Origin of the sequence: Pseudoalteromonas sp. bablab_jr011 (assembly GCF_016464045.1) — a bacterium.
In the GTDB taxonomy this organism is placed as follows: domain Bacteria; phylum Pseudomonadota; class Gammaproteobacteria; order Enterobacterales; family Alteromonadaceae; genus Pseudoalteromonas; species Pseudoalteromonas lipolytica.
Genome location: NZ_JACDWU010000192.1, coordinates 1 through 57,671 on the forward strand (window position 1 = coordinate 1; position 57,671 = coordinate 57,671).

Below are 57,671 nucleotides of genomic sequence, written 5' to 3' on the forward strand. Positions count from 1 at the left end.
GTCAGTACCTTTGCTTTTCAGCAAGCTTGTGACGCATCATTACTGTGATATGAGATACATGATAATAAAATAAAGGCATCAATTTTGATGTTTATACATTAGCTCGTCTTGACTTCAAGGGAGCGTCCATATATGTCATTTCATTAAAGCGTAAGTAGCTTTGATGAACGATATTAAATAACGACTCTACATTATCGACGGCTAATACATTCGCTTTTGGATGTGCATACGGATGAGCACCCGCAATTGCTAAGTAAGCTGCATTGGTTCGGCTGAACAACTCGCTGGCAACAGCCAATGTATTACTTTCAAATAAAGGGCGGGGAACACTGAGAGTGATAGACTCATGTTCACTTAACTTAAAGATATATAAGCCCTGACCTTGCTGATACGCTTGGTTTTTGTCCTGAGGGCTCAATAGTAAATAGCGGCCGCTCATTGTCTGGACGTGTTGTAATTGGTAGTTAAGTAACTCAGCAGTGCCATTAATTTGTTTTAACTGATTTAGGTTATTCTCATTGAGAGGATTATTTCCTATCTGTGCAATTAATTTATACAGTGGTTTGAGTATTTCGAACTCCCAAAGGGCCACCTGGTTTTTAGACAGCAGTTGATATTTAAAACTGCCTTTTTCACTGATATGCACAGAAAAATCATCAATGATTTGGTTAATGTCTCGTTCTAATTTATTAAACTGAAGTGTGCTGTAGCGTTTATTATCGCGATAAGCATTGGCTAATATACTCGCGTAGTTGTCGCTATCTAAAAACACCTCAAGCAAGGAGCCCGAAAATTGTGAGGTGGGTAGACTATTTACTGTTGCGCTACCAAAGAACGTTTCTTCAGACCCCATAAATTGGTGAATTTCTCGTTGGCTTATTGATGCAGGAAGTTGATTATAAATCCAATATTGGCTCTGTGATTTTGCTGGAGAATCAGTTAAAGAGACTTTAGTAAAGTGGTTAGACTCACGTACCTGCAATACTTCATCAGCGTTAAGTGCTGTAATAAATGCTTGATAGAAAGGACTTTGTTGATTCTCTTGTGCTAACGTTTGTTGTGGTGTCTTTGCGGTACCATAAACCAGCGCTTTGCTTTTGAGGTGCTGAAATATAAGCCCTGCTGAATCACTTGCTAAACTTTCGGTGATAGGAAATGGTACGGTGATCAATAAAGGCGCTGATTGCGGATTTTTATTTAATACGAAAAGACCGCGCTGCTGATCTTCAAACGTGTCTATTATATAAATATAGTCTTCATCACTTTCAAGTCTGAATCCTATCGGGTTAAACAGCGCGTTAAGACTGGCTATCGATTGATTATCTTTAATCGCCTGATTAACTTGGTAAACCCCATATTTAAAATCAGTGACAGCTTGATTTGCTTTATAGCTACTCACGGTGACTTTGTTTGACTGTGCGGTATATAAATAACTTTTGTAACGGCTGATTTGCTGGTCAAGGGTGAATACGTGGTGACTTTGAATGTCTGAAGTCTCAGTGTGTTTTGACAGCATTGACGGAACAAGCATCACAATAAAACCAACCAAAATGGCAAATGCCCCCCCAACGACTGAAGTTTGAAACGTTGCCCTGATCACCAGCCCTAATGCGTTTTTTTGGTAAATTTTGAGTGCAAGTAAGGTGGCAAGCATATAACCAAATGCAAACGTATCGGTGACCTTTATAGCGGGGAAATACCACACCACAATGTAGTTGAGAATAAGTTTATACACGAAGCCAATAGTGAAGAAGAATAGCAGTAATCGAGCGCCTTCAATATTGGCGTGCTTAAGGCGAGTAAAGTGAATTAACGAGCCGCCTAACACTAAAATGACCGCTGTTTCAGCGAAAGAGGTCAACAGTTTACTGGGTTGAGTTAACTGAAGTGCTAATAAGGCGGGTAGCATTATTCCGTTAAATTCCCAGCCGTATTTTATGTTTGCTCTTGAGGCAATAAAGGCCGTGATCACTAAAATAATATAGGCCTTGGGAGCGGCAATAATGGATGCCGCAACGGCTTCGTACATAATACCTAAATTAGCAATACTGAAATTAGTAAACGGCATCAGTACGAAGCGAACGAGCACAAAGGTGATCACAAGTTGAATAAAGGTGACTTTTAGACCGTATTTGAAGCCGCCATTCCACATTACATTCGCTGTTAAAGCAATAATCACAAGACCCAAAGAGTACAGTTGTGACGCGTAGTCTAGGGTAATATCCCACTGACTTAATTGATTGGCAACGGGAGGCCACACTAACGTGTCCATACAAACACGTACTAAAATACTCAGCAATATAATGGCAAAAAACCGGTCACGACCAAACATCTCGCCATAACCACATTTTTCCATTATGTAATGGGCGCTAAATCGCATTAAGCCATAAACAACGATTGCTTCAATAATGATAACGACGGCAGATGTGGGACTGATGATGAGCAAAGGCACGATATAACCTGGCACCACAAGCCCCGTTAATGGGAAACCAAAACGTAAGTTCAATAGACAAACAACGGCCGTACCCACCCACACGGTGGTAATAACTGACTGTCCAAGGCCACTGCCTGCAGGAAAGAGAGCTAAGACAAAGTCCATTATTGCTCACTCAGGGTTTCATCAAAACCGTCGTCGAGTTGTGGCTCATTCTCAAAGGTATCGAGAAATTCAAATAAAATACCCGATACTTGAAATGGTTCACCCGAAGCGGTTTGCGATCCATCGGTATGAATCGCTTTTATATTTAAAACATAATGTTGATTATTAAGGACTGCCGGTAAATGAATATCCGCCTTATTTAATGTGACATAGCGCAATTTACCTTTGGCTACTTCGCTATCAAGGGCGCAGCTATGACATAACAAATCTAAGGCTGTCATTTCAAAAATGGTAAGCTGATGTTGTTTAGCAAAGTGTTCTAACGCTGCATTTGTTTGTACGACTTGACCGAACAGGTTAAAGAGAACTGTTGCGCAGCGTGTATGATTAAACACCAACTCTAAGGTTGTTAACTTTTGCTCCATGTCATTGAGCGAACGTTTAACTTGCTGATCGATTGGTTCATGCAGTCTGAACGAGACAAGTCTATTGAGTAAGTTCTGATTCTTCGCCTGAGTTGTTTTATAGATATGATAATGAAAGAGCAGTTCAGCGACTTGTGCTGCAAATTTGTTCACATTTTTCTCAAAGGCGTGTCGATCAAAAGTCTCATTTGGAATAACCGATAAAGCCCAAAAACCCCGAACATCACCCGCGTATACGAGGGGGACCATAAACTCTATTTCGGTGTTGAGCACATTTTTAAAAAAAGGTCGGCTAATCTTTACAATACCCAGTGCTTTTAATGCGTCACTGTACGGGGAACGTTTGTAGTCACGGCGCATTTCTTGGATATTGTCGAGTTCGCAATTGATCGCTCTTATTTCAACAATGCGATGATCATCTTCTTTTCTCGCCAAAAAAATTGATTTTTCGAGATCTAATTGCTGGCTTATTAGTTGAATTATTGGATCCCATGGAGAGGCTTGCTCAATAAAGGTTTGCGGAAAAAAACGGCCCATCATTTTCTGTTGGATATTATTTACAACCCCCGTTAGCGCTTTATCTTCAGATAGTTTTCGTACAATCAAAGCCGAAAAAAGGGTCGAAAAGATAACAATAATGTATTGGCCAACAGGGATATAAACAGCAGTAAACACGATACCAAGGTAACTGACCACGACCCAGAAAAGGCAACTTGCCAAGGCAATGACAAATGAGTAAATAACAGCCAGTTTTTGAAAGCTAAACAGCAGGCTAATTACCAGAGCAAGTTCAATGAGGGCGCTATAACTAGGTTTAAGCTCTATCACCGAGGTTGTTTTTTCGATACTGTCTGCGGCATAGGCCATAAGCAGGAGAGGATCGTTCAATCCCGTTAACTTAGGAGCATGAATATTTACATTAAACGCAGAACTTGTTTGGCCAACAATAATGACTTTATTCTTTAATTGTTCACTCATAACATCAGAGCTTAAAACCCGCTCAGCACTGAATTTAGGGAGAGCACTGACCGCTAATTTAAAATCAATTAGCCGAGGTTGCTGACCTTCATAGCCAAAAACAGTTTGCCAGATGCTATTACACAGAGACTCTTTATCATTGGCTGGGATTCGCATGTGGTAACTTGACCACATTTCAACACGTGGTACACAGTATTCGCTTTGCGTTATAGGATAATAAACACGGTTGGTAATTGAAGGTGTTATATTTTGGTTTGATAAAACGATAACGGCCTTGGGGTTATATTCAGTTATTTTTTCAATAAGTTCTGAATGGTTTTTAGCCAAGTTCTTACTTGTTATAAGTACGATATTGGTGTGCTGTGTTTCACCAAACGATGCTAACTTTTGATAGAAATAAGCATTGCTAGCTTGAAAAAGATTCAAAACATTATTTATCACCACTAAAGCAAACAAGCCAAGCGTAAGCCAAAAAATATGGTGATTCTTTAATAACAATAATCGTTGAGCGACAGCCACGCTTCTTCCTTAATCAAGTGAAGTAAAAGTGAGTGTTAAGCTTGCTGTATCATTTACAGAGACTTTTAAAAAGTCATATCCGTGCATTTTATCTGTGTTCCACTGACTGTTTTGCAGTGCAACACTTTTTTGCCATGAAATCATCGCAATATCATCAAAGCGAGTCATGGCCTCTCCCTTATTAGGAGCATAGTGCCTAAATTGTAGTTTTACACCCCGAGGTGGTTGTTTTTTTTGATCTAATGTAAATTCATCAGATGGTAATGTGAAATCGTGACTAAAGGATTGCCATGCTCTGTCACCACCTTCACTAATTAAGACCTGATGTTGTGAAAAAGCCAGATCATCTACCTCTGTGGTATAGGTGAGTAAGCTTTCTAGCTTGCCGCCGTTTTCAGATTGAATGTAGCCAAATAAAGAAAACTGCTTGCTAAGCATTGGTTGAAAATTTTCATCAGTTAGTTTCATCACACTCATTGTGTGTCTGAAGGGAATGATTGAGGGGGTATTATCAAACTCATCGCGTGTTGAGCATAAAGCTTGAATGCCATTGTGCGGGTTTTCAGTGCACGGTAAAACGCTATTACTGCTATGATCCCAGCGGCTAATTTCAAATGCATCGCTGTCGTTATCCCAATCTTCAAAGTCCCCAAAAATCATTAAATCTCGCCCAAAAGTAAGCTCATTTAAAGTGCCATTGGTGACTTCTATTGCCGATAGATAGGCGGCAGAAGAGGGAGCATACTCACGTAAATCAAGGATAGGAGTCTGTGAATTTACTTCAACGCTGACCTTGTGATTGCGTTTGGTTGCGTGTGCTTTTTTAAAGTACACCTCAGCATAATTATCGCGGGGGATAAGCGTAATATTATCGTCTGAAAATTCGGCTAGGCGCCTTAATAAATAGTGACTTAAAAAGCCCGTTGTAAAACGTGGTTTGTAATCTTCAATAAAAATAGGGTAGGCAAATGCACGCTGAACGGTTTGAGTTTGTTAGTCTAGTTCGACCATCACCGTTACCCCTAATAATGTATCGAGGCGAGCTTGATCAAACACGAGGTTACCTAACCCTAAAATGGCAGGCACATTATTATATACTGCAAAACCTTGTGCTACATGAGGATGGTGTGCAATGAGTAAGTCGGTATTTTGCGTTGATAAATCAACTAAGTGACTTGAAATAAAGCGCGAAGGAGAATAAGTGTATTCCTCACCACCATGTATTTGCGCAATAACAAAATTACTTGGGTGTATTTTTTCAAGCGTTTCTTGCACGTACTCTGCATTTGTTAAATCTGCGGCACCGCCTTTCATTGCATCGGTGACGTAAGTAAGTTCGTGTTCTTTTCCGGTAACTGTTGTAGCGGCAAAGAGTACTAAGTTGAATGTGTCGAGCTGAGCTGTAATAGGGCTGAATGCAGCAAATTCATCAAGACCTGCACCACTAAACAGCAGCCCTGTGTTTGATATTTCAAGTAGTGTGTCTTCTAAACCTGTTTGTAAATAATCGTAGATATGATTATTACCAAGTCCCACGTAATCAATCCCAATTTCTGTTAAGCCTTGTAACGAATCAGGTAACGAAAAAAAGCTAAATTCTTTGGTCGGATGAACGACAGCAGGGTTACTGGTAATCGGTGACTCTAAATTGACTGAAGCAAAATCTGCGTATTTAAACAGGGAAGCAATATCTTTAGTAATTGCGATGCTATCAGCTGCGGCTGTCGCTGGACGAATGAGTGCGTCACTCACATTGGGGATTGTGGTGCCCATTGTTGCGAGACTCGGGTCTAAGTAACGACGTCCAAACATTGAATCACCCCCAAATACCAGGCTTTTACTCGTTGCAGGTTTGGCATGGAGTTTGATTTGTGTGGTTGTCGAGTTTGGGTGATTTACAAGAATACCTACTTTGGTAAAGTAACTATTCTGTTGAATTGTAATGGCATGATTACCGTAACTCAGCTTATCAATAAATACCTGACCATTATTGTCAGTCGTATATTGTTGCTCTGCAATAGTCAGCGGAATGTTACTTAAGGGAGTTAAGTCGTCATTAACGACAGTCAGCGAAACACTAGCATGGCCTGTTAAAAGTGATTCACGTGCGTCGATCACATCTTGCTTTTGTTGTTGAGGTTTATCCTCATTTGGATCTTTTACTTTGCATGCCACTAAACCAAGACAAACAAATAAAAGCAAAAAATTCACGACTACTTTAAACAAATGATCCTCGTTTTTACTTTATTTACATTTCTTTAGGGCAATATTTACTGCGGACGCATTCTATCGACGTTAACAGATTGGAACAACCAAACATTGACTCTGAAAATTCAGATATTGTCCTCATAAATGCAACATGCCATCTACTTTTACACCCAAAATTGTAATTTTAGTGCTTTGTTTGTGCACCGAGTGTTAAGTGTAGTTTAAATTTAATACTTCGCAGATTTTTACTTTTAATTTTATACAACTAGCGCTGTGAAGAAAGGAATAAAAAGACAATAAAAAAGGCCTTTGCGGCCTTTTTGTGCGTATGGGCTTTCACAAAATGAAAGTTAGAATTTGTATTTAACACCTAGCATAGTAACAACTGGATCGATTTCTACCGTTGATGTGAGTGCTTTTGCGCCATCTGCATACACGGTTGCATCAGTATCGATATCGATTAATGCGACCATACCGTGTAGACCCCAGTTTTCATTCATCATGTAGTTGAAACCAGCTTGTGCTGCAAAACCAAATGAATCATCTAATTTTACTTCTACATCGTTTGTACCCAGCGTTGCTTTTAACGCTGCTGAAGCCTGCTCATCAAAGAACGTTGTATAGTTGATACCGACACCCACAAATGGACGGAATTTGTAAGTTGAATCTAAAAAGTGATATTGCGCGATCAACGACGGTGGTAATTGTTTAATGTCAGCAATCTTGTTGCCTGCTAAGCCACCCGTGCCTTGAACATCATGACTAAATGGGGTTGCTGCAACTAACTCAAGTACCCAATTATCATTAAATGCGTAATCGATAGTGATACCCACTTGTGTATTGTCATCACCACGTAAACCTAAAGTAGGTGCTTCGTTGATTTTTGAACTGTCGTTATCAGGGTTAACATTAATCGCACCGACGTTGACGCTTAAGTTAGCGTTTGCAACAGGAGAGAGTGCTAATAATGAAGTCAGTAATGCAATGCTTAATTTAGTTTTCATGCTGTTCTCCACGAACTACTTGTCTTGTTTAGTTGAGGCTATTATTACCGAGTCGACACAGCTAAAACCTGTTCTAGATCAAAGTTTCAAAAATGTTTGAACGAAGTGAAGCTTTTTTTTGATTTAGATTAAGTTTTTAACCAAGAACAGAAAAAAAGTAATTGACTCTTATCGGTTTTTTGAACCTCTAGAGTCGCTCTTTTTTATTGTTTATTTGTATTTAGTACATCTTAATTATTACTAAAAAAGGGCCTGCAACTGTGCCCTTCCTTGGCAGAGAGGGGCATTATTCATCATGGTTTTCGCAACAGTAACGTGCTGTGCAAAGCAGGCTTATTAATGAATGCAAATGACGATAATGCATGGCGAACAGTCATTACTTTCACTTTCACATTGCGGTAATAAAAGCGCGCTGTAATACCCTTACTTATCTCAGTGGCTAGGGTTATTATGAACTGCGTACTAAATTCACACGTTGAGCAACATTTATCTGCCTATGATGAGGTGGTTGATGTTTTACAAACCTTAATTCGATTTAAATCTGTCACACCCGCACAAGCAGGAGCGATTGATTGGTTAGCAAAAAAATTAACCACGGTTGGTTTTGAGTGTGATGTGTTTAGCGATAATCAAGTAACGAATCTAATCGCTAAAGTCTCATTTGGTGATGGACCCGTAGTGGCTTTCTCAGGGCATATTGATGTTGTTCCTGCTGCACAGGGTGATTGGAAAGTTGATGCGTTTTCGGGTGACATTGTTGATGGCGCTGTGTATGGACGCGGCGCCGCAGATATGAAAGGCGGTGTAGCTGCCATGTTATGTGCAACACAGGCGCTGCTGCAACAACGCAAAAACGTGCGAGGAACCTTTTATTGGTTGATCACCTCAGATGAAGAAGGCGAAGCCGAGTATGGTTCTCTTTTAATTGCACAGAAACTGGCTCAACAAGGCGTCATACTAGATGGGTGTCTCGTGGGTGAGCCAACCAGTCATTTGCATGTTGGTGATACGATTAAAAATGGTCGCCGCGGAGCGCTCTCTGCACGTTTATTTATAAAAGGGAAAGCGGGGCATGTTGCTTATCCTGAGAACACCGTGAATGCGGCACATATTAGCGCAGAGGTCGTAAAGCGACTCATCGCCATTAACTGGTTTAAAGATGAACCAAGCTCAGAAACGACATTACAAGTAACCGGTATTAATATTGCCAATGTGGTCGATAATCTTGTGCCTGCACAGTGTGAATTAACGTTTAATGTACGTTACAGCCATGGCTATAAAAGTACCGATATAAAAAATGAAATTCAGGCTGCCTTAGCTGATCTTTCGCAGCACCTACAGGTGCAGTGGGAGCGCCCATGTGAGTCTTATTACACCCCCCATAAATCAGGCGGCTGTTTGCTCAAACAGGTTGAGCAGGCGATACATCAAGTAACTGGCACATTTCCAGTCTTAAGCACTCACGGTGGTACATCAGATGGCCGTTTTTTTGCGAGTGAGCATACGCAAGTAATTGAATGTGGTGTGCGAAACCACACTATTCATCAGGTGAATGAACATGTTCCTGTGGCCGACTTACTACTCATTGAAAAAATTTACAGCGAGCTGTTGGTTAATATCTTTAGCAATGTTAACACCTAAAAAGCATAGATAATCGGCCGATTGGCCGATATCCACTGTGTGTTTTAGCGAGACTCGCCCAAATAGCGTTTAGCTTTACTGGCCTTTACTTTATTAAGATCAACCAGTACAAGACCATCGATACAATTATTAAACTCAGGATCGATACTAAAGCTGAGAAATTGTACGCCGCCGGGTTCGCATAATTCGGTATATTGTTTAAACAAAGTGGGGACTTGAGCGCCAATATTAGCCAGAATATGCTTCAGCTCTACAAAATCCTCTTTAATATCATTCCCTGAAAATAACTGAGTACATTGTTCACGCTGTTGTTCAGTATGACGAAATTCATTGTTGGGTATCGCTAATGTTCGCTGCGCACCGTAATAATGCTGATAGTAATGAACGAGTAAAGATTTTGCTTGTTCGGGTAAGGCATTTGATACACTAACAGCACCAAATAAATAGCGATATTGCGGGTACCTATTTACAAATGCGCCAATACCAAACCATAAGTAATCGAGGCTTTTTCTGCCCCAATATTTGGGCTGTACAAAACTGCGACCCAGCTCAATACCTTGTGCGAAATATGGCGCCATTTCGTCGCTGTAACTAAATAAGCTATCGGTATACAGTCCCTTTTGGCCATGTTTTTCTATAATATCTTTTGCACACGCAAGACGATATGCACCAACTAGTTCCAGTTGTTTTGCATCCCACAGTACGAGGTGCTGATAATCCATATCGTATTTATCAATATCACGTCGCTTACCACTGCCTTCACCGACAGCACGAAAGGCTATTTCGCGTAAACGACCGAGTTCACGAAAAATCGGAGAGCTACCGCTATATTGATAAAGATAAATTTTCATTCCGTCTGATGTTTCACCGAGCAGTTCGCACTGTTCAATGGCTTTCTTTAAATCCTTAGTGGCCTCTGGGCTTGCGATTGGCGTTTGTGTTTTTAAAGGTAATGGCTTTTTAGTGATCAGGCGATAAAGCTGCTTTCTGATTAATTGCGCAATTTCTTTATCTTTTAAATTCTCAATTAAATATGACTCAGGCGGTATTGATGCACCAATTTCAAACTCTAACGATTTTTGTCGTTGTTTAAACATTTCTTTGACCAATAACAAGCTTGCTAATGGTTTGTAGATCATCGAAGTGCCATAAAATAGTGGGCTGTTTTTGGCTTTAATATAAATTGGCAAGATCGGCGCGTTGGCTTTTTTTGCCATGCGTAAAAAGCCGCTGTTCCACTTACAATCTTTGATACCTGTAGGGCTTAGTCGTGACACTTCACCAGCCGGAAATATTAATAATGCGCCTTCTGATTTTAAATGCTGTTGAATATTGGCCAGCTCTTTCTTTTTACTTGTCCCCGATAAGTTGTCGACGGGTAATAACAATGAGTGCATTGGCGTGATTGACATCAGCATGCGGTTAGCAACGACTTTAAGGTCGGGTCTAATGCTGGATAGCACTTTGATTAATGCTAATGCATCGAGCGAGCCAATTGGATGGTTCGCAACAATAACAACATGACCCTCACTGGGGATGTGTTCCATTTGTTTTGGTTTGTAACGTGTATCAAAGTCAAGTTCATCGAGTACTTGCTCAACAAACTCGAGCCCCTGTAAGTGAGGGTAGGCATCGCCAAAGGCAACAAACTCTTGTTCATGTAATAAATAGCCTAGCCCCTTTTTTACCAACCCTTTTACTTTTGGTGAATTTTCTAACTGTGGTAAATTTGCTTCTATTACTTTATCAACACTGATCATACACACCTCAATCTTAAACGCATCTAGCGATATAAGTAGGGTAAAAGCTCGCTGTGACAGTTAAGTTGCAGTTGTGTGACTTTTTAAAGAGCGCTAACGATAAGCGGAGAACAAAATGATTTTACTTGTGGCAATCACTGGCCGAGATTGCAGTCAATTAATTGAACGATTACGTACTTTATTACCCGAAGTGGAAGTACAGTTGTGGTCAGAATGTACAGATTATAGCGCCGTTGAATTTGTATTGGCGTGGAATGCGCCTGCAGACTTATGGGCTAAACTCCCTAATTTAAAAGCTGTGTCGTCGTTTGGTGCAGGCGTAGACAGCATTGACTTAACGGCGATTGCCCCCTCTGTTCCTGTGGTACGTATTGTCGACGAGACCCTTGCCAGCGATATGGCTGAATATGTGTTGACCCATGTATTAGCGCAAAAATTAAGATTGAAAGAATATTTTTTAAAACAATCACAAGGAGCATGGAAACCCAAACGAGCCTATGCACATCAGCATGTGGGTATTTTAGGCTATGGTGAGCTTGGAAAGGCATGTGCCAAACGTTTGGTGGCGAATGGTTTTACGGTAAGTGCATGGTCAAATAGCGAAAAACAAGAACAACAGGTTACTTGTTACCATACAGAAAATGGCTTGAATACAATGCTAAAACAGGTTGACTACTTGGTGTGTTTGTTGCCTCTTAATCAACATACTACAGGCATTATTGATGCTGCATTATTAAGTAAGCTGCAAAATCATGCGGTGCTCATTAATGTTGCCCGTGGTAAGCATGTTGTTGACGCCGATTTGCTGGCGGCTTTAGATAACAATTCCTTACGTGGCGCAACGCTTGATGTGTTCGCTGAAGAGCCTTTACCTGAAGGGCACCCATTTTGGTCTCATGATAAAATTACACTCACTCCTCATTGTGCTGCTTTATCGGATATAAACACGGTAACTGAACAAATTGCAGGTAATGTAAAAAGGTTGCTAAATGGGGAAAAGCTAGTAAATCTGGTTGATAGAACAAAAGGTTATTGACATCTAATAAATTATTTTATTAAACAGCTTGTTAACATCTGTAACTTTGCTATGCTGTTGGTGGACAATAAACCAACAATAATAATAAGAGGTGTTATGAAATCTAATCAAGGTGGGGCAAAACTTAGCTTAGTGGTGGTGTCTGTAATCGTATTAGGTATATCTGCATGGTTTAATCAAGCCAATGCTGCAGGTGTTGACGTACCAGAAATTGTACAAAGTCAATCATAACGTTTTAAGAGGTGCTTCGCAAAGTGAGCGTTGCACCTGATTACATCTAAATTATGTTATTAACTTCTCTTAGAATGGCGCTCTCTATTCTCGTGCTTTTTCTCATCTGACTTTTTGATCATTACATAGGTAGCACCGTTGCCACCATGCTGCTTAAGTGCGCTGTGAAACGCAAGTACAGCGGGTATTTCTTGTAGCCACTTATTGGTGTAGCTTTTTAAGATACCCGGTTTTGATTTATTTTTAATACCAATTCCATGGCGAATTAACACCACGCGAATATTGCGCAGGTGACAATCATTAATAAAATTGAATAAGGTGCTACGGGCATGTTGGAGTGCCTGCCCATGCAAATCTAGGGTTGCATCAAGCTGATATTTCGCTAAGCGAAGATTTTTATAAACTTGGGCTTGAACGCCATCTTTCTTGAACGCTAAAACTGCGTGTGGATCAAGTAATTCAACGAACTCACTGCGAAGGTAGTTTTCATCGATTGCGAGATCAGACTCAGCGGCTTTACGTTTTTCTTGTTGTGACAGAGAAGGGCCTTGCTTGGTGGTATCGAGTTTTACAGTATCGTGCTTGAGAGGCTTTACATCTTCCATAGAAGAGAGAAATAAGTCGAAGTCGTTTAATGACATAAGGCACCTCTAAAATATCTTTATACGGAATATATGGTATCTCAGTTCAGTCATATTGTAAGTAAAAAAAAGCCCAAACATAGCGATGTTTGGGCGTAAAGGATGATAGAAGCGTTAAAGTGCTCTATCAAATAATCTTGGGAGAAGATTAACCTTGATTAATATTCAATTGGCCAAAAGTGTAGACCTTGAATAAATAAAATGTGTTGATCAACACTAAGCTCATATTTGAGATCACACTTGATGACATCAGATCTAAACTAAACGATAAAAATAATAAACTACACGCGCTAATAGCAGCAAAACGCAATAAGGTTAACTGATTAATAAAAAAAGCACCTAATCCTAGTGCAAGTAACGTAAAGTTTAAAAGCCAATCTAGCTCGTTTAGCATGGTCGTATCTAATAGTGTCTGTGTTGAAAAAGGAGCGCCATTATGGTGATCTTTTACACAGCTTTCAACCAAGTAATTTTTTATTTTCAGATTAGATTTTTTAATCCATTATTAGCTTTTTCATTGCCGCAAAAAAACCGCTTTGCTCTGTTACACGGTATTTTTGGCAACTCGCAGGGTCGCGTTTATCTTGGCATAAGTAAATCACATTACGGCTAAGGTCTGCGCGGGGTATAAGGGTTGAGTCAAAGAGGTTTGCTCCGTAGCCAAAAACACCTGGCCAATACACGCTTTGAGATACCATCCCCAGTTTTTCATAGGTAATGAGAACGGGCTTGGGCGTAATTAGCATAATTAATACAACAGTGGCAATTGCATACCAACGGTTTGCACTTTTTTTAACCGGTTCGGAGGCGCCTGCCTGCTGCACCGTTTGGGGGGAGACACGTTGCGGGTTTGCAGGTCGTCGTTTTGTTGTCGATGTTGGTTTTTTTCGTGCTGGTGTTTTACCTAACAGCGATTGTTTTTTTATTTTATTAGACATAAAGCTTATCTGGCCTTTTATACATAGCTCTCTATAATGAGATTATAACGAAGTTTTTGATATAATAGTCAAATTCAGATCATATAACACTGATTGTCTTATTGCGTCACAGAGTTACATTCAATTAGTGTGAACCTTTATTGCTTAAGAGGAATAGTATGGATACGCAGCTTTCAATTCTTATCGTTGACGATGTGGGAACAGTTCGTAGTTTTTTAAATCAAACGCTCATGCACTTGGGGATTGATGACGTGCGTGAGGCTTCAACGGCTGCGCAATGTTTAAGTGAATGTAAAGAGAAAGAGTTTAATATCATTTTTTTAGATATTGAATTGCCAGATGGCGATGGTAAAGAAATTATTTCTCATATTAACGACATTTCACCAGAGGCGAATGTGGTGATGGTGTCAGCCCATTCAACAGTTGAAAATGTGAAAGATGCAATTGATAAAGGCGCTAAAGGGTTTGTTGTTAAGCCGTTTACACCGAAGAAAATTGCGGCAATGTTGAAAAAGTTCTACCCAGAGCTGGAAATTGTGTAACGTCAAATTTCAGGTAAAAAAAAACCGGCAAAAGCCGGTTTTTTTATATCTTTCAAAAACAAATTATAGCGCTTTGATTTTAGCTGCTAAACGGCTCTTATGACGAGCTGCTTTGTTTTTGTGGATTAGACCTTTAGTTGCGTAACGGTCTAGGATAGGTGTTGCAACAGCAAATGCTGCTTGTGCAGCTTCTTTGTCGCCCGCTTCAATTGCAGCAACTACTTTTTTGAAGTAAGTGCGCATCATTGAACGACGGCTTGCGTTATGTTGACGATTTTTTTCGCTCGTGATAGCGCGTTTTTTTGCAGACTTGATGTTAGCCAAGGTTTGCTCCTAACAATCTTAAAATAAGCTTAATTTAAAGGCCGTGGAATATGCCTGTTTTTATCATGAATGTCAATGAATTTTTGACAGCTCAAGAAAAACTGCTCCTTATAACGAACATCAATTTGCCGCTTTAGCAGTTAATATCGCCATTGTAACAAAGCGTCGTGTCCGAGCCTAGTGCTTTAGAGATATTTTAGGCATAATCGCCCATCTTAAAGGTTTTTTGATAATAGGTTTAAGGTGGCAAAAGGATTATTTCGTTCCGGGATGATTGTCAGTGCGATGACGATGATTTCGCGTATTTTAGGGTTAGTTCGCGATGCGGTTGTTGCTAACTTGCTGGGTGCAAGTGCGGCAGCTGATGTGTTTTTATTTGCTAATAGAATCCCTAACTTTTTACGACGTCTATTTGCCGAAGGCGCATTTGCACAGGCATTTGTGCCCGTATTGTCTGAAATAAAAGAGCAGCAAGGTGACGACAAGGTTAGACTCTTTGTCGCGCAGGCTGCGGGCACTTTGGGCACAATTTTGCTGATCGTCACTTTATTTGGTGTGATTGCCTCGCCAGTGATTGCTGCTTTATTTGGTACTGGCTGGTTTATTGATTGGTGGCAAGGGGGAGAGGATGCCGCTAAGTTCGAATTAGCGAGTGCGTTATTAAAGCTCACGTTTCCGTACTTGTTTTTTGTGAGTCTTGTTGCTCTTAGTGGCGCAGTAATGAATGTGTATAACCGCTTTGCCGTGGCCGCATTTACCCCTGTATTATTGAATATTTCAATTATTGCCTGTGCTATTTTTCTGCATGATAAATTTGCAGTAGGTGCTTATGCATTAGCAATAGGGGTGTTCATTGGTGGCTTGGTGCAACTGATTTTTCAGCTGCCATTTTTGTATCGAGCGGGCATGTTGAGCCGACCTAAATGGGGGTGGCAAGACGAAAATGTCGTGAAAGTACGAAAGTTGATGTTACCGGCCTTGTTTGGTGTATCGATTAGTCAAATTAATTTATTGCTCGATACCATGATTGCCTCAATGCTTATGACAGGCTCCATTGCCTGGCTTTACTATTCAGACAGATTGATAGAGTTCCCCCTTGGGTTATTCGGTATTGGTATTGCAACAGTGATTTTACCGGCACTGTCTAAATTACATAGTACGAAAAGCACACTTGATTTTCAGCATACGCTTGATTGGGGAGTGCGATTTGTTATTTTCTTAGGTTTACCAGCCATGTTTGGTTTAATGGTGATAAGCCCGTTGATCATCACGGTGCTTTTTGACCATGGTGCGTTTCAAGACGGTGAAATTGATCACGTTCAAGCGGTTAGTTATGGCGTGATGGCGTACTCGGTAGGATTAGTCAGTTTTATGTTAATCAAGGTGTTAGCGCCTGGTTTTTACTCGCGACAAGACACTAAAACCCCCGTGAAAATAGGCATAAAAACCTTGGTTCTAAACATGGTATTTAACATCATGTTAGCGCCTTTTATTGGTTATTTAGGGTTAGCTTTAGCAACGTCTATGTCGGCCAGCTGTAACGCGTTTTTACTTTATCGGCAGTTACGCAAAGAAGGGGTTTATCAGTTTTCTTCAATGAGCGTCGGTTTTACATTTAAGTGTTTGTTTTCGAGTATTTTGATGGCGACTGCGGTATGGTATGCAGGTCAGCACTTTGCATGGCGAAGCTGGCACTTTAGTGAACAAGTTATGTTGTTGGCAGGGCTGCTTGTGTTGGCTGTATTGGTATACTTTGTTGTGCTCTTTATTTTAGGAATACGACTAAATACGATAAAAAGTGTTGCAACTACTGAATCCAACTAAAAAAAAGATTATAATCGGCGCTTCAAGCCCGATGAACATGTTTTGGGCGTGCTGACAAAGGCAAATAGGTGGCATGGAGTTAATTAGAGGTATTCATAATATTCGCGCACAACACTATGGTTGCGTGTTAACGATTGGGAACTTTGATGGTGTGCATTTAGGCCATGCTGAAGTGATTAAAGGCTTGCTACTTGATGCGCAAAAACATCAGTTACCCAGCACTGTTATGTTATTTGAGCCTCAGCCACAAGAGTTTTTTGCTAAAGATAACGCACCCGCTCGATTGACACGTTTGCGTGATAAGCTTCGATTGTTAGCAGAGCTGGGTGTTGAACGCGTAATTTGTATTAGTTTTAATCAGCAGTTTGCTAACATGGAAGCAGAGCAGTTTGTTAACGAAGTCTTGGTTGATAAGCTCGGCGTGAAAGCGCTCACTGTCGGTGATGATTTTTGTTTTGGAAAACGTCGCAGTGGTGACTTTGCGTTGCTAAAAAATATGGGTGCAGCGCTGAATATAGATGTTAAAAGTACGGCCAGCTTTCGTCGTCTTAATGACAGAGTAAGTAGCACACTAATCCGCCATGCGCTAGCAGCAGGGCAATTAGAAGAGGCTAAAACGATGCTGGGTCATGGGTATGCGATTTCTGGACGTGTTATTCACGGTTGGGCAAAAGGCCGTGAGCTTGGTTTTAGAACGGCAAATATTGCCTTGAAACGTCAAGTATGCCCAGTAAATGGCGTATTTGCGGTGAAAGCGACCGTTGGCAATGAACAGCTGTTTGGGGTTGCAAATATTGGCAACAAACCCACATTTAACGGGACACGCGCATTATTAGAAGTTCACCTTTTTAACTTTGCGCAGGACATTTACGGACAATTTATGCATGTGGAGCTTGTAAAAAAGCTTCGCGATGAGAAAAAATTCGAGACATTAACACAACTGACGGCGCAGATTGCAGATGATGTAACCGCCGCTAAGCAGTGTTTTGGTTTAAATTAGGTAGCCGATACGGAAAGTAGGATTAATGAGCGACTACAAACATACTTTGAATTTACCGGAAACAGCGTTTCCAATGCGCGGCAATTTGGCACAACGTGAACCAACTATGCTTAAAACATGGTATGAAGACGATCTATATGGTCAAATTCGCAGCGCTAAAAAAGGTAAAAAAACCTTCATTTTGCATGACGGCCCTCCGTATGCAAACGGTGACATCCATTTAGGCCACTCTGTAAACAAAATTCTTAAAGACATTATTGTTAAGTCAAAAACCTTGTCTGACTTTGATGCGCCTTATGTGCCTGGTTGGGACTGCCATGGTCTACCTATTGAATTAATGGTTGAAAAGAAAGTTGGCAAGCCTGGCGTTAAAGTGTCAGCGGCTGAGTTTCGTGAAAAATGTCGCGAATATGCTAAAAAGCAAGTTGAAGGTCAAAAAACAGACTTTAAACGCTTAGGGGTATTTGGTGATTGGGACAAGCCTTACCTGACCATGAACTTTGACTTTGAAGCGAATGCAATCCGTGTATTAGGCCGTATTATTAAAAATGGTCATTTACATAAAGGTGCTAAACCGGTTCATTGGTGTACAGATTGTGGTTCAGCGCTTGCTGAAGCAGAAGTTGAATACCAAGACAAACAATCACCTGCTATCGACGTACGCTTTGAGTTTGCAGATCAAGATGCCGTTATTAACGCATTTGAACTTGCCGATGGTCATCAAGGTACAGGCGCTGTAAGCACTGTTATCTGGACAACTACACCGTGGACACTTCCTGCCAACCGCGCAGTGGCTGTTCATGAAAAGCTTGAGTATGCATTAGTTCAAGTTGATGACGAGGGCGCGCAACAGCGTTTGATCTTAGGCTCTGAACTCGTTAAAGATGCGATGGATCGTTACGGTTTCAATCATTACCATGTACTGGGTTATGTTAAAGGTGCTGCCTTAGAAAACTTACACGTTGCTCACCCTTTTTATGACTTCACAGTGCCTGTGATTGTTGCTGATCACGTAACGACAGATTCGGGTACGGGGGTTGTTCACACTGCACCTGGTCATGGTCAAGAAGATTTCGCGGCTGGTCTTGCATATGGTTTAGAAGTAGCAAACCCGGTGGGTGCAAATGGTGTTTATTTACCTGATACGCCACTGTTTGCAGGTCAACATGTATTTAAAGCCAACGCGAGTGTTATTGATGTATTAACAGAAAATAACGCGCTGTTGCATCATCATGCACTCAATCATAGTTACCCACATTGCTGGCGTCATAAAACGCCAATCATCTTCCGTGCTACACCACAATGGTTTGTAAGCATGGATCAAGCGAACCTTCGTCAAGATTCATTGAATGAAATCAAAAAGACAGAGTGGTTACCTGAGTGGGGTGAAAGCCGCATTGCGAACATGGTTGAAGGCCGACCTGATTGGTGTATTTCACGTCAGCGTACATGGGGTGTACCTATTGCATTGTTCGTTGATAAAGACACAGGGGCGTTACACCCGAATACGCAAGCATTAATCGAAGAAGCGGCTAAGCTAGTTGAAAAATCAGGTATTCAAGCGTGGTACGATTTAGACCCTGCAACATTACTTGGTGATGACGCTGATCAGTACATGAAAGTGCAAGATACTTTAGATGTTTGGTTTGATTCAGGTGTGACTCACGCGTGTGTTGTTGATGCGCGTGAAGACTTGACGGGCCCAGCAGATCTTTACCTTGAAGGGTCTGACCAACATCGTGGTTGGTTTATGTCGTCAATGATGACATCGGTTGCAATTAATGGCCATGCACCTTACAAGCAAGTGTTAACGCACGGCTTCACCGTTGATGAAAACGGCCGTAAGATGTCTAAGTCACTGGGTAACGTTATTTCACCACAAAATGTGATGAACAAACTAGGTGCTGATATTTTACGCCTATGGGTTGCATCAACAGACTTTACTGCAGAGATGACGGTTTCGGATGAAATCTTCAAGCGCTCGGCAGATCGTTACCGTCGTATCCGTAACACGAGCCGTTACTTACTTGCTAACTTAAATGGTTTTGATCCAAAAACAGATCACGTTGCTATCGACGATATGGTTGAACTAGACCGCTGGATTGTTGGTCGTGCTGCCGAATTACAAGATGAAATTTTAGCTGCTTACGACAAGTACCAAATGTTACTTGTAACGCAAAAATTAATGAATTTCTGTACGGGTGAGCTTGGTTCATTCTATTTAGATGTAATCAAAGACCGTCAATACACAGCGAAAAGCGATAGCCATGCACGCCGCTCATGTCAAACAGCGCTTTATCACATTGCAGAAGCAATGACGCGTTGGATGGCACCAATCTTAAGCTTCACTGCACAAGAGATTTGGGAAGCATTACCGGGCGAGCGTGATAAATTTGTATTCACATCAGTGTGGTACGATGGCCTTAAAGCCTCTACGCAAGGTAAGTTCAGTAACGATGATTGGCTCACAATTCTAAATGTACGTGATGAAGTGAACCGCGTATTAGAAGCGGCGCGTAAAGAAGACATTATTGGTGCGACTTTACAAGCAAATGTCAGTATTTATGCAACTGAAGCGTTAAGTTCAAAACTTGCCGCATTAGGTGATGAATTACGCTTTGTATTATTAACTTCTGGTGTCACTGTTGAAACGGTTACTGAACAACCACAAGGTAGCCAAGCAACTGAAATTGATGGCTTGTTCATCAACGTTACAGCAACAACGGCAGAAAAATGTGAACGTTGTTGGCATTACTGTGATGATGTAGGTGCTGAGCCTGCTCATCCTGAAATCTGTGGCCGTTGTGTTAGCAATGTTGATGGCGACGGTGAACAACGTCAGTTCGCATAGGAGTTGTTTGTGAGCAAACTAGCCGGAAAAAGTGGCTTAGTATGGTTATGGCTGAGTCTACTACTTTTAGTAGTAGACCATGCGACAAAAACACTTGTTGTAAATACCATGACCTACAAAGAATCTATTGAAATTTTGCCATTCTTTAATTTTACCTATGTGCATAACTATGGTGCTGCCTTCAGCTTTTTAAGTGATGCTGGTGGTTGGCAACGCTGGTTTTTAAGCTTAATTGCTGTGGTTATTAGTGTGCTTTTAACATGGTGGTTAAAACGTTTACCTGCCAGTAATAAGGTGTTGTGCTCTGCGTATGCACTTGTACTTGCGGGTGCGATTGGTAATTTATACGATCGTATTGTCTATGGTTATGTAATAGACTTTTTGCATGTGTATTATGAAAATTGGCACTTCCCAGCGTTCAATATTGCCGACAGTGCAATTTGTATCGGTGCAGCATTACTTTTATACGATGCCTTTACAGGCGAAAGTCCTAAGGAGCAAAAAGCATGAGCCAAGCAGTAATTGGTGAAAAGTCTGAAGTGATCTTTCATTTCTCAATTAAATTAGAAGATGGCTCAGCAGCTGATTCGACGAAGGTGCACAATAAGCCGGCAAAATTAAGAATGGGCGATGGTAGTCTAACCGCCAACTTTGAAAAGTGTTTGTTAGGCCTAGCCGCAGGCGAGAGTAAGTCATTTGAACTTGAACCTGAAGATGCCTTTGGGCAACCAAACCCAGATAATATTTACTATGTAGACCGCAGTAAGTTTGGCGCTGACACTCCAGCTGAGGTGGGGAACATTATTGCCTTCACTCAACCTGATGGCACTGAATTACCAGGACTTGTCCGTGAGGTACAAGGTGAGTCTGTAACGATTGATTTCAATCATCCACTTGCTGGCCAGCGTTTAACCTTTGAAGTCGATATTTTAGAGGTAACAGGGTAATGGATATTTTATTAGCTAACCCACGTGGTTTTTGTGCAGGTGTTGACCGCGCAATCAGTATCGTTGAGCGAGCACTAGATATCTTTGAAAAGCCTATTTATGTGCGACACGAAGTGGTGCATAACCGCTATGTAGTAGACGGTCTTAAAAACCGCGGTGCTGTATTCGTTGAAGAACTTGATCAAGTTCCTGATGACAGCATTGTTATTTTTAGTGCTCACGGTGTATCTCAAGCGGTACGCAGTGAGGCTAAGCGTCGTGAATTAAAAGTTTTCGATGCAACCTGTCCGCTAGTTACCAAAGTACATATGGAAGTAACGCGCGCGAGCCGTAAAGGCATCGAGTGCATTTTAATAGGTCATCATGGTCACCCTGAAGTAGAAGGCACCATGGGGCAATATAATAACGAAGCAGGGGGGATCTACTTAGTAGAAACACCGGAAGATGTTGCAAATCTGACGGTTAAAAATCCTGACAATTTATTTTATTGCAGTCAAACAACCTTGTCGGTTGATGACACTGCCGATGTTATTGATGCTTTACGTACAAAGTTTCCTGCAATTGATGGTCCGCGTAAAGATGATATATGTTATGCGACACAAAACCGTCAAGATGCGGTGCGTGACTTAGCAGATAAAGTTGATGTGTTACTGGTTGTGGGAGCTAAGAATAGCTCAAACTCAAATCGTTTACGTGAACTTGCAGATAAAATGGGCACTAAAGCGTATTTAATTGATGATGCAAGTAACGTTGAAGCTGATTGGTTTAACAACGTCAATGCCGTAGGGGTTACTGCGGGCGCATCTGCACCAGAAGTGTTAGTGCAGCAAGTAATTACTCGTCTAAAAGAATTGGGTGGAAACCAAGTTGTTGAAAACCCTGGCGAAGAAGAGAATATAGTATTTGCCGTTCCTGTTGAGCTACGCTAATCTAAACAAGTAGTTAACAACAGATACTAGGAGAGCCCATGAGCACACAGCCAAATCAAAACGGCTTGTTGATTGCGGCTCTTTTTCAATCCCGAGGTGTGCTTGCTACACTCGTGGTAAGTCAAGTTATTGCTATTTTACTAGCGTTTGCCCCTGCAACCGAAGGCGATGTATGGCTTCGTCTTGCCATTTTCAGTTTCTTTTTGCACTTAATCTTTCTGACGAGTGTTGCTGCACTGTATATTTTTAGAAAATACTTGGCACGCTATTCTAATAATTTCCAACTACTTATCCTGACTATTTCATTATTGCTATCAACGTGTTTTTACAGTGTGGCTGTATTATCTCTCTTTGCAGATATTTATTATATTGAATCAGCGGGCTATTTTATCGCGAGTAATGTACTCATAATCTTTTTAGTGGCGGCATTATTTAGTCAATTTGTTGTTATACAAAACCAAAAAGAGCTACAAACCAAAGCATTAGCGCATGCTGAGTTAGATGCGTTACAAGCACGTATTCGTCCACACTTTTTATTCAATAGCTTGAACACAGCTGCCGAGCTAACGCATTATGATGCCGAAGCCGCCGAGCAAGCTATTTTGGCTTTAGCTGCGTTGTCCCAAGCTGCGATGAAAAGCGGTAAAGCGATTTCTTTGCAAGACGAGCTGATATTATGTGAGCAATATATTGCACTTGAGCGTTGGCGTTATGGCGAGCGATTAACGGTTAACTGGCAGATGCCAGCGTGCGTCCCAGACGTTGAAATTCCGTGTCTAACGATACAGCCTATTATTGAGAATGCGGTGTATTATGGCCTTGAACCGGCTTCTGAGAGCACAAAAATTACCATAGAGATGCATATAACCGATAAAAGCTATACGTTTATTATTATTAATCCTGTGCTTGAAAATGCAGAGCAGCGCCGCGCTGGTAATGGCATGGCACTTGAAAACATTCGCCAAAGGTTGGCGCTTTTTTATCACTATCGTGCCAAGTTAACCACCACACATCGCGATAGTGAGTTTAGAGCTAAACTCGTTATTTCAAGGCAGGAAATTACATGATCAATGTTTTGATTGTTGACGATGAACCGCTGGCTCGGGCACGTGTTAGGCGTTTATTAACCATGCATCCTAACTACCATGTTGTTGGCGATGCAGACAATGGTGAGCAGGCGGTAACGCTGTGTAAAGAGTTGCAACCGGATATCGTGTTATTAGATATTAATATGCCAAAATTAAGCGGCTTAGAGGTCGCAAAGGCATTAAAGCTGCTTGCTATACCTCCGGCTGTGGTGTTTTTAACTGCCCATTCTGAACATGCTCTAGAAGCATTTGAGTTAGCGGTAGATGGCTATTTAGTAAAACCTATAACCGAGCAAGCACTTACAAAAACCTTACTGCAACTTAGCAAACTAAATCGTACACAAGTTAATAGGCCTGTTCATTCACATATCACTTATCAGTTAGCGGGTGCTATGCGCCGAGTCAATATCGACGATGTGGTGTGCTGTGTTGCAGAGCAAAAATATACGCGACTCATTTTTGTTGGCGGTGAAGCTATTATCGAGCATAGCTTGAAACAGCTTGAAAGTACGTACTCACAACAATTATTGCGTATTCATCGTAATACCTTGGTTAATAAGCTGCATATACAGAGCCTACATTGCTCTGTGTCGAGTGGTCATCATTTGATAATGCGACATTATGATGAACCTCTCACCATTAGCCGTCGAGCACTTAAAACCGTAAAACAAGCGATGGGTGAATAGTTTTACCACACAGTTTTACGGTGCCAATTTTCGATGCTGTTTTAGTCGGTATGTTCGGACCGCTTATCAATAAATTTGACCGTTCATCTAAACCCTCATTGCTATTTATTATTGTCCTTTTATGCTTATTGTATGGAAATCTATGAGCTGATTTTAATATGACACGGCATTCACATGTTCAAGGCTTTACCTTAGTTGAAGTACTTATTGCTTTTGTGATTTTAAGCTTTGGGTTGTTAGGCGCTGTAGCGCTGCAGGCAAAAGCTAAGCAAGCTAGTTTTGATTCAATGCAGCGTGCTGCAGCGGTGGCGTTAGGAAACGATATTATTCAACGAATGCGAGCAAACGATTCCACAGGATTTACAGCCCTCTATAATGGCACTTTCACAAGTGACACTGCGTTAAATACCAATTTACAATGCTACAACGCAGCGTGTAATGCTCAGCAACTTGCAGCCCTTGATAAACAGCAATGGGTGCGGGCTATTCAAGCGCGTGAAAATACCGGGGCTTTAGATGATGCAACGGTGTGTATCAAGAGCACGCCTGTCGCAGCGGGTAATGCAAGTGAATTTAATATTAACGTGGTGATCAGTTGGCAAGGTCGACAAGCAATTAAAGCAAATGCAGGTACGTCGGCAATTGAATGTGGTGCTGCCAATGATAAGCGTCGTTTAATTGTGCTTGAAAGCTATATTTACTTAAGGTCTTGATATGAGAAAGCATGCAGGATTTACGTTAGTTGAAATGATGGTTGCGCTATTTATAGGCGGACTTGTTTTAGGTGGCGTTATGTTCACCTATATTAGTATGAAAGTGACCACGCGTGACACCATGACAATTGGTGAGTTACAAGAAACAGGCCGATTAGCGATTAATATTATGCAACGTGATATTGAGCAAATAGGCTTTTGGGGAACATTTTATGAAGACTCGTTTTCGCCAGCAAATACAGAGTCAACCGCTAATCCTACTCCCGATTGTTCTCAGGGGCTTAACAATGGTAGTTTCCCGGTTAAAACAGCCACGAGTAACTTTCGCTCGGTGTATGCAGTGTTAACCGCGACTGGTGATGCATTAGGCTGCATAAAAAACGCTAAAAAAAATACAGATGTTCTGCAGTTAAAGTTTCTTGAAGGTTTGCAAATTCGACCTGATGATACAGGTGCTGGCAGTTATTACTTTGTTGCCGAACAAGAAAGAGCTCAGTTTGTACAAGGGCCAATTGATGGTGCCTCACTTAATGTTAACGCGACTGTGTGGCGTTATCGTCATCACGTTTATTACATTTCTGAGCAAAATTACACAATAAATAACCAATCTGTCACTGTGCCCGTTTTAATGCGCAGACGTTTAAAACCAGGTTCAGGCATGGTTGCAGAAACGATAATGGAAGGGGTTGAGGACATGCACTTTGTATTTGGTCTCGATACAACCAATAATAGCCGCGTTGATACGTATAAAAGCATTAACCAAATGACGAATACTGATTGGGAAAACCGTCATGGCATCTTAACTGTGCAAGTTTTCCTATTAGTCAGAGCGCTTACCCCAGATGGCGATTTAAATATTCAAAATCAAACGTATACCTTGGGTGAAGATGAAAGTAGTAGAGAGCTAACCTTTACTGATAATTACCGTCGAGCATTGTTTACCACGACTATTCGCTTAAATAATGTGGGAGCTAATTTATGGCGTATATAACGTTAGCAAAAAGACAACAAGGCGTTGTGTTAATTGTTGCTCTTATTATGGTTGTCGCAGTTACAGGCATTGCAGTTACTCTCATGAGTAGCAGTAGTATTGACATTAAAATCACCAATGCAGCACAAGAACGTGAAGCTGCAGAAAATGAGTTAATTGGCACGGTACAGCGCGTAATAGCCAACCAAGCTGCTGCAGGGGCAAATAGTGCCTTTTTTAAAAGAGCGTCAGCAATACCTGGCGGAGTTCATGATTTAGGGAATATTGGCGATGCATCAAGTTCGATGGTTAATTTAAATAACGGCCCGAGTGATATTCCTTGTCCACGCAAGTTTAATTTTACAGCGGGTGTGTCATGCAACATGTTGCAAATAGATACATCAATTACCTATGGCTCTAAAAGTAATCACACACTCACAATCACAACGGGTGTTGCTCAAGAGATGGTAGGCCGTAATTCAGGCCGTTAACGGAGACTCATGATGAAAATGAAAACGTTAGTGCGCAGTATACTGACTGGTTTTGTAACCTGTATGGTTACTGCAGTGTATGCTGAAGACATAGAGCTATACGTTAACTATAATGTGAAAACAAATGAAAAACCGCGTGTTTTACTTATTTTTGACACTTCTGGAAGTATGGCATTTTCTACTGCAACGGGTAAAAGTTGTGGCTACAGCAGCTACACGGGCTATGTTGTGTGCCCAGACAGTCGTCTTGGTGTAGCAAAAAGTGCGATTACAAGCTTAGTAGATAACAATGACGATATTGATTTCGGTTTGATGCGTTTTAATAGCACAAATGGCGGTTATGTATTAGCTGGAATAGGCTCGTCATCTTCATCCTTGAAGACAGCCATTTCTGTACTACCTGCTGACGGGGGGACCCCTTTAACAGAGACGCTTTGGGAAGCCTATTTATACATTACGGGTCAAAGTTTGTATTACGGAGAAAAAGTTAATGAGGCTTGGCGAGACACGTCAGTAGAAACAAAAGTCAGAAGGGGGTCAAAGCGTAAACCAAAATACAGTTATACATATATCTCTCCATTTGATACCACAGAGGAAGCAAAACGCTGTGATAACTCTGTTAATGTTATTTATATGACAGATGGTGACCCCTCTTCAGGCTCAGATAATGAGCAAGATGGAGACATCAGTGATCTCTATAAATCTTATTTCGGTAGCAATTTAAGCGGCTCTGATAAAATTGCGGGTGTTTATTTACACAAGCTTGCGCAGATTATTCATGGCACTGAAGATGTTAAAGTGGATTTGTTTCCTTCAACATCTGATATTCATGAAACAGGGCGGGTGTATACGATTGGCTTTGGTAGCGGTATGAGTAAGGATGGTAAACGCTTATTATCAGAAACCGCTGATTTAGGCGGTGGTCAGTATCTTCATGCTGACACTGCAGAACAATTATCAAAAGCTTTAAAAAATACGATAACACGCATACGCGAAGTAAATGATACTTTTACTTCACCTTCTATTGCGAATAATAATGTTGATCAAACACGCAGTCGTGAAGGTATTTATTATGCAATGTTTTACCCAGAAACCGGTGCTCGGTGGCGTGGAAATCTTAAAAAGTTGAAAGTGTCAGGCGATGAAATCGTTGATTTGGATGGAAAGCCGGCATTAAACGCTGATGGTTTGATTGCTAAAGGGGCAAAGACATTTTGGTTACCAGATAATACAGCACCAGACGGGAACATTGTTCAGGAAGGTGGTGCAAATCTTATGTTATCAAACCTATCATCGCGGACCATTTATACCGATGCCGGGAGCGCTGGGTTAGTTGATTTTACTAAGTCGACAGTTTCTACGGCACTAGGTGGCGACTTAGCGGCAGCGTTAAAGTTTAATTTAACTACAGCAACAAGTGTCAATTCGTTGACTCTTGGGCTCTTATCGACCGAGTTAGATAAAACGATTAAGTGGAGCCGAGGAATAGATGTGGATGATGAAGACGGTGATGGCAGTACCAGTGATCAACGACAAGATATTTTTGGTGATCCTCTGCACTCAAAACCTGTGACAATTGATTACGGTAATGATGATGTGCGCATTTTAATTGGCACCAATGCAGGTTACCTACACTTTTTTCAAGATAAAAATGATGTATTAAAAGAAAGCTGGGCTTTTATACCCAGTAGCTTATACAAAATTATTAAACCATTACGAGAGAATCAAGAAAAATCAAAGGTCTATGGTGTTGATGGACCTATTTCTGTGTTCTTTGATGATAAAAATGGTGATGGAGTTGTAAATGGCACTGATCGTGTTTGGGCGTTTTTTGGCTTAAGACGTGGTGGCAATAATTATTATGGGCTGGATATTACAAACCCAGATTCACCTCGACTTATGTGGGGGGGACCGATTATTGGTGGAACGGGAGACTTTAAAGAACTTGCGCAATCATGGTCTAAACCTACGGTGACATACATTAACTTAAAAGGGTATGAAAATCGACCACTGCTTGTTTTTGGTGCAGGGTACGACACCAATAAAGACAATGTTCTGCGTACTGAAGACACAAAAGGGCGCGGTATTTATATTGTCGATGCACAGAGCGGCAAAAAAGTGTGGGCTTTAACGTCGAGTGAAAATAGCTTTGCAGGTAAACACAGTATTGCTTCTGATATTAGTGTTTTGGATTCTGATTATGACGGTTACACTGATCGATTATATGCATCCGACACCGGCGGTGATGTATGGCGAATTGATATGCCTTCAAATAGCCCAACGAGCACAGAAAGTCCTTGGACACACTTCAAACTTGCGAGTTTAGGCAGTGCACTTGCATCTCAAGATCGTCGTTTCTTTTATAAACCGATGGTTGCGAGAACAATGTTTAGTAAGGTCTCTGAAACAGACGTAAATGGTAAGTCGGTTAAAACACGTATTGATACCCCCTTTGATGCAGTATTACTAGGTAGTGGGAATCGCTCTAAACCAACGGGCACCACAACGAGTGATCAATTGTTTATGATCCGCGATATCAATACAGTAACACGCTCATTCCAAAGCGATGAGATTCCAGCGGCGATCACCCAGGCTAATTTAATGAATATGGATGCTGACCCGTTTGGTAATGCACTTGATAGTGTAGATAAATTTACCGATTTAGAAGTTGAATTAGGTCAATACCATGGTTGGTATTATAACCTTCTAGCGGCTGGTGAAAAATCACTGGCAGCAAGCACGGTTATTGGAGGAGTCGCTTATTTCACCAGTTACGCACCCGCTTCTTCAACAGAAACAGCGAATCAGTGTTCATTAACAGGGGGCTCAGGGAGTTTATATGCGTTCCACTTACACTACGGTACAAAAGTGTATGATAGTCTAAAATTTACGACCTCAAATGATGTACCTGATACCCCTCAGCTTTATTTCGGTGTTGGTGATAGCTGTGTTGATAGTAATAACAATGGTTTTTGTGATGGAAGCCCGGATGCTGATAACCCAGATGAGATTAAGGATACAGACGAAAAAGTTAAAGAGATGAGTCAGTTCTTAACCATAGGTCCAGGTCTTAAAGGCGAGCAAAACCCCTTTAAAGTGAAAGAAATACAAGGTCCGGGTTTAACGGTTAAAGATGGAAAAATACAACTGGTTAATGATGCAACTCCGATTGGTTTTGGTTTTAAAACACAGCAAACCTATATTTATAAGCGAGAAGTAAATGACAAGAGTAACTAATAAAGTAAAAGGGTTTACCTTAATCGAACTGATGATTACCGTGGCAATTTTAGGCATTATAGCCAGTATTGCGTTACCAAGTTACTTTGAGCATGTTAAACGCACCGCCAGAACAGAAGCTATTACTGCATTACTTGATGCTGCCAATAAGCAAGAGCAGTTCTTTGTCGATAACAGGCAGTATACAACAACTTTGGCTAACTTAGGGGTCAGTGCTACAACTGAGAATAATTTTTATAAAATTTCAGTTGTTGTCGATAATGATGCCGGTACATTCGCGTTTACTGCCACACCCGCAGCAGGGCCCGTTTTGCAAGATGGCGAATGTGCAACATTAACTATTTCAGATACAGGATTAAAAACCTCAACGGGCTCTGCGAGTGCGAGCACCTGCTGGGGTAAGTAATCCCTCATTGAATAATTGAAATATCAGGATTGGCATTTGTTGGTGTCTTTTAGGCGAATACGCCCAATAGAGCTTATTGAAATAGCAAGCCCTTTAAGGCTTGCTATTTTGTATTCAGGACAGTACACAAAGGTGCCATTATTAAATCCCACAGGCGTGCCATCTGAACGAAATGTGATTGAATGGCGGGGGTAAGTTAGCATATCAAGTTTATCGACTGCTTCAAGTTCCCAAATAATAGTATCACCTTCATCAAGCACTCCAATATCGCCCCTGTCGATAAATACGGTGAGTGCTTTGTGCCAATGCTCTCGATTGCATTGATTTTCTTGTAGCCCACAAAAAGTAACGTATGTGCTGTGGGTTTTTGCGTTATGGCGGCTTACGCTTAATGCGCGTTTAACTAAGTGAGTGCGGTTTTCTAGGCGACTTTTAGCTAGATAAGGCTTATATTCAAACAGCGCAATATTCATAAGTATTGCGACTATTGATAGCACCACTAAGCTTTCGATGAGTGTTGCACCATTCCTATGGTGTAATGTGTTTAAGGTCTTCATCCGTGAAGACTCCAAATTGTGACAGTTTAATTAACTATAGTTGGACCTGAAATGGTGTCAAATTATGGGGCTTAATCACAGGTATTTGTTGTATCACCTAGGTATAAAGCAGTGCCAGATTTAAGTACCTGCAATGCTTTGTTGTTATCATTTGCGCCAGAAGGGCAAAAAGTAAAGGTGCCTGGATCAGAGGTGATCATGCCACTAGTATCAAAAATAAGTGCGTTATTGCCACTGAAACTAAGTTTACTCGTTTTAGGGATTTCTTGGAGGACTCTCAAAGTGGTATCGCCATTAGCTGGGTCATAACTGCCATTCTGATCTGAGTCAAAAAATACAAAGACCGTGCCTTGGTCCCAATCATTAGAGCAATTCATTGCTGTATTACTCTCAATATTAGCTGTTGCTCCACTACAGACTACAACAATTGCATCGCTACTGGTGGCTTTTGCCCGTGCAAAGCTAATACTGCGTTTTAGTTCTTGTAAGTAGCTTTCGGCGCGGTCATTTTCTAGCAAATCAGAGCTATCCCACAGTGCTATGGCAGCCACAATGCCCACGATTGCAATGGTGACCATCAGTTCGAGGAGTGTAAAGCCCTTTTGTAATGATTTCATTGTTGTCTCTACTTTTAATACTTTATTTAATAATATCATGATTGTTGATTTTATCACCGTATTTCATAGCTTTGTTTGCTATAGAGAGCCGTATTGTCTAAAATCGAGGCAATCAAGAAATAATAAGTAGCCTTAAAATGAAAAAAATCGAAGCAATTATTAAACCATTCAAGCTTGATGATGTTCGAGAAGCATTATCAGAGGTAGGCATCACGGGGATGACGGTTAGTGAAGTTAAAGGTTTTGGCCGTCAAAAGGGGCACACAGAACTCTATCGCGGTGCTGAATACATGGTTGATTTTTTACCCAAGGTAAAACTAGATATTGTACTAAGTGATGAAGACGTAGATAGAGCCATTGATGTGATTGTTAAAACGTCACAAACGGGCAAAATTGGTGATGGTAAAATATTTGTCACAGATGTTGAGCGTGTTGTGCGTATTCGTACCGCAGAAGAAGATGAAGACGCAATTTAACGAAATAGCAGTCACACACACTGTAAAAAAGGCGCCAAATTTGGCGCCTTTTTAATGCTTATTCAGCGCTTAGGCTATTTACGCTTATTTGCTTCGCGCGTTTCTTTAGCATGCGCACTTAGCTCAGGTAAACCTAGCTTCTCGTAGCTTTTCTCCATGATCTCTAATGCTTGATCCAGGTAACTGCTTTGCGAGTAGTGTTCAACGACATATTTACCTCGGTTTGCAGCGGCAAGATAAGCTTCACGTTCGTAATAGTACTCTGCTACTTTTAGTTCATAACGCGCCATTTTGTTAAGTAACCATACTAAACGTTTTTTCGCTTCTGGCGCATAAACGCTATTTGGGAAACGTTTCAGTAAGGTTGATAAATCGGTAAATGCAACCCGAGTGCGATTTGCATCTCTATCCGCACGGTCTACACCAAAGTATTCTTGGAATGCGTTTTTGTCTGCTTTGATATTAACCAAGCCACGCATGTAGTACATGTAATCTAAATCTTTGTGATTTGGGTTTAAACGAATGAAACGGTCAATTGTTGCGAGAGCTTGTTCAGTATTGCCTGCTTGATAATGTGCATACACGAGATCCATTTGTACTTGTTTTGATAGTGGACCAAATGGATAGCGTGAATCAATAGCGCTTAATAACTCAATAGCTCGTGCATAAAGGCCCGAATCTAACGTTTGTTTCGCATCTTCATATAAAGCTTGTGCAGATTTATTCGGAACGCGTTGAATATCTTCTTGATCAGGAGCAGATGAACAGGCTCCTAGGCCAAGTAATGAAACTGAAAAAACAATGGCGAACGCACGTTTCCCTATTTTATTTATCATTTTATTTATTACCTTCGATGTCTTCGGCTAGGCCAAGTGAGGAAAACCGAGTAAACTATACATACAATGCTAATTAAAGCGATTCTAACCCAGTCGAGCAAAGCTTGCACTGGTAAATTGGGTAAAGTTACTAATGTCAGAGCAAATTTCTCTCCAAGCCGAGGTTCCAATTGACCTTGGCGGTAAACGTCTAGACCAAGTATTGGCGCAATTGTTCCCTGATTATTCTCGTTCACGTATAAAAACGTGGATTTTGGATGATAAAATCACCGTGAATGGTGAAATATTAAACACCCCGCGTGAAAAATTACTCGGTGGTGAACTGGTCAGTGTTGAAACAACCATTGAAGCACCGCGTGAGTACGAGGCACAAAATATCAAATTAAACATCGTTTATGAAGACGATGATATATTAGTAATCAATAAACCGATGGGATTAGTGGTACACCCAGGGGCTGGTAATCCAGACGGTACAGTATTGAATGCCTTGCTTCATCATTACCCCGATATAATTAACGTGCCGCGTGCAGGTATCGTGCACCGTCTTGATAAAGACACCACAGGTTTAATGGTGGTAGCAAAAACAATTCCTGCGCAAACGCACTTAGTGTCTGCACTGCAAAAGCGTGAAAACTTCACACGTGAATATGAAGCAATTTGTAATGGCACTATGACGGCAGGCGGTATGATTGAAAAGCCAATTGGCCGTCATGCAACAAAACGTACTCACATGGCTGTTCATGAAATGGGCAAACCTGCGGTGACTCATTACCGTGTTGCTGAAAAGTTTCGTGCACACACACGCTTACGTTTACGCCTAGAAACTGGCCGTACTCACCAAATTCGTGTGCATATGGCGTATTTAAACCATCCACTGGTTGGTGATCAGTTATATGGCGGGCGCCCACGTCCACCGAAAGGCGCAACGCCAGAGCTATTTCAAATGCTGAGAGACTTTAAACGTCAGGCATTGCATGCGGTTAAATTGTCAATTGCGCACCCTATCACAGGTGAGTTAATGACATGGCAGGCACCTATTCCAGACGATATGGCCGCTATGACAGAAGCATTGCGAGCTGATACGAAAGCTAATCCAAATCTTGAGTATTAAACACTATGATTACGCCAACATGGACTGCCCCTGACACTATTGGGGCCCTCAGTACAACTCGTGAAAACGGGGTATCTAAGGCGCCGTTTAATAGCTTTAATGTAGGGTTTCATGTTGGTGATGATGAGCAAGCTGTGCAGGCAAATCGCACTGCTTTAATGAGGCAATTGCCAAACCCAGCTGTGTGGTTAAATCAAGTACATAGTGCGGATGTGGTGGTGGTTGATGAACGCGTTGATATTCATTCAGTAAGTAGCGCTGATGCACTTTATACTCGCCTAAAGCAGCAACCGCTTGCCATCATGACGGCCGATTGTTTACCCGTGCTATTGTGTTCAACGTCAGGGAATGAAGTTGCTGCGGTTCATGGTGGGTGGCGCGGATTAGCGAAGGGAATTCTTGCCAATACACTGAGTAAGTTTAAGGCTGAGCCTGCTGACATCATTGCCTGGTTTGGTCCTGCTATCGGGGCTTTGCAGTTTGAAGTCGGGCAGGATGTTAAAGATTGTTTTTGCGATCAAAACCAGATTCATCAGCATGCGTTTACTGCCCAAGGTGAAAAATACTTAGCGGATATTTATTTACTTGCCAAGCAGCAACTCACTCAGCTTGGTGTTGTGGGTATTTATGGCGCAGAGTATTGCACCTACTCACAGTCATCATTATTTTTTTCGTATCGACGAGATGGTCAAACAGGGCGAATGGCAAGCTTGATCTGGCGCAAATAATTGCACTTTTTAGTGATTAAATTTTCATCTCTTACTTGAACAAACTACATATCATACCCATTAATTAAGCAATTAGTTTTTTTAATAGGTAAACCTTCATGCGTTTAGATAGATTTACAAGTAAATTTCAATCTGCGCTTTCAGATGCGCAGTCATTAGCACTTGGGCGCGATCATCAATTTATTGAGCCCGTGCACTTAATGTATTCATTACTTCAGCAAAGTGGCTCTAGTGTTCGTGCACTCCTTGCGCAAGCTGGCGTGAGTGCAGACGAGTTAAATACAAAATTATCACAAGAAATCGAAAAGCTTTTTAAAGTAGAAGGCATTGGTGGCGACGTACAGCTATCGAATAATATGGTTTCGTTAATTAACTTATGTGATAAATATGCTCAAAAGCGTAAAGATAAATATATATCGAGTGAACTTTTTGTACTTGCTGCGTGCGATGATAAAGGCCCGCTAGGAGATATATTTAAAGCGCTCAATATTACTTCAACAAAAATTGAAGCGGCCATAGAGGCTATTCGTGGCGGTCAAAAAGTGGATGACCCGAATGCAGAAGAAACCCGTCAGGCATTAAAAAAATTCACCATCGACCTTACTGAGCGTGCCGAGCAAGGCAAGCTTGATCCTGTGATTGGCCGCGATGACGAAATACGCCGTACCATTCAGGTTTTACAACGTCGTACGAAGAACAACCCCGTGTTAATTGGTGAGCCAGGCGTGGGTAAAACAGCCATTGCTGAAGGCTTAGCACAACGTATTATTAATGGTGAGGTACCCGAAGGGCTCAAGAGCAAACGCGTGTTGTCGCTTGATTTAGGGGCGTTAGTTGCGGGTGCTAAGTACCGTGGTGAGTTTGAAGAGCGTTTAAAATCAGTTTTAAATGAATTAGCCAAAGAAGAGGGCCAAGTAATCCTCTTTATTGATGAAATTCATACCATGGTTGGTGCAGGTAAAACTGATGGTGCGATGGATGCAGGGAACATGTTAAAACCCGCTCTTGCACGTGGTGAGCTTCACTGTGTGGGAGCCACAACGCTTGACGAGTATCGCCAATACATTGAAAAAGATGCAGCACTTGAACGTCGCTTTCAAAAGGTATTCGTAGCAGAGCCATCGGTAGAAGACACCATCGCGATTCTTCGTGGTTTAAAAGAGCGTTACGAGCTACATCACTCTGTTGATATTACCGATCCGGCAATTGTTGCAGCGGCGCAGCTATCGCACCGTTACATTAGCGATCGTCAGTTACCCGATAAAGCGATTGATTTGATTGATGAAGCGGGCTCGTCAATTCGTTTACAAATTGACTCTAAACCAGAGTCACTTGATAAACTTGAGCGTCGTATTATTCAGTTAAAACTCGAAGATAATGCACTTGCCAAAGAAAAAGATGAAGCAAGTCAAAAGCGTCGTACTGAAATGCAAGAGCTAATAGCTGAACTTGAAGTGCAGTATCGTGAGCTTGATGAAGTATGGAATGCCGAAAAAGCCTCTTTGCAAGGCACACAAGTGATTAAAGCGGAGCTTGAACAAGCTCGTTTAGACTTAGAAGTCGCGCGCCGAGCAAGTGATTTACAACGGATGTCTGAATTACAGTATGGCCGTATTCCTGAACTTGAACGCAAGTTAGATCTTGCATCGCAAGCAGAAATGCAAGAAATGAGCTTACTTAAAAACCAAGTTGGTGAAGATGAAATTGCAGAAATTTTATCGCGCTGGACAGGTATACCCGTCTCTAAAATGCTGCAAGGCGAGCGAGAAAAACTACTGCAAATGGAAGATCAACTTCATCACAAAGTCATTGGCCAAGATGAAGCTGTGGTTGCTGTAGCGAATGCGATTCGTCGGTCACGTGCAGGGCTTGCTGATCCAAACCGCCCAATAGGTTCTTTTTTATTCTTAGGCCCAACAGGGGTAGGTAAAACAGAGCTTACTAAAGCGCTTGCAAGTTTTATGTTTGACACTGAAGATGCCATGGTGCGTATTGATATGTCTGAGTTTATGGAGAAACACTCAGTAGCACGCTTAGTGGGAGCACCGCCGGGTTACGTTGGATATGAAGAAGGTGGCTATTTAACAGAAGCTGTTCGTCGTCGTCCATACTCTGTTATTTTGCTTGATGAAGTAGAAAAAGCGCACCCCGACGTGTTCAATATACTTTTACAAGTGCTTGATGATGGCCGTTTAACTGATGGACAGGGTCGTACCGTTGATTTTAAAAATACGGTGATCATTATGACCTCAAACTTAGGATCAGACATCATCCAAGAGCAAGCTGGTTCGAACGACTATGCAACGCTAAAAGAGAAAGTGATGGGCGTGTTGGTAAGCCAATTTAGACCCGAGTTTATAAACCGGATTGATGAAACGGTGGTATTCCATCCACTTGCGAATGATCATATTAAAGAAATTGCCGATATTCAGTTAGGTAAACTGCGTGAACGCTTAACCGAAAAAGGCTATCTTCTTGAGGTAACTGATGCTGCCCTTGACCGTATAGCACAAAGTGGTTTTGATCCTGTCTATGGTGCACGACCGTTAAAACGTGCAATTCAGCACACCATAGAAAACCCGCTAGCGCAGCGCTTGCTTGGAGGTGAATACCTACCTGGTGCTATTATCCATATTGATGCAGATGAAAACGGGTTGGTTTTTTCAACCCGTTAATATCGGCAAATAAAGAAGCCGCATCAAATGATGCGGCTTTTGTGTTTGATTAAACAATTTAAATAAATCGCTTATTTAAGAAACACTAAACTTTAAACGTTAATAGCATATCGTTTACTTTGCGCGACCCCTCAACGAGGCCTGCGGCATCTTTAGATACGTTATAGCTGAGCTTTAAGTTCTCTTCGCTGTGTCCTTTAATACTTTCAACGTTTTCGCGTATATCTGCACTGACAACTTGTTGCTCTTCGGCTGCGGTAGAGATTTCGGTCGCCAAACCAGATATTTCATTTATCTGTGCGAATATACTCGCAAGCTCAGCTTGAGTATGTGTGGTTGTTTCAACACAACTATCAGCTTGTTGCTTAGTTGACTGCATTACTTTAGACCAACTAAATAATGTATCTTGAATTTCTTTAATTGAACTATGAATTTGCGCAGTGGCGTTCTGTGTTCGTGAAGAAAGTGCACGCACTTCATCGGCAACGACAGCAAAACCTCGACCATGATCACCTGCACGGGCAGCTTCAATTGCGGCGTTTAAGGCAAGTAAGTTTGTTTGCTCAGCTATACCTTCAATTTCAGTCATCACTTGGCCGATTTTATCGGCTTCACTGGCTAATGAATTAGCGGTTGTTGCTGCTTGTTCAACTTGGTTAGCAAGGTCTGATACCATCGCGCTATTGTCTTCAATATGCAGTTTGATATCTGTACAGCTTTGGTATGTATCATTTACTTTTTCAGCTGTATGGTGCGTATTTGCTGATATTTCACCAATGGTTGCGCTCATTTGTGTCATTGCAGTCGCAATATCACCTAAACGCTGACCTTGTGCCGCTATACCCTGCTCAGTAAGCGATGACTGCGTATCTAAGTTTGTTGCGATATTCTTAAAGGAGTAGGTCGAGTCTTTAACGCGACCCAGCACTGTTCGTAATTTTGCAAATAGCATCTGCTGATTATATTGCGCAATACTAAATGGGTGTGCACCGCAATACACATAGCGTGACACAGAATCAAACTCTGCACGCTGTGATTTAAGTGCTGAAGGAGTCACTATTAACTCATCATAATTAAGCGCAGCAAGCAGTAAAATAATGGCAAGTGTCGCTAATACAATCATCAACGATGTGGTAAAACCAAGTGCAATAACCCCCGCAAGAATAATAATCAAAGACACTATTTGTCTTAGTGACACATTTTCGCGAAACGAGGCGATTGATTTGCCATCATTAATCTTTTGATACAAAGCCGTAGCGCGTGTTTTCAAGTGTTCAGAGGGTTTTGTACGCACTGATTGATAGCCGACTAATTGTCCATGTTCGTAAATGGGTGTGACAAAGGCATCAACCCAATAATAACGTCCATCTTTACAGCGGTTTTTTACCATGCCTCGCCAAGAGTGGCCTTGTTTAAGCTTTTCCCACATTTCTTTAAATGCGGCTTTAGGCATATCTGGGTGGCGCACTATGTTATGGTTTTTACCTAATAGCTCATCTTCGGTATAGCCCGCTATGTTACAAAATTCAGTGTTTACGTAGGTAATTACCCCGCGTAAATCGGTTGTCGAGACAAGCTCCTGTTGTTCAGAGTATGTCACTTCTTGATTAATGATTTCTTGCCCACGACGCATATGAGTCCTTGAAATATACTTTATTACGGTGTGCGGATTATAATCTCAGAAAAATGTAAGGGAAGAGGGGGCAAGCTGATTACTGCTAAAGTTTTAGAAATTTTATTCATCCCTTGATCTAAAACAATAACTTGTCTGATAAATTATGCTTAAACTAACCCTTTTGTATTGCATGAAATGAATGTCAGAAATAATCGGTCTTGCTGATGGGGGTGATGAAGCAATTTAGCATCAATGAAGTGCCCTCAAACCAATTGTATAATAGTATTCACAATGGCAAGATGAGCTATGAGTGACGGAGCATAAAATCAAACAACTATTTACTCTTGAGTATTTATTTTTTGCCCCCATACACTTAGGATTAAAGCCACGTGGCTCGAGGAAGCATTTTTGATAAAACATAATTTAAATAAAACGCTAGAAGCGTTAACAGCACATTTTCCACACGCAATAAATGGGATTAAACGTGGCATCGAGCGAGAAGCATTAAGGATTAAACCAAATGGTGTTATCTCAAAACAGGGTCATCCACAAGGAGTGGGAAGCGCTTTAACCAATGACCATATCACCACTGATTTTTCTGAGTCTTTATTAGAATTCATTACGCCTGTTAGCACATCGGCTGAGCAAACATTAGCGCAGCTTAAAGATTTGCAAAAGTTTACCTTGTCACAGATGGATGATGAGCTGCTATGGCCTATCAGCATGCCATGCTTTATTGATAATCAAGATGACATTGTGTTGGCTCAGTTTGGTGACTCAAACATAGGGCGCATGAAAACATTGTACCGAGAAGGGTTAAAGAATCGGTATGGCAGCATGATGCAAGCTATTGCTGGTGTGCATTTTAATATCTCCTTTCCTGATGAGTTATGGCAGAGCTTGCACGCGTTGAGTGCCAGTGAGCAACCACTTAGCACCTTTATTTCAGATGGTTATCTGGGGCTTATTCGAAACTTTAAGCGTGAGCTTTGGTTAATAAGTTACTTATTTGGTGCGTCACCTGCATTATGTAGCTCATTTTTACAAGGGCGAAAAACTGATCTGCCATTTAAAAAGTTGGGCAAAGGCACATTGTACCTTGAGGTTGGCACCGCACTGCGATTAGGTAATTTAGGTTACACAAACAGCGCTCAATCATCGTTGCGAGTGATGTATAACTCGCTTGAGGAATACGTAGCAGGTTTGAAAGCTGCCATTCATACGCCTTCAGATATTTACGGTCATATTGACGACTATACCCGTGCTGAACCAAAGCAGCTTAATAAAAATATCTTACAGATAGAAAATGAGTTTTACTCGCCAATTCGACCAAAACGTAATGCTACATCAGGCGAAACACCGACAGATGCCCTATTACGAGGGGGCATTGAGTACATAGAAGTGCGTGCACTTGATGTAAATCCATTCAGTGAAACAGGGATCGATTTACAGCAAATCCGTTTCCTCGATGTCTTTTTAACGTATTGTCTTTTAAGCGAATCTCCAACAATGGATTGGCAAGAGCAACAGTTAAGCACACAGAACCTTGATGCGGTAGTTAATGAAGGGCGCAACCCTGAATTACAATTAACAAAACAAGGTGAAGCAGTTAGCTTGGTTGATTGGGCATCGACTATTTTTGAGAGTCTAATCCCTGTTGCGCGTTATATGGACAGTGCGTATGGCGTAAGTTACTACAGCGAAACAATTCATGAGCTGTCGAGTTGGGTAACTGAGTCAAGTAAAACGTTTTCAGGGCGTTATGTTGCAACACTTGCAAAAGAAAACCAAGATAACGGCCAGTTTGCTTTAGCACTTGCACAGCAATATAAAGAAAATCATTTAGCCGCGGATTATCAGTATTACGATCCGGCTTTTTTAAGGGAACAAGCCGTCAATTCGATTGCAAAAGAGCGTGAAGTAAAAGCAGCAGATACGCTATCTTTTACGGCCTTTTTAAATGATTACTTTGCTAAAGCTTAGCGGCTTTTAGGCATAAAAAAACGCAGCCTAGGTTGGCTGCGTCAAAGATTCTTCAGGGATGAAACAATGCTATACTGCTGCATTCATAAAGTCAGACTGACTCAATAAGAAAAAGTTCAGCGAGATATTAAAAAAAATGAAAAAAAATTTAATTATTTTATCGCTGGTCGCTTCTATGGCGGGTTGTGCCACGGCTCCACCAGAGCAACCGCATGATATTTGTAAGATTTTCGAAGAAAAACCTGATTGGTATTATGATGCACGTGATGCACAAGAAAAGTGGGGCTCGCCAAAACATGTGCTGATGAGCATGATGTATCAAGAAAGTTCATTCCGTCATGATGCCGCTCCACCGATGGAATACTTTTTATGGATCATTCCTATCGGCCGAGCAAGCTCTGCCTATGGTTACTCGCAAGCAAAAACACCTACGTGGTCAGACTATATTCGTGAAACCGGCAACAGTGGCGCTGACAGAGATGACTTTGATGATGCCATCGATTTTATGGCTTGGTTTGTTTATAAAACACATAAAGTGAATGGTGTATCAAAGTGGGATGCTTACGCACAATACCTAAATTACCATGAAGGGTGGGGCGGGTATAAGCGCGGTACCTACAAAAGCAAAAAGTGGTTAATGAGTGTAGCTAATAAAGTAAAACACCGTGCGAGCCGGTATGGTGCTCAGCTTAAACAGTGTGAAGATGAGCTTGATAAAAACTGGTTTGAGCGCTTATTTGGCTAAACACGTACAAAGATAAAAAAGCCCGTAACTACGGGCTTTTTTATTGCATTCAATTGCACTATAACATTAAAGAGTACCCATTCTGTTACTGTTAGGTACACTTGTGCATGTGATTACTTGCCAGGAAACTGGTGAATATGCACATCGCGCTGCGGGAATGGGATAGTGATATCTGCTGCATCGAAAGCAATTTTCACTTTTTCATAGAGGCCAAAATACACAGGCCAATAGTTATCAGAATCAACCCATGCCCAAACGAGCATACCAATGTGGCTGTCACCATGTTGACTAACATGCACAACAGGTTTCTTCGCTTCTTGGTCTTTAAGCACTAATTCGTAGTCATTAAGGACACTCAGAAGTACTTCACGGGCTTTATGAACGTCATCGCCATAGCTAATACCAAATTCAATGTCGACACGGCGAGTGGCTTCCGCAAACTTATTCTTCACGCAGCCGTTTGACAGGGCCCCATTCGGGATGATTATTTTTTCATTATCGTAGGTAAGCAAAATAGTGACGAAAATCTGAATTTCAACGACTTTCCCCATGTAACCTTGTGCTTCAATAACATCGCCCACTTTAAAAGGTTTAAAGAATAAGATCAGCACACCACCTGCAAAATTAGCCAGACTGCCTTGCAATGCCATACCCACAGCTAAACCTGCAGCACCGAGCATTGCGATGAATGAGGTGGTTTCTATGCCAATCATTGAGGCGACAGAAATAAGTAATAGTATCTTCAGAATGACAGAAATAAACGACACTAGAAAGTGTGTCAGGCCTGCTTCAAACTTTACTTTATACATTGATTTTTCGGTCATCTTGGCAATTCTGCCAATTAGCCACCAACCAATAACAAGCACCAAAATCGCTAAAATAAACTTTGGTCCATACGTCATGAGTAGCTCAATTGCTTGGTTATATACTTTTTCGATCGATATTTCGTCCATTTTTGCTCCATGTAACGAGACGTTAAAATATGCAAGCCATAGTAGACGAATTAGCAGCTTAATGTGTGTTTATAGGTATGAAATAGGAAACTTCGGGGTAGAATTATGAAATAAGCTATAAAAAAAGGAGTAGCAAGCTACTCCTTATCTGTTATTCAGTTCGTTTACTGGGAATAACTTTCACCAGTTTTACCATATTCTCTTTCACTTCCAATACTTCTATTGGGTAGCCTGCTATTCGTAGGCTTAAATTCGAATCTGGGATATCTTCAAGGTATTCAACAATTAAGCCACTCAAGGTTTTAGGGCCATCGATAGGTAATTCCCACCCCATCTCTTTATTTAGATCACGGATGTTTGCACCACCATCAACAAGCACTGTGCCATCATCTTGAGTTGTCACTTCTTCACTTGGAGTACGTGTTTGCGTTGTGGTGAAATCACCTACCACTTCTTCAAGAATGTCTTCAAGAGTTACAAGGCCTTGAATATCACCGTATTCATCAACCACTAAACCAATTCGTTCTTTTGATTGTTGGAATTTCAAAAGCTGTGTGTTCAGCGAGGTACCTTCAGGGATAAAGTAAATCTCGCGGACCGCACGCAGTAATGATGGTTTATCAAACTGCTCTTTCGTCAATAGACGAAGTGCATCACGTGAGTGAATAAAACCAACCGCATCATCAATTTGGTCGCGATAAAGTAATACGCGAGTATGCTGTGCGTGTGTTAGTTGGCGACTGATTAGTTTCCAATCGTCATTAATATCAATGGCAACAATTTCGTTGCGTGGGATCATGATGTCTTCGACGGTCACTTGCTCTAAATCTAAGATAGACGTCAGCATGCTTTGGTGACGTGCAGGCAATAAGGCACCCGATTCATTAACCACGGTTTTTAATTCTTCTTTACTTAAGCTGTGCTCTTCGATTTGCGCGGTCGTAATACCAAATAAACGTAACATACCATTGGTCAGCCAGTTTACCATTACAACGAACGGGAAGAGTATTTTAAGCAAGCCTTTAAGCACGATAGAGCTAGGAAACGCGACTTTTTCAGGGTAGAGAGCCGCGAGCGTTTTTGGTGTAACTTCAGCAAAAATTAACACCACTAAAGTCAGAGCACCTGTCGCAATAGCCAAGCCAACGTCACCGTATAAGCGAATACCAATAATCGTCGCAACCTGTGCTGCAGCGATATTAACTAGGTTGTTACCAATCAAGATCAGACCAATAAGTCTGTCTGGGCGACTTAAGAGTTTACTGACGCGTTTCGCTGCGCGATGGTTTTCTTTCGCAAGATGGCGTAAACGAATACGGTTAATTGACATAATTCCGGTTTCAGAACCCGAAAAATAAGCAGAAATAAGTATCAATAATCCCAATACGATAAACAGGGTACTAGTCGATATGTCGTCCAACGATGGATCCTTTTTTTATAAACCAATGCATATTAAGCTAGAGAGAGCTTGCTGAGTCAAGTTAAAACTTATTTAGTATCACTTCTTGAATGAAACGGCTGCCAAAATAAGCAAGTGATAGGATAAATGCAGCTATCATGATCGAAAATACCACGGGTTTTCCTCGCCAACCTTGGCGTAAGTGACCAACCGTAACAACCGTGAAAATAAGCCACGCAATCAATGATAAAACCGTTTTATGGATAAACTCACTGGCAAACATACCGTCTAAGAATATAAAACCAGACAGAAGTGCGAAGGTGAGTAAAATAGTGCCTAAAGTTAATAGTTGGTAGAGCTGACGCTCGACCACCATTAGCGGGGGTAAATGGCTGTGCACAATGGCTAAATCTTTACGCTTTAAGCGCTTATCAATAAAGTAAAATTGTATAGCGTATAAAGTCGCGATAATAAGTACGCAATAAGCTAGCAAAGATAGCGAGATATGTGTCACTAAGCCTAGTTCTACATCAATGGTATGAATAATCACATGGTGCGGTATAAATAGGCTAGCAAGCGTTAAAATAGCTGCAAAGCCATAAACAACAGGCAATAGCAACGTTGCAGGAAACTTAAGCGACACCGCCGTGACAGACACCACAATGACCCAGCAGGTTAAAAGTGCCACATTAACAATGCTTAAATCTTGGCCGTCTGCTCGAAAAACAGAATTCACCAGTAATAACATATGTGCAAGGATTGCTACGGTGCTTAAAATCACCGTGAGCTTTTGGCTTGGGCCTTGTTTGTGAAAAAGGCGTGAAAGCACATGCGACGTTGCTAACACATAAAACAAACTAGCAATAATAGTTAAACTAATAATCATCGTGTTTTGGCCACTTAATTTATATCAATAAATCCTTGTCTCATTGATGCCATTGTATTTTATAGCAAGGCAAAAGCATAGAGTTTGTAAAAAGAAACTCAAACAGCGCACTTGAACACTGTATTGTCGACCACCATTTACGGTATACTGCTAGGAATTGAAATTTAATATTGCCTGTATTGCAACTTAAATTGTGTTTTTTGCGCGCTTTACAGGTGAAACACGTTTTATCGGAACCTTTACATGTTTGAGAATCTCCAAGAACGCTTAGGTAAAACCTTAAAAAATATCAGTGGCCGCGGACGCTTAACTGAAGACAATATTAAAGATACATTACGTGAAGTCCGCATGGCATTTTTGGAAGCGGATGTTGCGTTACCCGTTGTTCGTGATTTTGTTAAGCAAGTTAAAGAACGCGCAGTTGGCGTTGAAGTAACTAAAAGCTTAAGTCCAGGCCAAGTGTTCATTAAAATCGTTCGTGAAGAGCTTGAAAAAGCCATGGGCGAAGCAAATGAAGAGCTAAGCCTGAATGCGCAGCCGCCAGCAGTTGTGATGATGGCGGGTTTACAAGGTGCCGGTAAAACGACCAGTGTGGGTAAACTTGCTAAGTTCTTAAAAGAACGCAAAAAGAAATCTGTGCTTGTGGTGAGTGCTGACGTATATCGTCCTGCGGCAATCAAACAGCTTGAAACCCTAGCTACTGAAGTAGGGGTTGAGTTTTTCCCAAGTGATATTTCGCAAAAGCCTGTTGATATTGCCAGTAATGCGATTGCCCACGCGAAGAAAAAGTTTATTGACGTTGTTTTAGTTGATACAGCGGGCCGTTTGCACGTTGACAGCGACATGATGGATGAAATCAAGGCACTACACAGTGCGATTAATCCTATTGAGACCTTATTTGTTGTTGACGCAATGACAGGTCAAGATGCTGCAAATACAGCAAAAGCGTTTGATGAAGCATTACCACTCAGTGGTGTGATTCTAACGAAAACTGATGGTGATGCCCGTGGTGGTGCTGCTTTATCTATTCGCCATATCACCGGTAAGCCGATTAAGTTCATGGGTGTGGGTGAGCGCACCGATGCTCTTGAACCATTCCATCCTGACCGTATAGCGTCGCGTATTCTAGGCATGGGTGATGTACTTTCATTGATCGAAGAAGTCGAAATGAAAGTCGACAAGGAGAAAGCCGCTAAAGTTGCTGAAAAAGTATTTAAAGGCGATGGCTTTACACTTGATGATTTTGCTGAGCAGCTGCGCCAAATGAAAAACATGGGCGGTATGATGTCGATGCTTGATAAATTGCCAGGTATGCAAAATTTACCCGATGCAGTAAAAGGGCAAATGGGTGATAAAACATTTGTGCAAATGGAGGCGATTATTAACTCAATGACGCCAAAAGAACGCGCCCGCCCTGAAATCATTAAAGGCTCACGTAAAAAACGTATTGCAGCGGGTTCTGGTACTCAAGTACAAGAAATCAATAAATTGCTTAAGCAATTTACGCAGATGCAAAAGATGATGAAGAAAATGAAAGGTAAAGGCGGCATGATGAAAATGATGCGCGGCATGAAAGGGATGTTACCACCAGGTATGATGGGTGGCGGACCTAAGTTTTAATTTTCAAAAAGTCCGTTTCGTGTAAAAAAGGAGCAAATAGCTCCTTTTTTAATGGATAAATTATGCCGAACTTAGGCGCAAATGTAAGATTTAACGCACAGATCAGTGTTTAATCAACTAAACTTACATTTTGCATCACTTCTTACTTGCAATGTTGCAAAAAACTCGTACAATTCCCCAGCTCCCCGTACTGGGGAGTAAATCTTATTAATGAAAACAGTCAATCTATTTAGAGGACGGTATGGTAACTATTCGTTTGCAACGTGGTGGCGCTAAAAAACGCCCTTTCTATCAAATTGTGGTTGCGGATAGCCGTTTCTCGCGTGACGGTCGCTTCATCGAGAAAGTAGGTTTCTTTAACCCAATCGCTTCTGGTCAGGAAGAAAAAGTACGTTTAGATTTATCTCGTGTTGAACACTGGGTAGGTCAAGGCGCATCTCTTTCAGATCGCGTAGCTAAATTAGTTAAAGACGCTCGTAAAGCGGCTTAATAGGCGTAAGTGTAACCATGAGTCAAGAGAACACCTCGATAATTGTTGTAGGAAAGCTCGGCGCCCCCTATGGTATAAAGGGCTGGCTTAAGGTGCATTCATTTACTGATGATCCCGAAGGGATCTTCGATTTCAGCCCATGGTTGATAGGGCAACAAGGTAAATGGCAGACCTTAGAGGTGGTCGACTGGCGTCGCCACAACAAAGGCTTTATCGCTAAAGTTGCGCAAGTAAACGATCGAGACCAAGCAATGGCTTTCACCAATGTTGAAATCTCTGTTGACGCGGCGCAACTACCAGAATTACCGCAAGGTGAATTCTATTGGCGAGATCTCATTGGCATGTCTGTTGTAACCGATAAAGGTTACGACTTAGGCACGGTTGATGACCTAATGGAGACAGGTTCAAATGATGTTTTGGTTGTGAAAGCAAACAAAAAAGATGCATTTGGCCAAGCCGAGCGTTTAATTCCTTTTTTAACAGATTCTGTTATTAAAGAAGTTAAACACGAAGCAGGAGAAATTACCGTAGACTGGGACCCAGGGTTTTAATGTCACAAACGAGTTCGTTATGGGTAGGGGTGATAAGCCTTTTCCCGGACATGTTTGATGCTATTACCACTCAAGGGGTAACAGGTCGCGCAGTTAAAAATGGTTTAATTGACTTTAACTGCTGGAATCCACGTGACTACGCTACTGATAAGCATAGAACCGTGGATGATCGTCCTTATGGGGGCGGTCCCGGCATGTTGATGATGGTTGAACCATTGAAACAAGCCATCCTTGACGCTAAAAAAGCGGCAGGCGATGGTGCAAAAGTAATTTATATGTCCCCGCAAGGGCGCAAATTAGATCAGCAAGGTGCGGCTGAATTAGCCAACTCCGATAAACTGATTTTGATTGCCGGTCGCTATGAAGGTATAGATGAGCGAATCATAGAGTCATATGTTGACGAAGAATGGTCAATAGGTGATTTTATTCTGAGTGGTGGTGAACTACCCGCTATGACATTAATTGACGCTGTTGCGCGATTAGTGCCTGGTGTACTAGGTCACAATCAGTCAGCAGAGCAAGATTCATTTTCGGATGGATTGCTTGATTGTCCTCACTATACACGGCCAGAAACATTGGATGATAAACAGGTGCCTGCTGTATTGCTCAGCGGAAACCACCAAGAAATTGCTAAATGGCGCTTAAAGCAGTCATTAGGTAGAACTTGGTTACGTCGTCCTGACTTGTTGCATAACCTAGCTCTGACTGAGGAGCAAGCGGCACTTCTTGCAGAATTCAAGCAAGAGTACCAACAAGCTTGTGGCTAGAAGACAGTTACACCTAGGAAAGTGAGAAATATAATGGCAAAAGTAAACCAAAATATTATTAAAGCGCTTGAAGAAGAGCAGCTTAAAACAGACGTACCAGCATTCGGCGCTGGTGATACAGTAGTTGTACAGGTACGTGTAAAAGAAGGTAACAAAGAGCGTCTACAGGCCTTTGAAGGTGTTGTAATCGCTAAGCGTAATCGTGGTCTTCACTCAGCTTTCACAGTTCGTAAAATCTCGAGCGGTGAAGGTGTTGAGCGTGTATTCCAAACGCACAGCCCTCTTATCGACAGCGTAACAGTTAAGCGTCGCGGTGCAGTTCGCCGTGCGAAGCTTTACTATCTACGTGAGCGTTCTGGTAAATCTGCACGTATTAGAGAAAAACTTAACTAATACGCGCTGTTTATCAACGCAAAAAAAACGGGTTGCAGCCTTCGGGTTGCAACCCGTTTTGGTTTTAAGGGAACAATTTTTCTATTGTATTAATTCGCTTAATTAAGAGAGCAGTTTTGAAGCGATAAAACGTCATTGATAACAAGGCAAAAATGTCGTTATTTAGTCATTCTCGGCAATAGCTCCTGCATTGCTCTACCTTCTGCATCCATGCAGTCATAAATCAGACATTTTTAACGCAGGTAGCGAGAGGTTTAATCCCTCAAAATGATGAAGCATTATTGTGGATTGAAATTAGCTGGCTTCTTCTTATTTTACTTTTCACACCTCTTTCAATAATTCCCGTACAGCAATATTTGAACTGGCGTATTTCCCCCGTGTGATTAGCCCCAAGGACTTTGTACTTTGCTGCTTATGCTGGTACTATATTTCGTATTAAAAGGTTTACTTTTTTGTATATTTTAGTTTACGTTTTGGGTTTGAGGTGTGGTAACAGTGGATAAGCTAGCAGAATTAAGAGCAGGGATCGATGAATGTGACGCGCAATTAGTCGCGTTATTAGCAAAGCGTAATGGTATTACAGAGCAAATAGGGGCTATTAAGCAGCAAACAGGGGCGCCATTACATGCGCCTGACCGTGAAGCCGATTTGCTGGCAGCTCGTCGCCAAGAGGCAATGAGTCAAGGCGTTAACCCTGAGCTTGTTGAAGATATCCTGCGTCGTATGATGCGAGAAGCGTATCAAAATCAGCAAGGGAGCTTGGCCTGTTCTGCTCCTCAGCTATCTCCGATTGTCATTGTGGGTGGTCAAGGGGCTATGGGGCAATTATTTGCCCAACAATTTATTCGTTCTGGGTATGAAGTCCGTATTTTAGATAAACAACAGCAGGCTGATAGTGAAGCTATTTTAGCAGGCGCAAAGTTGGTGTTAGTGAGTGTGCCAATCAATGCGTTAGAACAGGTAGTAGCAGCATTACCAACGCTTGATGATGAGTGTTTATTGGTTGATATAACCTCGGTGAAGCAAAAGCCATTAAAAGCATTAATGGCAGCTCATTCAGGCCCTGTTGTTGGCTTACACCCAATGTTTGGCCCCGATATATCTCATTGGGTAAAGCAGACTGTTGTGGTATGTGAAGGACGTAATCATGAAGTTGCGCAAGGATTATTGGCACAATTACAAGTGTGGGGCTGTCAGGTAGTGGAAATGGATGCTAAAAAGCATGATGAAGCAATGCAAATTATCCAGGTCATGCGCCACTTAACGACTTTTGTTTATGGTCAGTTTTTAGCAAAACAAAGTCATACACTCGCAGAACTGAGAAGTTGTTCATCACCCATTTATCAGCTAGAACTCATGATGGTTGGTCGTTTATTTGCGCAATCGCCAGAGCTTTACTCTGATATTATGCTTGCGCAATTTGATGATGTCGAAGCCTTATTGGCTAACTACCAAGATACGTTTGCGCAAACATTAGAAAAATTAAAAGCGGGTGATAAAGCCGCTCTTATAGATGCCTTTGCAGAAGCTAAAGCGTATTTTTCAGATGCAACGGCACATTTCTTGACACAAAGTCGTAGCTTATTGAATAAAGCGAATGATGCTAAAGTGCTTGATTAACACTGTCGCTTAAGTAAAAGCGAGCACATTGTTTGCTGCTCGCTATACACTGTTTATTAGTGACCGCCTAATGAGCCAGGTAATCCAACCGAATGGTGTTGAATAAGTCCCCATTGATAGAGTAATTCAGTCATATCAGACAAACTAAATAACGTCATACTTAAACCTACTACAGTCAATACGATTGTATAGGGCAGTGCCATAAAGACCATTCGTCCGTAAGAAAGCCTGAGCACGGGGGCGAGTGTCGAGGTGAGTAAAAATAAAAATGCAGCTTGACCATTTGGTGTCGCCACACTAGGCAAGTTAGTCCCTGTATTAATTGCAACGGCTAACAAATCAAATTGATCACGACTGATTTGCCCCGCCTCTAACGCGGCAGCGACTTCATTAATATAAACTGTACCAACAAATACATTATCGCTCACCATAGAAAGCAATCCATTCGCAATAAAGAACATCACCAATTGTAACTGTCCTTCAAATGTCAGCACCCAACTGATAACCGGCGTAAACAAATGTTGGTCGATTATTACTGCAACAATTGAAAAGAATACACACAGCAGAGCGGTAAAGGGGAGTGCTTCTTCAAATGCTTTTCCTAACTGGTGCTCTTCAATGATCCCTGCACTGGCAGTGGCAAAAATAATCACCGATAAACCAATTAACCCGACGGTTGCTAAGTGTAAAGCAAGTCCAATGATGAGCCACACCGCTATTACTGCTTGAATAGCCAAATTGACTTTGTCACGCGTTGTTCGTTTTTTCTCAAGCTTTTTAGCATGCTCAGATAATATGGTGTGAATAGGAACTGGCAATTTAGCACCGTAACCAAATGTCTTCGTTTTTTCGAGTAGAATAGTTGTCGCTACACCTGCAATCATTACAGGCAAGGTGATGGGGAGCATGCGAAAGAAAAACTCTCCGAAAAACCAGCCAGCACGTTCTGCAATAATTAAATTTTGCGGTTCACCAACCATGGTGCATACGCCCCCTAATGCAGTACCGATTGAAGCATGCATCAACAAATTGCGTAAAAATGCCCGAAATTCTTCCAATTCTTGACGATTGACAGGACGCACTTGATTATCGTCGTTTATATCATGTTCACTGCTGGAGTCTTTCCCCGAAGCAACTTTGTGGTAAATGCTGTAAAAACCCATTGCAACGGCAATAACAACCGCCATGACAGTCAGGGCATCAAGAAATGCAGATAAGAATGCAGCAGCAAGTGTAAAAGACAGCGACAGCACTGTTTTACTGCGAACTGAGACAACTAACTTAGTGAAAATATACAGTAACAGATCTTTCATAAAGTAAATGCCCGCAACCATAAAGATCAACAGTAAGATGACATCCACATTTTGAACTATTTCATGTTCAACCTGACCTGCTGAAGTCATTCCAATAAACATCGCTTCTATCGCCAGAAGTCCACCGGGTTGAAGCGGATAGCATTTTAATGCCATAGCAAGGGTAAAAATAAACTCTAGTACCAGCACCCAGCCAGCAATATAAGGGTTTAATTGAAATAAAATCGGATTTAACAATAAAAAAGCAAGAATGGTGTATTTATACCATTGTGGCGAATTCCCTAAAAAGTTTTTAAAGATTGCCGGCAGAACTCGTTGCTGCATTGCAGTACCTTATTAGATGGGATGATAACGCTAATAAGTTAATTCACTTAGCGTTAACAGTAAATATGCTGTTAGTGTAATTTTAGTATAGCTAAAGTACGATAACGATTGTTAATTATTAACTTAAGTGTGGTTTATTAATACTAGGCTAATTATTTCGTTATTATCTTTAGATTTTTATGTACACTGGATGGACTTTACTTGTTAGTTACAGAGCATCTGGTACAATCAGTGGGTTGATCGCTTTGTGCGATAGAAGTATGTGCTAACTCAAGTGGAAATTGAATGAGAATTTTTAAAGCGAAAAGTCCAGCAGGTTTTGCTGAAGAATACATTGTTGAATCTATTTGGAATGGTGACTTTCCGCCTGGCTCAATTCTTCCAGCAGAACGAGAGTTGTCAGAGTTAATAGGTGTTACACGTACCACTTTGCGTGAAGTGCTACAGCGTTTGGCGCGTGATGGCTGGTTAACGATTCAACATGGTAAACCAACTCGCGTTAATAATTTCTGGGAAACCTCAGGTCTTAACATTCTAGAGACGTTAGCACGACTAGATGAAGACAAAATGCCAGAGCTTACCGATCAACTTCTATCGGCTCGCACTAACATTAGTGCCATCTACACTCGTGCTGCAATAAAATTAGCACCTGAACGCGTGATCGAAATTTTATCGCAAAGTGAGCAGCTTGAAGACAGCGCGCAAGCATTTGCAGACTACGATTACAAAGTGCATCATGAACTTGCTGTCGCAGGTAACAACAGAATCTATGTACTTATCTTAAATGGCTTTAAAGGTTTTTACTCAAAAATCGGTTGCCATTACTTCTCTGATTCGCGTACACGTGAGCTTGCTCGCCAATTTTATAAAGATTTAACCTCGCTTGCTGAGCGTCATGAACACGACGGGGCTATTTCGCTTATGCGTAAATACGGCCATCAAACGGGTGAAATCTGGCAGCAGATCCGTGGTGATATGCCAGAAGATATTATGGACTAACAGCCCTTAGTTATGCGCCTTTTTATATTTGAGAACCCAGCTTTAAGCTGGGTTTTTTGTATTTATTTAACAATAAGGTGGGTTCATAATCACCCTGCATCATAAGGTAATTCGATAGACATAGCGCATATCTTTTTTATATCAATTTTTCCGATTGCATATATCGCTTTTTTCGATTGTTCATTTGCCTGTAACCTCTTTAAACTATCTTGCTAAATATCGATACTTACTCTTGGTTTTTGTTTTTTCGGAACCATATATATGTGAGTATTGCGTAGGCAATTGGAAATAAACTCAAATATTTGGAGATAAAAATGGGTGTATTAGTTGGCCGTCAGGCACCAGACTTTACTGCAGCAGCTGTTCTTGGTAACGGTGAAATCGTTGAAAACTTCAACCTAAAAGACACTATCAAAGGTAAAAAAGCAGTTATCTTCTTTTACCCGTTAGACTTCACTTTCGTATGTCCTTCAGAGTTAATCGCTTTCGACAAGCGTTTTGAAGAGTTCCAAAAGCGTGGCGTTGAAGTAATCGGTGTTTCTATCGATTCACAATTCTCACACAACGCATGGCGTAACACTGCTGTTGCTGACGGCGGTATTGGTCAAGTTAAATATGCACTAGTTGCAGACGTTAAGCACGAAATCTGTCAAGCGTACGACGTTGAGCACCCAGAAGCAGGTGTTGCTTTCCGTGGTTCTTTCCTAATCGACGAAGAAGGTACAGTACGTCACCAAGTAGTTAACGATTTACCATTAGGCCGTAACATTGATGAAATGCTTCGCATGGTTGACGCACTAGCGTTCCACAGCGAGCACGGTGAAGTATGTCCAGCAGGTTGGACTGAAGGTAAAAAAGGTATGGATGCAAGCCCTGAAGGTGTTGCTAAATTCCTTTCTGAAAACGAAGGCGACCTATAATTTAGGCCTTTGTTGAAAGTATTAAAAAACCCGCCAATTGGCGGGTTTTGTTTTATCTGGTATGCGTTTAGTTAAAGCGCATTGTTAGCTTTGTATAGAAATAACGTCCACGAGGGTTATGCACACTTGATACATAGCCATATAAGTCGCTATCACCATCACCAATTGCAAATGGAGGATCTTCGTCAAATACGTTATTAACGCCCACAGAGAGTTTTAGTTTTTCTGAGAAGTTATACGCAGTCTGTAAATCAACCAGTGTTTGAGAGTCAACCATGCGTGATGTGTTGCTATCAAAGTCTAGGTTACCGTCAAAGTCGATATCAGGGGTATCTTCAAACTCACCGATGTAACTCACATTCACATTCGTATTAAAGTCACCCATTTCCCAGTTAGTGCTGAATATCCAACGATTTTCTGGGTAACGATATTCACCCGTATAATCACGGCCATCTTTCTTAAATTCATTTTGGTATGCCCATTCAAGATTGAATTTTAAGAACCCGTAGTCATTCATTGCATGCGTGTAATTAGCAGAGACATCAACACCAGATACTTCTTGTGAGGATACATTTTCGAAAGTGCTATGTACTTTTTGAATAACCCCTAAGCTTAGGCCGCCTTGAGGCGCAAGTCGTACACACACTGTGCTATTTTGATCATTACAATTTTGATCGTAAATAGGGCCGAATTCTTGCTCATCAATTTTATTGTCTTGCGTTATGCTCCACACATCAATACCGAAACCAAATTCAGCTGTGGGTGCCCAAATAAAGCCAACGTTCCAAGATTCAGATTCTTCAGCTTCTAGGTTTGGATTACCTGCAAACTGAATGTTGTAATCAAGTGCATTACAATCAAGCCCTGTCGCTTGGCATCGGTAAGTATCTACAAAGAACTGACTTTCTTCTGAGGGACCTAAACCAATTTGCGCTAATGAAGGTGCTCTGAAACCTTGTGCCCAAGAACCACGAACAGTGATTGAATCGGTTGGTGCCCAACGTACAGCTACTTTTGGATTGGTTGTTGAGCCAAAGTCACTGTAATCATCATAGCGACCCGCTAATTGTAACTCTAGGTTATCTGCAAGCGGGATTGAAAACTCAATATACGCAGCATACTGGTCACGCTCAGCTGCTGCTGACACTGACTCGGTACCAAAAATTAAACCACGTTGAAATTGATCATCAGGAATATCACTTACATCTTCCTCACGGTATTCAATACCGGCGGCCATCATAACGACATCATCACCAAAGCTAAATGCTTCACCACTGATATTGGCATCGAATGAGGTCATATGCGACTCACCACGGCGCACCAGACTTGTTGTAATTCTGTCGATAACCGCAGGGTCGTTATAGGTGCCTCCAAATGGATTGTAATTACCCGCATCAATTTCTTGCTGAAGAAAGTCGGTACGCACCCAGCCCTGGCTTCTACTGCCTGTTTGCATTGATTTACTGCGGCCTTTTTGAACGGCTGTCTCCCAGCTCCAATCATTAATTTCACCTTTTAAGCCAGCCACAAAACGCAGTGTATCTGATTCGATATCCCATTGGCGAGGACCTGCATCAACGGTACGATACCGACCAATTTCAATATCTTGACCAAAAGGATTGTTTGGGTGACTTGCTGGTACCGTGAGTCCTGCGTCTTCATCAAGAGGAGTGGGAGCACCCGCTGCCTGTGAGGAGTTATGCTGTACTGCCATTTCCATAAATGCAGTGATGCCATTATCAAAGTTATATTCAAATTGTGAAATAGCGCCAACACGTTCAGACGCCGGTGTTATATAGCCATAGGGGCCATAGTCAAATAAACAGCTACCACTGGCGGTTGCATTTTCTGCAGGGCAAGATGGGTCAATTGTTTTTTCGCCATCGACGTAAAAGTAGCCTGGAAAACCACGCGAAGAGCGGAAATCCATACCACCATATGGTTCTTGGTTAGCGGTGCCTAGGCGTCCCATTTCATCTGACGATAATGCCGTATTATTAAAATAATCAATAATAACAGACGCACTACTTTTTTCTGTGCTTGTTCCCCATACTAAACTCGCTGTTTTTTCTTCATAATTAGGTCCGTCAGTACCACCATAACCTAAGTTGACCTCTAGACCATTAATGTCTTTTTTAAGAATAATATTAACTACACCAGCAACCGCGTCAGAGCCATAAATAGCAGATGCACCGTCTTTTAAAATATCGATACGCTCGATTGCTGAAACAGGAATAGAGTTAATATCAACAAATGAGTTGGTAATACTTTCTGCGAAAGCACTAATAGCAACACGGCGTCCATTGATAAGTACTAAGGTTGCATCCGAACCTAAGCCACGTAAGCTCACGGCAGCAGCGCCATTTGCTGTTGAATCTTGGTTATTCCCACGGGTTGAAAATGTGCCATTACCGGCGACTGGCATACGCTCTAAAAGCTGTTGTAGGTTGTCATAACCCATATTATCAATATCTGCGCGACTGATTGATTGGATAGGTGAGGGTCCCTCAATATCTGAGCGTTTAATACGTGAACCTGTTACTTCGATGCGCTCAACTTTTTCAGCGCTTTCTGATGATTCGGCAGCAACTGAGGTGAAAGTTGTGCCCGCTAATGCGGCAATGGTAAAAACAGTAAGAGGTCGTCGAATAAAGTGATGAGTTTTCTTCATAAATTTCAATCCTTGTTTAATTGTGAGATTTTTGTGAAATAATCACAGTAAAGATTGATACCATGTAAATGGTTAGTTTTGAAATACTACAAAAGAATGAGCTTGACACGTGGAAACGTTTCAAAATGTTAAAAGTGAGGTAGAGTAAGGGGTACAGAGCCTAACAGAAAGTTAGGCTCAAGCAGGGATTTTATGCTTTATGTTTCATCAGGCGTTCTTTTTCACGCGCCCAATCTTTGTTTTTCCCATCTTCACGTTTATCGTGCATCTTTTTACCTTTAGCGAGGTGGAACTCCAACTTCACCCAGCATTTTTTCCAGTACATGGCAGTGGCGATCAGTGAATAACCATCACGCTCTGTTGCACCGATAAGACGATCGATTTCACGTTTGTTCAAAAGTAATTTGCGATACCTAAGCGGATCACAAATTACATGTGTTGAAGCACTGTTGAGAGGCTGAATTTGACTGCCAAGTAAAAATGCTTCGCCGTTTTTAATGTGAATATAAGTCTCAGAGATGTTTACTTTACCAGCTCGGATACTTTTTACTTCCCAGCCCTGTAGTTCAACCCCTGCTTCAAACTTATCGTGTAAAAAATACTCATGACGCGCTTTTTTGTTAAGCGCGATAGTATTGCTTGTCGATTTAGATGATTTTTTCTTAGCCATAGTGGTTCATATTATACGTAAAAACAGCGTTTTTACATCGCTTTTTTAAGGCTTTATACAAATAATCCCGTTACTAAAATTTGGGGAAATAGCCAAAGCTTGCTAAAATTCGCCGACACAGTTGGGAGTGAATATGCCACAAATAGAAAAAAGTGCGCTGGTAATGTACAGCAGTAAAGAAATGTTTGATTTAGTGAACGATGTTGATGCGTACCCTGAGTTTTTACCACATTGTTCAGACGCTAAAATTATTGCACAACAACCCAGCGGTATGACGGCCAGTTTAGAAATATCGAAAGCGGGTTTAAAGAAGTGGTTTACCACAGAAAATACCTTTATTGATGAGCAAACCGTTGCTTTACGTTTAGTTGATGGTCCTTTTAAAAGCTTGCAAGGGAAATGGCATTTTTTACCTTTAGACGATAAAGCGTGTAAAGTGCAATTACACTTAGAGTTTGAATTTGCTAGTAAACTAATTGAGCTTGCTTTTGGTAAGGTGTTTAACGAAGTGGCAAAGAATATGGTGAATGCTTTTACTCAACGTGCGAAAACGGTGTATGGAGTCCGCTCATGATAAGTGTTGAAGTTGTATTTGCGTTGCCTACAACCGCGACAAGTTTACTTGTCGAAGTACCAGAGGGAACCACTGTTGAGCAAGCTGTTATTAAATCGGGCATTATCGAAAAGTGCCCCGAAATAGATGCGAATAACCTCACATTAGGTGTGTGGAATCGCACTTGCAAGTTAACACAAGAGGTTAAGCA

General features: G+C 41.4%; 53 protein-coding genes (1 of these 53 running past the window's edge). 33 read left to right on the plus strand and 20 right to left on the minus strand.

The annotated features are described in order from the left end of the window. Positions 1-91: 91 nt before the first annotated feature. From JIG41_RS11200 to JIG41_RS11220, 5 genes are all read right to left on the minus strand, one after another. Positions 92-2,599 carry a poly-gamma-glutamate biosynthesis protein PgsC/CapC gene (locus JIG41_RS11200; protein ID WP_206770759.1) on the minus strand — a complete coding sequence of 836 codons (2,508 nt, stop codon included), beginning with the start codon at positions 2,597-2,599 and terminating at the stop codon, positions 92-94. Continuing rightward, positions 2,599-4,521: a hypothetical protein gene (locus JIG41_RS11205; RefSeq protein WP_199524747.1), complete on the minus strand. Its 1,923-nt coding sequence runs from the start codon at positions 4,519-4,521 to the stop codon at positions 2,599-2,601. Before JIG41_RS11205 ends, JIG41_RS11200 begins: the two co-directional genes overlap by 1 nt. Before the next feature lie 9 nt (positions 4,522-4,530). Then, on the minus strand, positions 4,531-5,355 hold the full coding sequence (locus JIG41_RS11210; protein ID WP_199524748.1) for a hypothetical protein: 825 nt from the start codon (positions 5,353-5,355) through the stop codon (positions 4,531-4,533). A 159-nt stretch (positions 5,356-5,514) separates the two neighbouring features. Continuing rightward, entirely contained in the window at positions 5,515-6,732 is a 1,218-nt protein-coding gene (locus tag JIG41_RS11215) for a CapA family protein (RefSeq protein ID WP_199524749.1), read from the minus strand. Positions 6,733-7,079: 347 nt separating this feature from the next. Continuing rightward, positions 7,080-7,733: an OmpW family protein gene (locus tag JIG41_RS11220; RefSeq protein WP_075593739.1), complete on the minus strand. Its 654-nt coding sequence runs from the start codon at positions 7,731-7,733 to the stop codon at positions 7,080-7,082. A 450-nt stretch (positions 7,734-8,183) separates the two neighbouring features. Between JIG41_RS11220 and dapE the strand changes: the two genes are divergently transcribed. Next, positions 8,184-9,374 (plus strand): succinyl-diaminopimelate desuccinylase, encoded by a 1,191-nt coding sequence (dapE, locus tag JIG41_RS11225; protein ID WP_180310986.1) that lies wholly within the window; start codon positions 8,184-8,186, stop codon positions 9,372-9,374. Positions 9,375-9,418: 44 nt separating this feature from the next. On the opposite strand, the gene JIG41_RS11230 is transcribed toward dapE, so the two are convergent. After that, the gene (locus JIG41_RS11230; protein ID WP_180310985.1) at positions 9,419-11,134 is read right to left on the minus strand and encodes a lysophospholipid acyltransferase family protein; all 1,716 of its coding nucleotides are present in this window, start codon (positions 11,132-11,134) and stop codon (positions 9,419-9,421) included. A 115-nt stretch (positions 11,135-11,249) separates the two neighbouring features. Between JIG41_RS11230 and JIG41_RS11235 the strand changes: the two genes are divergently transcribed. Both JIG41_RS11235 and JIG41_RS23050 read left to right on the plus strand, forming a co-directional pair. Beyond that, positions 11,250-12,170: a glyoxylate/hydroxypyruvate reductase A gene (locus JIG41_RS11235; protein ID WP_199524750.1), complete on the plus strand. Its 921-nt coding sequence runs from the start codon at positions 11,250-11,252 to the stop codon at positions 12,168-12,170. A gap of 96 nt (positions 12,171-12,266) precedes the next feature. Then, positions 12,267-12,401, plus strand: coding sequence for a hypothetical protein (locus tag JIG41_RS23050; RefSeq protein ID WP_036967016.1), 135 nt, complete (start codon positions 12,267-12,269; stop codon positions 12,399-12,401). A gap of 59 nt (positions 12,402-12,460) precedes the next feature. Here the strand turns inward: JIG41_RS23050 and smrA are convergent, their stop codons facing one another. From smrA to JIG41_RS11250, 3 genes are all read right to left on the minus strand, one after another. Beyond that, a complete protein-coding gene (gene smrA / locus JIG41_RS11240) occupies positions 12,461-13,042 on the minus strand; it encodes a DNA endonuclease SmrA (protein WP_036967020.1) in 582 nt (193 codons plus the stop codon). 148 nt (positions 13,043-13,190) lie between these two features. Continuing rightward, complete coding sequence (locus JIG41_RS11245) at positions 13,191-13,436, minus strand: hypothetical protein (protein ID WP_036969134.1); 246 nt, start codon at positions 13,434-13,436, stop codon at positions 13,191-13,193. A 100-nt stretch (positions 13,437-13,536) separates the two neighbouring features. Continuing rightward, positions 13,537-13,980: a hypothetical protein gene (locus JIG41_RS11250; RefSeq protein ID WP_199524751.1), complete on the minus strand. Its 444-nt coding sequence runs from the start codon at positions 13,978-13,980 to the stop codon at positions 13,537-13,539. Between the two features lie 158 nt (positions 13,981-14,138). On the opposite strand from JIG41_RS11250, the gene JIG41_RS11255 reads away from it, so the two are divergent. After that, on the plus strand, positions 14,139-14,522 hold the full coding sequence (locus tag JIG41_RS11255) for a response regulator (RefSeq protein WP_036967027.1): 384 nt from the start codon (positions 14,139-14,141) through the stop codon (positions 14,520-14,522). 63 nt (positions 14,523-14,585) lie between these two features. Here the strand turns inward: JIG41_RS11255 and rpsT are convergent, their stop codons facing one another. Then, complete coding sequence (gene rpsT, locus JIG41_RS11260) at positions 14,586-14,846, minus strand: 30S ribosomal protein S20 (RefSeq protein ID WP_036967030.1); 261 nt, start codon at positions 14,844-14,846, stop codon at positions 14,586-14,588. Between the two features lie 285 nt (positions 14,847-15,131). On the opposite strand from rpsT, the gene murJ reads away from it, so the two are divergent. The 13 genes from murJ to JIG41_RS11325 all read left to right on the plus strand — a co-directional run bounded on the left by murJ (position 15,132) and on the right by JIG41_RS11325 (position 29,988). Beyond that, a complete protein-coding gene (gene murJ, locus JIG41_RS11265) occupies positions 15,132-16,670 on the plus strand; it encodes a murein biosynthesis integral membrane protein MurJ (RefSeq protein ID WP_371915639.1) in 1,539 nt (512 codons plus the stop codon). A gap of 73 nt (positions 16,671-16,743) precedes the next feature. Continuing rightward, positions 16,744-17,670, plus strand: coding sequence for a bifunctional riboflavin kinase/FAD synthetase (gene ribF, locus JIG41_RS11270; RefSeq protein WP_065978564.1), 927 nt, complete (start codon positions 16,744-16,746; stop codon positions 17,668-17,670). Positions 17,671-17,695: 25 nt separating this feature from the next. Then, positions 17,696-20,521, plus strand: a complete 2,826-nt coding sequence (gene ileS / locus JIG41_RS11275; RefSeq protein ID WP_036967036.1) for an isoleucine--tRNA ligase — start codon at positions 17,696-17,698, stop codon at positions 20,519-20,521. 9 nt (positions 20,522-20,530) lie between these two features. Continuing rightward, complete coding sequence (gene lspA / locus JIG41_RS11280; protein WP_036967038.1) at positions 20,531-21,031, plus strand: signal peptidase II; 501 nt, start codon at positions 20,531-20,533, stop codon at positions 21,029-21,031. Beyond that, the gene (gene fkpB / locus JIG41_RS11285; RefSeq protein ID WP_036967041.1) at positions 21,028-21,468 is read left to right on the plus strand and encodes an FKBP-type peptidyl-prolyl cis-trans isomerase; all 441 of its coding nucleotides are present in this window, start codon (positions 21,028-21,030) and stop codon (positions 21,466-21,468) included. The genes lspA and fkpB overlap by 4 nt, the downstream gene beginning before the upstream one ends. After that, positions 21,468-22,397, plus strand: coding sequence for a 4-hydroxy-3-methylbut-2-enyl diphosphate reductase (gene ispH / locus JIG41_RS11290; protein ID WP_036967044.1), 930 nt, complete (start codon positions 21,468-21,470; stop codon positions 22,395-22,397). The genes fkpB and ispH overlap by 1 nt, the downstream gene beginning before the upstream one ends. Before the next feature lie 38 nt (positions 22,398-22,435). Continuing rightward, a complete protein-coding gene (locus JIG41_RS11295; protein ID WP_199524752.1) occupies positions 22,436-23,464 on the plus strand; it encodes a sensor histidine kinase in 1,029 nt (342 codons plus the stop codon). Next, entirely contained in the window at positions 23,461-24,171 is a 711-nt protein-coding gene (locus JIG41_RS11300; protein ID WP_206770761.1) for a LytTR family DNA-binding domain-containing protein, read from the plus strand. The genes JIG41_RS11295 and JIG41_RS11300 overlap by 4 nt, the downstream gene beginning before the upstream one ends. Positions 24,172-24,329: 158 nt before the next feature. Then, complete coding sequence (pilV, locus tag JIG41_RS11305) at positions 24,330-24,884, plus strand: type IV pilus modification protein PilV (RefSeq protein ID WP_075593731.1); 555 nt, start codon at positions 24,330-24,332, stop codon at positions 24,882-24,884. A 1-nt stretch (position 24,885) separates the two neighbouring features. Beyond that, complete coding sequence (locus tag JIG41_RS11310) at positions 24,886-25,875, plus strand: PilW family protein (protein ID WP_199524753.1); 990 nt, start codon at positions 24,886-24,888, stop codon at positions 25,873-25,875. Beyond that, a complete protein-coding gene (locus JIG41_RS11315; protein ID WP_036967062.1) occupies positions 25,863-26,345 on the plus strand; it encodes a type IV fimbrial biogenesis protein PilX in 483 nt (160 codons plus the stop codon). The genes JIG41_RS11310 and JIG41_RS11315 overlap by 13 nt, the downstream gene beginning before the upstream one ends. A gap of 12 nt (positions 26,346-26,357) precedes the next feature. Continuing rightward, the gene (locus JIG41_RS11320; RefSeq protein ID WP_199524765.1) at positions 26,358-29,582 is read left to right on the plus strand and encodes a pilus assembly protein; all 3,225 of its coding nucleotides are present in this window, start codon (positions 26,358-26,360) and stop codon (positions 29,580-29,582) included. Continuing rightward, positions 29,566-29,988 carry a type IV pilin protein gene (locus JIG41_RS11325; protein ID WP_180310979.1) on the plus strand — a complete coding sequence of 141 codons (423 nt, stop codon included), beginning with the start codon at positions 29,566-29,568 and terminating at the stop codon, positions 29,986-29,988. Before JIG41_RS11320 ends, JIG41_RS11325 begins: the two co-directional genes overlap by 17 nt. A 23-nt stretch (positions 29,989-30,011) precedes the next feature. On the opposite strand, the gene JIG41_RS11330 is transcribed toward JIG41_RS11325, so the two are convergent. Next, complete coding sequence (locus JIG41_RS11330; RefSeq protein ID WP_199524766.1) at positions 30,012-30,545, minus strand: GspH/FimT family pseudopilin; 534 nt, start codon at positions 30,543-30,545, stop codon at positions 30,012-30,014. 71 nt (positions 30,546-30,616) lie between these two features. Further along, positions 30,617-31,162: a GspH/FimT family pseudopilin gene (locus JIG41_RS11335; protein ID WP_199524754.1), complete on the minus strand. Its 546-nt coding sequence runs from the start codon at positions 31,160-31,162 to the stop codon at positions 30,617-30,619. Between the two features lie 137 nt (positions 31,163-31,299). Between JIG41_RS11335 and glnB the strand changes: the two genes are divergently transcribed. Beyond that, positions 31,300-31,638 carry a nitrogen regulatory protein P-II gene (glnB, locus tag JIG41_RS11340; RefSeq protein WP_036967074.1) on the plus strand — a complete coding sequence of 113 codons (339 nt, stop codon included), beginning with the start codon at positions 31,300-31,302 and terminating at the stop codon, positions 31,636-31,638. Positions 31,639-31,712: 74 nt separating this feature from the next. Here glnB and JIG41_RS11345 read toward each other — a convergent pair whose 3' ends face one another. Then, positions 31,713-32,474 carry an outer membrane protein assembly factor BamD gene (locus tag JIG41_RS11345; RefSeq protein ID WP_036967077.1) on the minus strand — a complete coding sequence of 254 codons (762 nt, stop codon included), beginning with the start codon at positions 32,472-32,474 and terminating at the stop codon, positions 31,713-31,715. A gap of 133 nt (positions 32,475-32,607) precedes the next feature. Here JIG41_RS11345 and rluD point away from each other — a divergent pair, with 133 nt between their 5' ends. From rluD to clpB, 3 genes are all read left to right on the plus strand, one after another. Further along, complete coding sequence (gene rluD, locus JIG41_RS11350) at positions 32,608-33,585, plus strand: 23S rRNA pseudouridine(1911/1915/1917) synthase RluD (RefSeq protein ID WP_199524755.1); 978 nt, start codon at positions 32,608-32,610, stop codon at positions 33,583-33,585. A 5-nt stretch (positions 33,586-33,590) separates the two neighbouring features. Then, complete coding sequence (gene pgeF, locus JIG41_RS11355) at positions 33,591-34,313, plus strand: peptidoglycan editing factor PgeF (RefSeq protein WP_199524756.1); 723 nt, start codon at positions 33,591-33,593, stop codon at positions 34,311-34,313. Positions 34,314-34,411: 98 nt separating this feature from the next. After that, positions 34,412-36,988: an ATP-dependent chaperone ClpB gene (clpB, locus tag JIG41_RS11360; RefSeq protein WP_036967086.1), complete on the plus strand. Its 2,577-nt coding sequence runs from the start codon at positions 34,412-34,414 to the stop codon at positions 36,986-36,988. Between the two features lie 85 nt (positions 36,989-37,073). Here the strand turns inward: clpB and JIG41_RS11365 are convergent, their stop codons facing one another. Further along, a complete protein-coding gene (locus tag JIG41_RS11365) occupies positions 37,074-38,621 on the minus strand; it encodes a PAS domain-containing methyl-accepting chemotaxis protein (RefSeq protein ID WP_199524757.1) in 1,548 nt (515 codons plus the stop codon). A gap of 390 nt (positions 38,622-39,011) precedes the next feature. Between JIG41_RS11365 and gshA the strand changes: the two genes are divergently transcribed. Continuing rightward, positions 39,012-40,586, plus strand: coding sequence for a glutamate--cysteine ligase (gene gshA, locus JIG41_RS11370; RefSeq protein ID WP_199524758.1), 1,575 nt, complete (start codon positions 39,012-39,014; stop codon positions 40,584-40,586). 136 nt (positions 40,587-40,722) lie between these two features. After that, positions 40,723-41,331, plus strand: a complete 609-nt coding sequence (locus tag JIG41_RS11375; RefSeq protein ID WP_036967095.1) for a transglycosylase SLT domain-containing protein — start codon at positions 40,723-40,725, stop codon at positions 41,329-41,331. Positions 41,332-41,444: 113 nt separating this feature from the next. On the opposite strand, the gene JIG41_RS11380 is transcribed toward JIG41_RS11375, so the two are convergent. The 3 genes from JIG41_RS11380 to JIG41_RS11390 all read right to left on the minus strand — a co-directional run bounded on the left by JIG41_RS11380 (position 41,445) and on the right by JIG41_RS11390 (position 44,569). Continuing rightward, on the minus strand, positions 41,445-42,284 hold the full coding sequence (locus JIG41_RS11380; protein WP_065978556.1) for a mechanosensitive ion channel family protein: 840 nt from the start codon (positions 42,282-42,284) through the stop codon (positions 41,445-41,447). Between the two features lie 151 nt (positions 42,285-42,435). Further along, positions 42,436-43,704 carry an HlyC/CorC family transporter gene (locus JIG41_RS11385; RefSeq protein ID WP_141687232.1) on the minus strand — a complete coding sequence of 423 codons (1,269 nt, stop codon included), beginning with the start codon at positions 43,702-43,704 and terminating at the stop codon, positions 42,436-42,438. Positions 43,705-43,765: 61 nt separating this feature from the next. Beyond that, positions 43,766-44,569, minus strand: coding sequence for an inner membrane protein YpjD (locus JIG41_RS11390; protein WP_065978555.1), 804 nt, complete (start codon positions 44,567-44,569; stop codon positions 43,766-43,768). A gap of 243 nt (positions 44,570-44,812) precedes the next feature. Between JIG41_RS11390 and ffh the strand changes: the two genes are divergently transcribed. The 6 genes from ffh to tyrA all read left to right on the plus strand — a co-directional run bounded on the left by ffh (position 44,813) and on the right by tyrA (position 50,010). Beyond that, positions 44,813-46,189: a signal recognition particle protein gene (gene ffh / locus JIG41_RS11395; protein WP_036967108.1), complete on the plus strand. Its 1,377-nt coding sequence runs from the start codon at positions 44,813-44,815 to the stop codon at positions 46,187-46,189. A gap of 241 nt (positions 46,190-46,430) precedes the next feature. Then, positions 46,431-46,679, plus strand: coding sequence for a 30S ribosomal protein S16 (rpsP, locus tag JIG41_RS11400; RefSeq protein ID WP_036967110.1), 249 nt, complete (start codon positions 46,431-46,433; stop codon positions 46,677-46,679). 17 nt (positions 46,680-46,696) lie between these two features. Beyond that, complete coding sequence (gene rimM, locus JIG41_RS11405) at positions 46,697-47,230, plus strand: ribosome maturation factor RimM (protein ID WP_199524759.1); 534 nt, start codon at positions 46,697-46,699, stop codon at positions 47,228-47,230. Further along, positions 47,230-47,997 carry a tRNA (guanosine(37)-N1)-methyltransferase TrmD gene (trmD, locus tag JIG41_RS11410; protein WP_036967113.1) on the plus strand — a complete coding sequence of 256 codons (768 nt, stop codon included), beginning with the start codon at positions 47,230-47,232 and terminating at the stop codon, positions 47,995-47,997. Before rimM ends, trmD begins: the two co-directional genes overlap by 1 nt. 33 nt (positions 47,998-48,030) lie before the next feature. Next, positions 48,031-48,390, plus strand: a complete 360-nt coding sequence (gene rplS, locus JIG41_RS11415; RefSeq protein WP_004587324.1) for a 50S ribosomal protein L19 — start codon at positions 48,031-48,033, stop codon at positions 48,388-48,390. 486 nt (positions 48,391-48,876) lie between these two features. Beyond that, positions 48,877-50,010 (plus strand): bifunctional chorismate mutase/prephenate dehydrogenase, encoded by a 1,134-nt coding sequence (gene tyrA / locus JIG41_RS11420; RefSeq protein WP_065978554.1) that lies wholly within the window; start codon positions 48,877-48,879, stop codon positions 50,008-50,010. A gap of 56 nt (positions 50,011-50,066) precedes the next feature. Here tyrA and nhaB read toward each other — a convergent pair whose 3' ends face one another. Continuing rightward, positions 50,067-51,647 carry a sodium/proton antiporter NhaB gene (gene nhaB, locus JIG41_RS11425; protein ID WP_065978553.1) on the minus strand — a complete coding sequence of 527 codons (1,581 nt, stop codon included), beginning with the start codon at positions 51,645-51,647 and terminating at the stop codon, positions 50,067-50,069. Between the two features lie 285 nt (positions 51,648-51,932). On the opposite strand from nhaB, the gene fadR reads away from it, so the two are divergent. Both fadR and JIG41_RS11435 read left to right on the plus strand, forming a co-directional pair. Beyond that, positions 51,933-52,646 (plus strand): fatty acid metabolism transcriptional regulator FadR, encoded by a 714-nt coding sequence (gene fadR, locus JIG41_RS11430; RefSeq protein WP_036967119.1) that lies wholly within the window; start codon positions 51,933-51,935, stop codon positions 52,644-52,646. Positions 52,647-52,960: 314 nt separating this feature from the next. Further along, complete coding sequence (locus tag JIG41_RS11435; RefSeq protein WP_036967121.1) at positions 52,961-53,566, plus strand: peroxiredoxin C; 606 nt, start codon at positions 52,961-52,963, stop codon at positions 53,564-53,566. Between the two features lie 67 nt (positions 53,567-53,633). Here JIG41_RS11435 and JIG41_RS11440 read toward each other — a convergent pair whose 3' ends face one another. Both JIG41_RS11440 and smpB read right to left on the minus strand, forming a co-directional pair. Then, positions 53,634-56,237 (minus strand): TonB-dependent receptor, encoded by a 2,604-nt coding sequence (locus JIG41_RS11440; protein WP_118844450.1) that lies wholly within the window; start codon positions 56,235-56,237, stop codon positions 53,634-53,636. A gap of 190 nt (positions 56,238-56,427) precedes the next feature. After that, on the minus strand, positions 56,428-56,907 hold the full coding sequence (gene smpB, locus JIG41_RS11445; RefSeq protein ID WP_036967136.1) for an SsrA-binding protein SmpB: 480 nt from the start codon (positions 56,905-56,907) through the stop codon (positions 56,428-56,430). A 133-nt stretch (positions 56,908-57,040) separates the two neighbouring features. On the opposite strand from smpB, the gene JIG41_RS11450 reads away from it, so the two are divergent. Next, complete coding sequence (locus JIG41_RS11450; protein ID WP_036967139.1) at positions 57,041-57,481, plus strand: type II toxin-antitoxin system RatA family toxin; 441 nt, start codon at positions 57,041-57,043, stop codon at positions 57,479-57,481. Further along, positions 57,478-57,671 carry the 5' portion of an RnfH family protein gene (locus tag JIG41_RS11455; protein WP_036967142.1) on the plus strand. 133 nt of this gene lie beyond the right edge of the window, so 194 of the gene's 327 nt are visible here — the first part of the coding sequence; its start codon is at positions 57,478-57,480; the stop codon falls past the right edge of the window. The genes JIG41_RS11450 and JIG41_RS11455 overlap by 4 nt, the downstream gene beginning before the upstream one ends.

Coding starts and splice junctions, on each gene's coding strand:
- JIG41_RS11200 (WP_206770759.1), bottom strand. CDS start 2,599: ATGGACTTTGTCTTAGCTCTCTTTCCTGCAGGCAGTGGCCTTGGACAG.
- JIG41_RS11220 (WP_075593739.1), bottom strand. CDS start 7,733: ATGAAAACTAAATTAAGCATTGCATTACTGACTTCATTATTAGCACTC.
- dapE (WP_180310986.1), top strand. CDS start 8,184: ATGAACTGCGTACTAAATTCACACGTTGAGCAACATTTATCTGCCTAT.
- JIG41_RS11230 (WP_180310985.1), bottom strand. CDS start 11,134: ATGATCAGTGTTGATAAAGTAATAGAAGCAAATTTACCACAGTTAGAA.
- JIG41_RS11235 (WP_199524750.1), top strand. CDS start 11,250: ATGATTTTACTTGTGGCAATCACTGGCCGAGATTGCAGTCAATTAATT.
- JIG41_RS23050 (WP_036967016.1), top strand. CDS start 12,267: ATGAAATCTAATCAAGGTGGGGCAAAACTTAGCTTAGTGGTGGTGTCT.
- smrA (WP_036967020.1), bottom strand. CDS start 13,042: ATGTCATTAAACGACTTCGACTTATTTCTCTCTTCTATGGAAGATGTA.
- JIG41_RS11245 (WP_036969134.1), bottom strand. CDS start 13,436: ATGCTAAACGAGCTAGATTGGCTTTTAAACTTTACGTTACTTGCACTA.
- JIG41_RS11250 (WP_199524751.1), bottom strand. CDS start 13,980: ATGTCTAATAAAATAAAAAAACAATCGCTGTTAGGTAAAACACCAGCA.
- JIG41_RS11255 (WP_036967027.1), top strand. CDS start 14,139: ATGGATACGCAGCTTTCAATTCTTATCGTTGACGATGTGGGAACAGTT.
- murJ (WP_371915639.1), top strand. CDS start 15,132: ATGACGATGATTTCGCGTATTTTAGGGTTAGTTCGCGATGCGGTTGTT.
- ribF (WP_065978564.1), top strand. CDS start 16,744: ATGGAGTTAATTAGAGGTATTCATAATATTCGCGCACAACACTATGGT.
- ileS (WP_036967036.1), top strand. CDS start 17,696: ATGAGCGACTACAAACATACTTTGAATTTACCGGAAACAGCGTTTCCA.
- fkpB (WP_036967041.1), top strand. CDS start 21,028: ATGAGCCAAGCAGTAATTGGTGAAAAGTCTGAAGTGATCTTTCATTTC.
- ispH (WP_036967044.1), top strand. CDS start 21,468: ATGGATATTTTATTAGCTAACCCACGTGGTTTTTGTGCAGGTGTTGAC.
- JIG41_RS11295 (WP_199524752.1), top strand. CDS start 22,436: ATGAGCACACAGCCAAATCAAAACGGCTTGTTGATTGCGGCTCTTTTT.
- JIG41_RS11300 (WP_206770761.1), top strand. CDS start 23,461: ATGATCAATGTTTTGATTGTTGACGATGAACCGCTGGCTCGGGCACGT.
- pilV (WP_075593731.1), top strand. CDS start 24,330: ATGACACGGCATTCACATGTTCAAGGCTTTACCTTAGTTGAAGTACTT.
- JIG41_RS11310 (WP_199524753.1), top strand. CDS start 24,886: ATGAGAAAGCATGCAGGATTTACGTTAGTTGAAATGATGGTTGCGCTA.
- JIG41_RS11315 (WP_036967062.1), top strand. CDS start 25,863: ATGGCGTATATAACGTTAGCAAAAAGACAACAAGGCGTTGTGTTAATT.
- JIG41_RS11320 (WP_199524765.1), top strand. CDS start 26,358: ATGAAAATGAAAACGTTAGTGCGCAGTATACTGACTGGTTTTGTAACC.
- JIG41_RS11325 (WP_180310979.1), top strand. CDS start 29,566: ATGACAAGAGTAACTAATAAAGTAAAAGGGTTTACCTTAATCGAACTG.
- JIG41_RS11330 (WP_199524766.1), bottom strand. CDS start 30,545: ATGAAGACCTTAAACACATTACACCATAGGAATGGTGCAACACTCATC.
- JIG41_RS11335 (WP_199524754.1), bottom strand. CDS start 31,162: ATGAAATCATTACAAAAGGGCTTTACACTCCTCGAACTGATGGTCACC.
- glnB (WP_036967074.1), top strand. CDS start 31,300: ATGAAAAAAATCGAAGCAATTATTAAACCATTCAAGCTTGATGATGTT.
- JIG41_RS11345 (WP_036967077.1), bottom strand. CDS start 32,474: ATGATAAATAAAATAGGGAAACGTGCGTTCGCCATTGTTTTTTCAGTT.
- rluD (WP_199524755.1), top strand. CDS start 32,608: ATGTCAGAGCAAATTTCTCTCCAAGCCGAGGTTCCAATTGACCTTGGC.
- pgeF (WP_199524756.1), top strand. CDS start 33,591: ATGATTACGCCAACATGGACTGCCCCTGACACTATTGGGGCCCTCAGT.
- clpB (WP_036967086.1), top strand. CDS start 34,412: ATGCGTTTAGATAGATTTACAAGTAAATTTCAATCTGCGCTTTCAGAT.
- JIG41_RS11365 (WP_199524757.1), bottom strand. CDS start 38,621: ATGCGTCGTGGGCAAGAAATCATTAATCAAGAAGTGACATACTCTGAA.
- JIG41_RS11375 (WP_036967095.1), top strand. CDS start 40,723: ATGAAAAAAAATTTAATTATTTTATCGCTGGTCGCTTCTATGGCGGGT.
- JIG41_RS11380 (WP_065978556.1), bottom strand. CDS start 42,284: ATGGACGAAATATCGATCGAAAAAGTATATAACCAAGCAATTGAGCTA.
- JIG41_RS11390 (WP_065978555.1), bottom strand. CDS start 44,569: ATGATTATTAGTTTAACTATTATTGCTAGTTTGTTTTATGTGTTAGCA.
- ffh (WP_036967108.1), top strand. CDS start 44,813: ATGTTTGAGAATCTCCAAGAACGCTTAGGTAAAACCTTAAAAAATATC.
- rpsP (WP_036967110.1), top strand. CDS start 46,431: ATGGTAACTATTCGTTTGCAACGTGGTGGCGCTAAAAAACGCCCTTTC.
- rimM (WP_199524759.1), top strand. CDS start 46,697: ATGAGTCAAGAGAACACCTCGATAATTGTTGTAGGAAAGCTCGGCGCC.
- trmD (WP_036967113.1), top strand. CDS start 47,230: ATGTCACAAACGAGTTCGTTATGGGTAGGGGTGATAAGCCTTTTCCCG.
- rplS (WP_004587324.1), top strand. CDS start 48,031: ATGGCAAAAGTAAACCAAAATATTATTAAAGCGCTTGAAGAAGAGCAG.
- nhaB (WP_065978553.1), bottom strand. CDS start 51,647: ATGCAGCAACGAGTTCTGCCGGCAATCTTTAAAAACTTTTTAGGGAAT.
- fadR (WP_036967119.1), top strand. CDS start 51,933: ATGAGAATTTTTAAAGCGAAAAGTCCAGCAGGTTTTGCTGAAGAATAC.
- JIG41_RS11435 (WP_036967121.1), top strand. CDS start 52,961: ATGGGTGTATTAGTTGGCCGTCAGGCACCAGACTTTACTGCAGCAGCT.
- JIG41_RS11440 (WP_118844450.1), bottom strand. CDS start 56,237: ATGAAGAAAACTCATCACTTTATTCGACGACCTCTTACTGTTTTTACC.
- smpB (WP_036967136.1), bottom strand. CDS start 56,907: ATGGCTAAGAAAAAATCATCTAAATCGACAAGCAATACTATCGCGCTT.
- JIG41_RS11450 (WP_036967139.1), top strand. CDS start 57,041: ATGCCACAAATAGAAAAAAGTGCGCTGGTAATGTACAGCAGTAAAGAA.